Origin of the sequence: Mesorhizobium shangrilense (genome assembly GCF_028826155.1) — a bacterium.
Lineage (GTDB): Bacteria > Pseudomonadota > Alphaproteobacteria > Rhizobiales > Rhizobiaceae > Arvimicrobium > Arvimicrobium flavum.
Window position 1 is genome coordinate 164,606 of sequence record NZ_JAQGPN010000002.1, and the last position, 55,978, is coordinate 220,583.

Genomic DNA, 55,978 nt, shown 5'->3' on the forward strand with positions numbered 1-55,978 from the left:
AGGTAGTCCGCTGCCCGGATGTGATGGGCTGTCATGGGAGCGAGATCCGCGTTTGCTAGGACCTACAGACTCTGCCTCGCGCCCATGGCAGTTCGACGGTCTACCAAATCCCTTAGGGCACCGACGGCCATCGTTTCGATTGCACGACACGGTCCGTGTGAGGCTGGCGATTCACGATTGTCACGCCAGCTCGATCGCATACCCGTTGCACCCGTCAGTGTGTATTCGTCGCTGGCCCCAAGTGAGGCCTGAAAAAGCTGCAGCGGGGGTGACCTTGGACGTGATCAGCATTCTGCCTAACGAACGCCCCGCCTGAGCTGCCGTTTCTGGCGCCTCGACCACCATGACGGGACTCGATCGAATATAGGGATTGCTTGCCGCGGCGATGGCTGTGGGTTGACCGTCCGGCACGTCAAGACTTTGCGCACCTCATGTTGCGCATAGGCGCACACCGGAAAACCGCGAACCATAGACGACCATGCAGGCAGTCACTCGGCCCCTAATCGCGTCCCAGATCGCCGCGGCTCATGGAAGCACATTGTCCGTTTCCTCCAATATTGAGCGAACGATGTTTGAGTTCTCGACGGCGATCGGTAAGCGGCAAGCGGCAATCCATCAGGCCGCCGTCACCATAAATTGGCTGACGCATCGGCGCACAACCTTTATTGTGCAGTGCAGCAACGAAACTGCCGGAGCTACGTTCCTGCTTGCCCTCCAATTCCGGACGTCAGAACGAGGACGGTTCAATTGCGAAAAATCTCCGATACGATCGCGCGCCTTGCCGCGCTTCAGGCGACGTCTCGTCTAGGCTCTGCGCACACAACGAACGATGGACGCCTAGAACTCCTTTCCAACTTTGGCTCAAATCCCGGTAACCTCGGAGCGATGTACTATCTGCCTCCAGACCTGAATGAAGCGGCGCCGCTGGTCGTGGTCCTACATGGCTGCACGCAAACCGGAGCCGGCTACGACCATCATTCCGGCTGGTCGCAGTTGGCGGACGAAGCAGGTTTTGCACTGCTCTACCCGGAACAGCAGAGAGCGAATAACCCGAACCTCTGCTTCAACTGGTTTCAGCCCAAGGATGTCGACCGCGGTTCCGGCGAGGCTCTGTCGATCCGCCAGATGATCGAGACAATGGTCGTGGCGCACAAGCTCGACCGCAAGCGCATCTTCATCACCGGGCTCTCCGCTGGCGGGGCGATGGCAGCGGCGATGTTGGCGGTCTATCCGGAAGTGTTTGCGGCCGGCGCGATAATCGCAGGGCTACCTTATGGCTGCGCAGCCACGGTCCCTGAAGCGTTCGACCGCATGCGCGGCCACGGCGTCCCGTCCGAGCGAACACTACAGCAGCTTCTACGGAGTGCAACTAATCATCCCGGCCCTTGGCCGCGCATTTCGATATGGCATGGTTCTTCTGACCAGACGGTCGCTTCCGCCAACGCGAAGGCCATCGCGTCCCAGTGGCTGTGCGTGCACGGGCTAGCAAGCACTCCAGAGTATTCGGGTACCCAGAGCAAACTGAACAGGCAAGTATGGTGCGACCCAAGCGGCGATGCGCTGATCGAGATCAACCTCATCTCCGCCATGGGCCACGGCACGCCGCTTGGCAGTGACGGCCTCGGGACGTCGGGACCCTTCATGCTGGACGTCGGCGTTTCTTCGACCCGAGAGATCGCGCGATCCTGGAATATAGTTGGTCAGCAAGGATCGCGTTCTGGGGGGTCGACAACCGACGAGCGCATCGATCTGCAGACGCCCGTCATCGCACAGGCAGACCGCGAGGAGCCGTGGCCTAAACCAGGCATGCAGTTCGATCAACCGACAAAGGGTGTGCACGAGTCTACAAAGAAGCTTATTGAAGACGCGCTCCGGACCGCGGGGCTGATGCGCTAAATAGCCCTCACAGCGGTTCGCCCTCGGCTGAAGCGATCTCGGAAATAGCGGTGAAGGCCAGCCCGACGCGCAGTTGCCGTTTCGAATCGACGTGATCGCCCAGTGACGACCGGGGTAAAGGAGTGATGTTCCGAGGTAGGCAAAGGTATCTGCGCGTGCTCGCGTACGAATGAGGGGCAATCCGGTCATGAAAAAAGCGGGCTCTCGCCCGCTTCATCTTCGGTCCTGAGACCATTTCGCGCCGCCGGTACATTCATGGTCGGCGCGCGATCGATCAGGTCAAATACGATCACTCAATCCAAGAACCTCACGAACCATCTGTTCGGAGCCGCTGTGAAGAGCCATCGGTGCGTGTATCTCGCGCATCAATGTGTTCCCATCAAGGCCAACTCCGAGTAGTGTCTCAGTTTGAAATTCAGCGCCGATTGTCTGGATGGACCCAACCTGCAGGCGGGTCGGGTCGTATTCGCGGGGTCTTCTTCCGGGCGGCTAATCGCCCTTTCCCATCACGACCTGGGGAAGACAGCGTTCTCAAGATGGTCGCGCGTGAGAGCAATACGGCCGTCCGCGAACTTTTCTATGTTCGCCGAAAAGTTTCTCCCGGGAGGAGCCACCGTTACGAGGGACTTTCCCTTTAAGGTTTCGCAAAGAAAGCGATCCGTGGCTGCTTGATCTGAATCGGCTGTCAGCAAATATGCCCGGTCAAAAACGTCGTCTCCGGCGTCAGTGATCAACGAAAGACCAAGATTGAGATCAGACGCCTTCTCATTTGGCTGCTCCCAAACGTGACTGCAATGTCGACAATCTCGCTCCTCGTGGAGGTAATGCCCTAAGATACGGGTCAACACCGACATTTCGCAGCGCATTCATGAATTGATCATGGCGTCATCGCTTTTGCGAATACCCGGGCGGTGCTGTGATATTGAGGGAATAATAATTCCGCCGAGCCGCCAGAGGTTGCACCACTTTAAAAGAATGGCCCATTTAGGTCCGTTACAGCATGATAGAGACTAAACCCGTCGACATAGAGTGCGGACCGAACTGGCACATGCCCCCATTATGCGTGCAGCTATGCGCTCGGCTTATTCCACCGCTTCGCAGCGGCCTTCTTGGCGATCTCGGCGCCCCGTTCTGGTGTCATGTTCTCGGCGCGCTTCTTGCCGCCCTTCGCGCCAAATACCTTGGCGGCAGGGTCTTTGCCATCGTCGATGACGGTATCTTCTTCCTCACCGATGACAATGCGCATGACCTTCACGGGATTGCCGATCACGTCGGCGGGGCGCTTCTGGCCTTTAGGTCCGGTGAGCATTATCAGACCTCAACTGCTCAACGTTCTCGTTCAGCCGCCGCAATTCTCGGATAACCTCAGCGAGCAATTCGGAGATACCATCGAATGTACGGATACCAGCCGCCACGCCTTTGTCCGCAATGATAAATTTACGCGTGCTCGCGATCATTTCCTCTATGTCTTCGATATCAGCCATGCTTTGGCTCCATGCTTTCCGCTAAGCATATAGGAGGCGACGGCGGATTGCGACAGGCCCGTCAATGGGGCCAAAATTCAAGCTGAGACACTACTCGACTCCGAGAATTAACGATTGATCACAAGCCCCGCCTCGCGAGCAGCCGCGGCAAATGCCTTGCGCGCGTGCGACGCCGGCTTCTTGCCAGCCGTCACGTCAGCGCAAGATTGGAGAGCCGCGCGATGTTTGTCGCCGCGCTTGCCTGGCCATTCGCGAAGGAGAAATTCGCTGCAGGCATTGATGTCCGCGAGCTGAACCTTGGAACTGGGCTGACCACTCTCGACGATTATAGGATCTTCGAATTTAGGATTGTTCATCACTGTCATGAATCCAGCCTGTCGCCTGCCAGGAATAGTACGATCGCACCGGAAAGGCTGAACGATTCCGTTCGCTGTCCATCAGCGTCAGCGGGGTGTTGCGATGATAAACGAGGAAGACATGACGTCCTCCTTTCAATTGGGGCCAGGGGAGCTAGCCCTCGCCGGCAACGCCGGTGTCAGAATTGCCGATATGGGAGAGGTATACGCTTAGCTCCGCAATAGCAAATAGGCGGGCCGGAACCCCCATAGGCAACCGCGATCATTGCCCATCTGGGCCGGCTAATGACGGCAAACCGTTCCCCCGTGCCAAGAGCAGTCCGTCCGCTTCTGATGCGGTGGACGGCTCTCCTCCGCCGGTGATGTCAGGTTAACTTCATCGAGACGCCATTCGGTATGATATTTGGCTCAGACGGCCGCCCCGGCGACCGCCTTCCAGTGTGCGATCGCCCGGAGACCTTGCAGACGAAGGGCGCTGGCCGAGTGTTTGGAACGAGGCGGCACAAAGAGGTTTCGGACCGCCGAAAAGATGCTTGTGAAGCGCTGCAGCGCGCCTGGCGAGCGAAACCGTTGCATCATTCGCTCCCGTTTTCGCAAAGGCAAATGGGAGTTTTCGACGCGATTGTTCAGCCCCTTGTGCGATTGATGCTCGCGACCGTGGGCATGACCTGACGCCGGGCTGCGGCGTAGGAACGGAGCTTGTCGGTGACGATACGTTTCGGCCCGCACCCCTGCTTCCTCAACAGCCGGATCAGCAGGCGCCTGGCAGCTTTGGTATCGCGGCGCGCCTGGACGATCTCGTCGAGCACGTAGCCATCCTGGTCGACGGCGCGCCACTGCCAATGCTTCTTGCCGCCGATCGTCACGACCACTTCGTCCAAGTGCCAGATGTCGATTGGACTTGGTTGCTTCCGCCGCAAGCGGCCAGCATAGTCTGGGCCGAACTTCTTCGCCCAACAGCGGATCGTCTCATAGGTAACGACGATGCCGCGTTCCAGCAGCATCTCTTCAACCAGACGCAGGCTCAGCGGGAACCGAAAATACAGCCAGACCGCATGAGCGATCACAGCGGGCGGGAAACGATGGCGCTTGTAGCTGGTGGTAGACTGAATCATGTCCGCCGACCAGCTAACAACCTCAACTTCGGTTAACCTGACATCACCCCGGCGATGCTTGCGCGACAGCCAGATTCCGGCTTCCGCCATCCATTTGCGCAACGTCTCGCGCGACACAATCAGGCCGTGATCGAATGCCTTCAGAACGAATGGCCGCAATGGGCGCGCGGCAGGAACTGGCGCAGCGCGCACTCAGCCTGTCGCGACGTGCTCGACGGATGGTGCAGCGCGAAGGCGGCCCGGCGGAGCTTCGTCAGGGCGGCCGATCGCAGGGCTGTCGCTGGGCCGGCGCCGATCGAGCGCGCCGGCTTGGCACCGGCCGGCACAAGGCGAGACACGCTTGGCGGCTGTCGGCATTCAGTGAATTGCGATAATGCCGTCCACTGCCTTCCACACGGACGGCCGGATCAAGCGATGGTGGGCAACGCGCACCGAGTGCAGCGCGCCCTCCAGCGTTTCCTTCCAGTAGTCGAGGAAGCTGCGCAGTTCGGGAAAGTCGGGAGCCAGATCATACTCCTGCCAGACATAAAGCTGCAGCAGGCTGGGATGGTCGGGCATGCGGTAGTGAATCTCGGCAGTTGTCAGGCCGTACCCTTCCATCTGCATGCGGAACTCGCGGCCCACCACTGCAGCCATTCTCCGACCTGTCCTCGCTTCATGCATCCAAACGTTGCCGTTCGGGTCGGCGCTTGGCCTCGTTTCGGTCTTGAAACGTCGAACTTGGCGCGTCGAGCCGCCGCAGCGCTTCCATGATGGCGTCAAATGAGACCGGCTGCCGGGCGCCCGGCGGCTGGCGCAGAGCCGGGCATGGATTCCGCTGCGCAGACGTCGGAAGCCCACGATGAGAGGACCGCTCGCTTTTCGCCAACGTCCAGCGCATCGTCGTTGAGAACGTCGTCTGGATGGTTGTAGTGGCGCGCCGGCGACAGCAGCCGGTCGAGCGTGAGGTCATTGGCTTCAGGCGCCAGTGACGGGATGATCGTCGAAAAGTCGGTTCGGCCCATCGATATCCTCCTTTCCGGTTTGCCGTTCCAAAGCTCCGCTTCGATCTCGATTCGAGAAGCCGTGCATGGTGCCCGGCGCTTCTCCGATTTTGCTCGACGTCGTGACAATTTCAAGCCCCGCCGGACAGCCAGAACGGCAAATAGCTGCATGTTTTCATGATGCTAGCGCTCGATAAAGGCGAGTGCCAAAAAAATTCGCGGCGCCTCTTGAAATGCCAAAATCCGAAAACTAGCTCGAGATGCGCGCGTTGCCTGATGAAGGGTCGCCACGCCCCACACCGGCCCGATATTGCCGGTCCGGTGTGGAGGAACTTCAAAATCTGTTTGTCCTTGAAGGAGAACGAAAATGGCGTTCCGTCCATTGCACGACCGTATCCTGGTCCGCCGCATCGAAGCCGACGAGAAGACGGCTGGCGGCATCATCATCCCCGATACTGCGAAGGAAAAGCCACAGGAAGGCGAGGTCATCGCAGTCGGCCCCGGCGCTCGGGACGACAGCGGGAAGCTGGTCGAGCTCGACGTGAAGGTCGGCGATCGCATCCTATTCGGCAAATGGTCCGGCACCGAGATCAAGCTCGACGGCGAGGACCTGCTCATTATGAAGGAAAGCGACGTGATGGGCGTGATCGACCAGAGCGTCGCGTTCAAGAAGGCCGCGTGATCGGGTTCAGAAGAAGCAATCCAGTCAACGAAAGCTGCCTAAATTTGAAGGAGTGGTCCAATGGCTGCCAAGGAAGTCAAGTTCCATACCGAGGCCCGCGAAAAGATGCTGCGCGGCGTCGACATCCTCGCCAACGCCGTGAAGGTGACGCTCGGTCCGAAGGGACGCAACGTCGTCATCGACAAGTCGTTCGGCGCCCCACGCATCACAAAGGACGGTGTCACCGTCGCCAAGGAAATCGAGCTCGAAGACAAGTTCGAGAACATGGGCGCTCAGATGGTGCGCGAAGTCGCTTCGAAAACCAATGATCTTGCCGGCGACGGCACCACGACCGCGACAGTTCTCGCCCAGGCGATCGTGCGCGAGGGCGCCAAGGCTGTCGCCTCGGGCATGAACCCAATGGACCTGAAGCGCGGCATCGACAAGGCGGTGGATGCCGTCGTTGCAGAACTTAAGGCCAACGCCCGCAAGGTGACGCAGAACAACGAGATCGCCCAAGTCGGCACCATCTCGGCCAATGGTGACGCCGAGATCGGCCGGTTCCTTGCCGAGGCAATGCAGAAGGTCGGCAACGAGGGCGTGATCACGGTCGAGGAAGCCAAGACCGCCGACACCGAACTTGAAGTGGTCGAAGGCATGCAGTTCGACCGCGGTTATCTCTCGCCGTACTTCATCACCAACCAGGACAAGATGCGGGTTGAACTCGACGAGCCCTATGTTCTGATCCACGAGAAGAAGCTCGGCAATCTGCAGGCAATGCTGCCGGTACTCGAAGCAGTGGTGCAGTCGTCCAAGCCGCTGCTCATCATAGCAGAGGACGTCGAGGGCGAGGCGCTCGCCACGCTGGTTGTCAACAAACTGCGCGGCGGGTTGAAGGTCGCAGCGGTGAAGGCGCCGGGCTTCGGCGACCGTCGCAAGGCGATGCTGGAAGACATCGCCATCCTCACCGGCGGCACCGCCATCTCGGAAGACCTCGGCATCAAGCTGGAGAACGTCACGCTCCAGATGCTCGGCCGCGCCAAGAAGGTCGTCATCGAGAAAGAAAACACCACCATTGTGGACGGTGCCGGCTCGAAGGCCGAGATCGAGGGCCGTGTGAAGCAGATCAAAGCGCAGATCGAGGAAACCACTTCCGACTATGACCGCGAGAAGCTGCAGGAGCGGTTGGCCAAGCTCGCCGGCGGTGTCGCGGTAATCCGCGTCGGCGGCTCGACCGAGGTTGAGGTGAAGGAGCGCAAGGACCGGGTCGACGATGCGCTGCATGCAACGCGCGCAGCCGTTGAGGAAGGCATCTTGCCGGGTGGGGGCGTGGCGCTGCTGCGCGCTGCGAAAGCACTGGACAACGTGCAGGTCGACAACCCCGACCAGAGGACCGGCATCGAGATTGTGCGGCGGGCCATCGAGACGCCGGCTCGCCAGATCGCCGAGAATGCCGGCGCGGAAGGTTCTATCATCGTCGGTAAGCTGCGCGAGAAAACCACTTTCGCCTGGGGCTGGAACGCCCAGACCAACGAGTTCGGCGACCTTTATAACCAAGGTGTCATCGACCCGGCCAAGGTCGTCCGCACCGCGCTGCAGGACGCCGCCTCCGTCGCGGGACTGCTCGTCACCACCGAGGCGATGGTAGCCGAGAAGCCGAAGAAGGAAGCCGCCCCAGCCATGCCCGCCGGCGCCGGCATGGACTTCTGAGGAAAAATAAGGTGTTCCGCGTCCCGTGGCGGGGCGCGGGCGCTTCATCAAGACAAGCGAGGTTTGAATGAACATGATATCTGGCATCGGGTCGGTAACGTCTCCGACGCGCCCGCCGAGCGATTTTCTGGCCCATGAAACCGAGTGCCGCGTCGCCTTGAGACCCGCAATCGAGGGTCTGCTCGACATGGCCGTGTCCGCCGGCTGGAACCGGCGGACCGCGGCATCCACGCTCATGTTCCTCGCCGCGCAGCATGTGTCCGCAGCGAGGTCCGAAACCGAGACGTAGACGCAGCTGCCCTCCGGCCCAGGAGAGAATGAACGGAGCCCGAGGCAGCCGACCCAATGGCGGCCTTCGGTCAATAGACGAGACGCAATTTCGGCGTTTGACGATGATCGCGTGTTTTGCAAGGCGGAAGACCACATTTTCGCAACCGAGGTCGCCGCTCGCGTTGCTCACAACTGCCGGCGGGCGCACGCCCGCGCCTGAACGGCCCGATTAATGCCACCGCGACAGACATGGAGACAATCATGCTCGCTCCACGGCCTCTCTCACTCCCGGCTCTGCGTGAGGCGCAACGGTGGACAGCTCCCTCATGTCGATCGATCGCCGTGAGATACTCTGGGGTCCGGCTGCTACTATAGCACCGCCCGTTACAAACGGATCACACCACGGAGCACGTTCGAAGCATAACGTAGTCGCGTCCCATGAATTGGTTTTCGAAGCGCTGGTCGCGCACCTCAATGCGCTTGAGCCATTTCGCATTCGCGATTCCATACCAGCCCGGCGCTATCAGCCGGAGCGGGAAGCCATTGTCGGGCGGCAGGGGAGTTCCGTTCATCTCGTAGCAAATGATGTTCTTCGGATCCATAGCTTCGGTGAGCGACATGCTGCGCGCGAAATTCTGCTTGAACTTGACGTCGTCGACAGACCCGATCCGGCATTATTTGATGATACTCGACTCTCTCATCCATTAAGGCGACCTCGCCAAGAACGGCGGCACGTAATCCATGAGACACCAGGCGGTCACGACACTGGAGAACATGAAGGCCGAGAAGTAGCGCCACGACAACATGCGCCAGCAGAGCCGCATCGGATGGCTCACCGCGGGCCTGATTATCCTGACGATCGTACAGGCTGGTATTGCGGTTTGGGGCGAACTAAGCCCGGACCCGGTCGCCATTCAGACGGTTCGCCAAACGACGATTGACACCCTCTATCTTCCGGCAGCAGCCGAACAAGCGGCAGGGTTTCGGCGGAAAGGATGCTGGGCGGCGACAAGGGGGTCGGAAGCGGGATGGCAGCTATCCCAAGGCCGTACCCGGAAGCAGATGGTCCGCAGACGTGAAGAGTTTCGGGCGCCGGCAGGCGTACGAAAGTCCCCGAGGAAGGAACCCGCGGGCCACAGGCGACGGCTATGGGGATTTTGATCCGCGGCTGATGTCGGCGATGGCTGGAGCGTCGCCCGGAGGCATCGGGTTGGATGCGGACGGACCGCTTCGCCTTTCAGCCCCGCGGCATTGTCGGCTCGTCGCGCGGCCGGATGCGCCCCTTGTGGCGTCGGCGATCATCGCGAGCGCGTGTGGATCCGTTGCCGGAGACTGGGCGCCTGCGGCTTGAGGCTGGGGTATGCCATGCCGGGTCATGGCCAGTTCTCCCGACTCGTTGCATGTGCATCTGGCGGCCCTCGCGGCTGTCGCCACCGTTCGAATACCTCGATGATGATCATGCGTCCGCCGCAGCAGGGGCACGGCGGGCGAAAGGCGTCCGGTTGGTCTGGGGGATCGTCATGGGGCGGTGCGGTGACGTTCAACAGTTCGCGCGCCATCGCAATGCTGGCCTTGCGGGCGGAGCCGGCGAGCAGGCCGTAGTGGCGGATGCGGTGGAAGCCGGGCGGCAGGACATGGAGCAGGAAGCGGCGGATGAACTCGTCGGGGCCAAGCCTCATGACCTGCTGGCGATCGGCGCCGTCGCGACGGTAGTCCTTGTAGCGGAAGGTGACGCCGCTCGCGTCGAAGGCGATCAGACGGCTGTTCGAGATCGCGACCCGGTGCGTATAGCGCGACAGGTAGGCGAGCACCGCCGCCGGGCCGGCGAACGGCGCCTTGGCATAGACGACCCAGCGCTTTGTCCGGACGGGAGCAAGATGGCGCAGGAAAGCCTGCCGCTCGGCGAGGTGCGCCATGGTCCCGAAGAAGCCGAGCCGGCCGGCGTCGTGCAGTGCGACCAGCCGGGTGAGGAAGAACCGTCGGAACAGCTTGCCGAGCACGCGTACCGGAAGAAGGAAGGCCGGACGCGACGAGACCCAGCGCTTTCCGTCCGGCGCGATGCCGCCGCCCGGCACGATCATGTGCACGTGCGGATGGTGCGTCATCGCCGATCCCCATGTGTGGAGCACGGCGGTGATGCCGATGCGCGCGCCGAGATGCTGCGGATCGGCGGCGATGGTCAGCACCGTCTCCGATGCCGCCTTGAACAGCAGGTCGTAGACGAGCGCCTTGTTCTGGAACGCGACGTCGGCGACCTCGGCGGGCAGCGTGAACACGACGTGGAAGTAGCCGACCGGCAAGAGGTCGGCCTTGCGTTCGGCAAGCCATGTCCGCGCCGCCGCGCCCTGGCACTTTGGGCAGTGCCGGTTGCGGCAGGAGTTGTAGGCGACCCGCCATTGGCCGCAGTCCTCGCAGGCCTCGACGTGACCGCCGAGCGCCGCGGTGCGGCAATGCTCGATCGCCGACATGACCTTGAGCTGGGCGAGGCTCAGATGGCCGGCATGGGCGGCCCTATAGGCGGGGCAGGCAGCACGGAAGATGTCGGCGACCTCGATCGAGGCGCGCACGCTCAGCCGTCGGGTGAGATCTCTTCCGGCTTGAACAGGCCGAGCTTGTCGAGCGGGCTCGTGACCGTGCGCACCGTGCGGGTTGCAACCTTGGTGTAGAAGGCGGTGCTGTTCAGCTTGGCGTGCCCGAGCAGGACCTGGATGATCCGGATGTCGGTGCCGTCCTCCAGCAGGTGGGTGGCGAAGCTGTGCCGCAGCGTGTGCGGCCCGATCCGCTTGGTAATGTCGGCGGCCTGCGCCGCCTCGACGACGATACGATAGAGCTGCCGCGTGCTGATCGGCTTCATCGCATGCTGCCCCGGGAACAGCCAGCCGTCGCGATGCATCACGCCCTGCTGCCGACCGACCTTCCACCACTCACGCAGGAGAGCGAGCAGATCCGCGGAGAGCATGGCGTTGCGATAGCGCCCGCCCTTGCCGCGCTCGACACGCAACAGCATGCGCTCGCTGTCGACGTCGGCGACCTTCAGGGTCGAAACCTCGGCGACGCGCAAGCCCGCGCCATAGGCGACCGAGAGCGCGGCCTGGTGCTTGAGGCAGGTGGTGGCGTTGAGCAGCCGGGCGACCTCGTCGCGGCTGAGCACCACGGGCAGCTTGCGCGGGTGCGCCAGACGAACGAGCCTGCGCGCCAGATCGGGACGATCGAGCGTGTGGGTGAAGAAGAAGCGCAACGCCGACACGATCCCGTTCATCGTCGGCACGGGAACGCCGTCCTCTTGCTGCTCGATCTGGAACCGGCGCAGGTCGTCGGTGGTCGCTGTGTCTGGTGAACGCCCAAGGAATGTCGCCAGGCGTCCGATGTCGCGGAGATAGTTGCGCTGCGTCTCCCCTGAGAAACGCCGCATGTTCATGTCGTCCATCAGCCGCTGACGAAGTGGGCTGATCGGCACTTCGAGAACTGAATGAGGCATGGTCAGGCTCCTTGTTGAAGAAGTCCTTCATGCTCTGCCCACGCCGGGCGACGCTCAACGCAAGCGCGACGCCCGGCCCTGATCTCTACCTCAACCCGCAGGCGCCCTCCCGCGCAGCGGGTTCGTTCGTCGGCCCCTGTGCGGCGATGCTGGCGATCCCTTTTCACACCAGACTAGCCGTGCCTCCAGCAACGATGACCGTGACCATCGTCACGAACAGAAACACTGAAAATGGTGGCACCGCTGGGTCGATGGTGCCTACAGCCAAGCGGGCTACGAGGGCGACGGCGCACATGGCCGTGAACGCAGACGCCTTGCGAAGCCGACGGGTGAAGGGGCGGCCGCTTAGGATTGCGGTAGAGTGGTCATGAGGTAGCTCTACCGAAGCAGGCCCTCGAGATCGAAGTCCTCCCAACCTTTGAGCCGCGTTGAGATCGAGTCTCTGGTCTCTGCGCCGGATGCTGCTGTCTGCGTGGGTTTTCCGGCCCGGGTCCGCGCCGCCTTCCCTGCAGCACGGCGGCGGCTCTCGGCCGCGGCGACGGCATCCTGTTCCTGCCAAGCCGAAACAAGGTCCTGATCGAGCACGTCTTCGATGTGGCGTGGGTCGAAGACGTGAAACGTGATCTTGCGTGCCCGTCCGCGCAGCTTCACCGTCCGGGTTCCCGCGCTCTGCAGGCGGCCGTCCTTCAGCCATCGGTGACGTTCGGTCGAGGTGATTGCCAATATGTCCTCTACCTCCCGGGGAATGACCGGCAGGTCTTCGATGCCCGTGAGCGTATTCTCTACGATCTCAATTACGTCGCGAAAGTCATGGTCGTCATCCTCCGGCCCGCGCAGGACGAGCAGCCCAGCCTCGATATCAAGGCGCTTCCGGGTTGCCAGAGACAGTCGGGATCGCACCTCAAGAAGGATTCCCCTTGCGCGCACGCCGGATCCCAAGGTCGCCGCGGAAGGCAGGTTCCACTGGGCGATCAGCTTGTCTTTCTTTTGTCGTGGATCCATACCCCTCAGATAGGAAGTGCTCACTCTCCGGTCGAGGTGAATTGCGGTTTTCCGCGCGAACAATACTAGGTTCAACTGCCTGTTGCCGTCGCCTGCAGTCTGCCGGCCTGCGGGCGAGTTGAGCCAGGATGATGCTCCCCGTCGACCCTCAGCGTAGCCACGTCATAATTCTTGAAGGGGGTCGTTTTACTTTCTAAGTGGTCGGACGAATGACCTCGCGACTTGGGGGGAGGCAAATGCGCCTGCACTTGATAATGAAAAGCGCATTCGCGTTTGTCTTATGCGCCGTGCTCTTCGTCGTCGTGCTGAACCTCGTCCCCGAGCGTCGGGACGTTCGACAACCGATTCCTTTTGAATTCGCGGTTTCCGATCCGCAATTCCTGCGGACGATGAGCGGCATTTTTGAAGATGGTGTCACGTCGGGACACCAGATCGATACGCTCATCAATGGGGACGAAATTTTTCCCGCCATGCTCGGGGCTATCAAGGGCGCCGAAGACACCGTGAACTTCCTGACCTACATCTATTGGTCGGGCGAGGTTGCGGAGCAGTTCGCCAGCGCATTGGCGCGGAAGGCGACCGAAGGCGTGGCGGTCCGCGTCCTGCTCGACTGGGCTGGCTCCATTCCATTTGACCAACGGTTGATCGACAAGATGGAAGCCGCAGGGGTGAAGGTCCATCGCTTTCGACCTCTCAAATGGTATTCCATCGACAGGGTGAACAACCGTACCCACCGCAAGCTCCTGATTGTCGACGGGGTCTTGGGCTTCACTGGCGGAGTGGGGGTAGGCGACGAGTGGAAAGGAGATGCGCGGAACCCGGACGAGTGGCGGGACAACCATTACCGTGTCCAAGGACCCGTAGTTTCGAAGATGCAGGCGGCTTTCGCGGAAAACTGGCTGGAAGCGACAAATGAAGTGCTGAAGGGAGACCGCTTCTATCCCAAACAACGGGCAGCAGGCGCGCTGCTCGCGCAGCATGTCACGTCTTCACCAGCTGGAGGGTCCCAATCAATGCACCAAGCGATGCTGATGGCACTGGCCGCAGCCGAGCGCCACATCCGCATCGGAATGGGGTATTTTGCGCCGGACGAGGTGATGATCGCCCAGCTGCTTGATGCAAGACGGCGTGGTGTGGAAATTGACGTTCTGATCCCCGGCGAGGAGATTGATGTACCGATCGTCCGGCGAGCCTCGCGCCACCAGTGGGGCCGGTTGTTGGAGGCAGGGATCAGGATCCATGAGTATCTGCCAACCAATTATCACACGAAGGTGGTGATAGTTGACCAGCAATGGACAACCATTGGCTCTGCCAATTTCGACGAAAGATCGTTTCGCCTCAACGACGAAGCAAACATGAATGTCTTCGATCAAGGGTTTGCTCAGCGCCACATTGAGGACTTCAGTCGCGACCTTTCCCAGTCTCGTCAGGTCACGCTGCAAGCCTGGCAAAACCGGCCCCTGCTGGACAAGATTCGCGATTGGGGAGCGAACCTGCTGCGAACGCAAATTTGATGGTGGAACCAGCCTCGACGACGGCCTCCGTTTGGCTTAGCCGATAGTAGGCGGCTGGTAAGCCGCTCCCACTTTTGTTCGCCAGCCGCCGGCGGCCGTCGCCCTGTCGGCCAGCCGGGCGGCCATGCTGACACGTTCCACGTCGGCCTGATGCCGCGCTTCTGCGGAAGCCGGATGCATCCGCAACGCGGCCGCGATCTCAGGTCTGGCCCCCTCCAGCGGCGCTCACCCGGTCCTCGGCAGCGCTTTGTCCCTGGCCCGCAGCAACGCCATGAGGACGGGCCCGATGGAAAACTGCCCTGCCCTCGCCTTCTCGGTCAGGCTGCGCAGATAGCCGCCGGCGCTGGAGATGGCGTCGGCCCGCTGCAGGATGGCGGCGACGACGATGGCGGCGTCGGCCGGCCCCATGACCTCGCAGGCCTGGCGCCACGCATCAGGGCTGATCCCGAGCGCGGCGCGGGCAAGATCCGCGGTTGCCACCAGGCCCGCCCAGTCCGAAATGCCGTTTCGGGCGTAGTCGACGATGTCCGGGCAGGCGCGCAGCACAAGGCTTAGCGGGTAGGCTGACGTTTGGCGGTCCTGCGGCTGTTGCGGCAAGCGCTCCGCCTGTTCGGTTGGCGGCGTGGCTGCTCCCTGCTCCTTTTCGGAGCGAGGTTCAGATTCAAGGTAAAGGTTTGGGTTTGAATTCTGTTTGTGGCGCTCAGTCTGAGACTCATTGGCGCTCGTATTCTGGGATTTAACGTGTCTTTCCAGGATGTTGCGGATTTCATCGGCGAGCTGCGCAAAGGCCTCCGCGAGCGGCTCGAGCTGGGCCGCCGTGGCCGTCCGCGGAATCCGGACAGCGAGGATGCGGTAGCGCTCGCGATAGGCTTGCCAGTCGCCGCGCATGCCTTCGTCCTGGCCGAGCTCGATCATCTTGCAGATGTCGCGGCGGCAGATGGTGAGGCGTTCGCGCAGCAGATGGAGCGTCCGGCGCTCGGCCCGCACCGCGTCGGCCAGCCGCTCGAACTCGGCCGCTCGGGCGACGAGCGGGGTCAGGTCGAAGCCGAACGCCTGCTCGATCGCACCGCCCTGCCCCTTGCGGGCGAAGCGCTTGCCGTTCGGACTGTCGCGCCGCACGATCAGGCCGCACTCGACGAGCACGGCGAGATGGCGTCTGAGGGTCGCCGGGGCCATGCCGTGGGCGCGCAGCGACAGCTGGGCGTTGGACGGGAACACCAGGGCCCCCTCCCCCGAGAGTTCGGTGTCGGGATGGAAGGAGATCAGCGCCGACAGCACCGCCAGCGCGCGTTCGGTGGCGCCGAGCATGCTCCTGGCCTCGCAGACGGCGCGAAACACGCGCCATTTGTCGACCACGGCGTCTGGCGGACAGGTTCTTGCGGTGCGCTGGCCGTTCACGGCGGCAAGCGACAGCGGCCTCGGCCCGAAGGGCGAAGCTGGGGTATGCGTTTGCATGGTCTTTCACCTTGTCTAAGGCAAAAGAAACCTGCCCGTCAAAACGACGTCCAACTGCTTGACAGTGATTCGTGGAAATGCGATTCTCGGGCTGCTAGACACTACGAGAGAGGCTTCCACGACGCAGTCGTTTGGGGGCCTTTTTCTTTTGCGGTTTTAGTCTCCTGTTTCACCTGATTTTGACCGCTTGAACGCACCGTAGAGGTCGTCCAGTTGGCCCGTGATGAACGCTGCAAATTCGAAACCCAAATCGCCTTTGACGGTGATGGCCGCCTTCCTGGCTGTTCCTTGAAGCAAAACGCTAGCTGACTTATCAGCTGGAACCCAGACTTTCGGATCAGGCTTGGCAACGCCTTTTCGAGCTGGTTTCCCCTTTGTGTTCAGGCCGGCAAGAAGCCGCTCGAAACGCTCGCTGCTTGCCAAGCCATCGAAATCTGGCCGGGCAATGATGGTATCGACCTTTTGAGCGTTTGACGGCTTGGCCACCAGCAGGGAAAGCTCGACCCAGCGCTCGCGACCGACGGAGGGCGCAGCACCGATCCGTTGGATCAATGCGGACGGGATCCTGGTGACGACCGAGACCATTTTGGAGACGGCGGCTTCATTCGCAGCCAGCGCGGAGCAGATCACATCGCGTCCGTATTCGAGCTCTTCGAGACGCTTGGCAAAAACAGCCCGCTCGACAAATGTGAGGTTCGCGCGCGCCGAATTTTCCTGCCCCTGAGCTATGACATGGGCCCTGTCGTCGAGGCTCTTAACGACGGCCCTCACCTTTCGGCCGAGTTCCTTTGCAACACGAACCCGTCGATGACCGAAAACGACCATGTAGCGACCGTCGATACCCGGGTGCGGGCGCACTAGCACCGGCGTGTCTTGTCCCCTTTCCCTGATCGCTTCCCGAAGCTCTTGGTATTGCTCCTGATCGTCGCCCATCCGATCTGCAATGAACGAAATATCGATGGAACTCGGGTCGATCTCTATGACCTGCTCGCCTTCCAGATATTTGTCAGCCTGCTTAGCCAGCTCGTCGATCGAGCGGATCATGGATTTGGACGCGCCACGGACGGGATAGGGCATCGCAGGCGCTGCCGACTGCTCCGCTGCGGGGTCTAACAAACCCTCCAGCAAATTTTTACGGGCCATTCCCCACTCCTCGTAGGTCTAATAGCTTGAATGCGTTCATGAAAATCGCGATTTTGTCAGCCGACAACATTCAGCGTCCCCACGCATCATGAATGAGGTCTGCTATCTCGCCATTCACCGCCTCCAATGACTCCATCGCGCGCTCATACGTTGAGCGCGTCATGGTGTTCTTTTCGACCTCATAAAGGGTTTGCTTCGTTATGCCCGCATCCGAAACCGCGGTCGATTTCAGCATGTGGTTCTTCAAAATGAAATCCCCGAACAGGGTCTGCAGGAAAGACGTCATCTGATGCTGGGGGCCATCTGTGGGTTCATAGCGGGTAACCAGATAGCGGTACCACTCGAGATTGACCTCAGCCCCTGCGCTGCGGATGGGCTCAAGGATATTGCCCAGCATCAATAGGAACTGTCCCATCGACATCACATCGAGCATCTGCGGATGGATTGTGATCAAGACAGACGTCGCCGCGGTCAGCGCCGTGATGGTGAGATAGCCGAGCTGGGGAGGACAGTCGATGACGACGACATCGTAACGATCATCGACCTCGGCGAGCGCTCCAGATATCCGCGTGAAGAACGCGCGTCCCGCATTGGAGCTTTTATCCGTCATCGCCACGGGCGTGTCGTATTCGAATTCTTGCAATTCTAGGCTGGCAGGAACAATATCCAGTCCGGGGAAATTGGTCGGCTGGATGATTTCTGAAAGAGGCCTCCTCTCGTCGTCGTAGCGGATCGCATCATAGAGCGATTTGGTCTGATCGAGCTCCGGCTGGAAACCGTGCAGCGACGAAAGCGACGCCTGGGGATCGAGATCGACGGCCAGCACGCGGTGGCCAGTGAGCGCGAGGTATTGAGCTAGATGCGCAGCTGTCGTCGTCTTCCCGCTCCCCCCTTTGAAGTTCACGACGGCAAGGATCTGAAGCTTCTCGCCCGCCCGTCGATGAGGGACGTACATGCGTGCATCAGAACGGCCATACTCATCGAGATACTGGCGAAGCTCGACCATTTGCTCCGCCGTGTAGGAGCGCCTTCCCGACGATGACGTTTCGGGAACCGGACCTTTGCCTTCCAGATGCAGCTTCTTGAGGTGGCTCTGGGACACCCCGAGATAGGTCGCCACTTCCGCAAGTGAGAATGATCTCAGTCCTTTCTTCGCATGCGGCGGGAATCGCTGCACACTCAGCAGATGCAACTTTTTCGAGATCTGATCGCCTTGCTCGAGAATGCTTTTCTCAAAGAGCAACGGCGATTTAGTCCGAGGAGGAGGCGAACTCACGTTCATTCGGCCGGGACTTCCTAAAAACGATTTTTGGCGCAAACGGGCCAATCAACCGTCATTATGTCTGATTCGTCGTCCCCGACAAGAATTTTAATATTAACAGAAGGTTAACGGCCGCGAGGCGAGATATTCAGTAGTCTTTCGTGGCCGATCGAACGACTTTCACGGAAACCTATGCCCAATAGAGCCTAACTGACTGTAATCATTTCACAACCTTGGACTTTTGTCAGCTGACAAGATCAGGGTTCGCGTGAACCAGGTGGCTGGAGCCTGATTGGTGACCCGATTGACTCCCGCCCAGGGGGAGGGCGCGCCGCCAACCCGCGTTGGGTGACACCGTGGGTCAGCCCCTGCCCTCGCCGAGCTCGCGCCGGAGCGCCGCCAGGGCGCGTTGAAGGGTTTCGCCTGCGACCCATCTGTTGTCTTGGGTGAGGCGGTTGAAGGCGGCGACGGTCTCGCCGGTGGCCTTGATGTTGAGCTGGACGTTGCGGCCGGTCCGGTGCCGGCGCTGTTGCGGTCGCGGCGCGGCCGCTGCGTCGGTCCTGGTGCTTGCTTCACGGCTGCGGAAGTTGGCGCGTTCGGCGACGGCGCGAACCTCCTGCGATGATGGCGCAGTGGGATCCGGCGCGGGCTTGGGCTTGAAGTCCGAGAGGTCGAGTTTGCCGTCGTCCTCGAAGATGCTGGAGCGTGTCGGGGAGGTCATGCGACTTCCAGGGTTCCGGTGGCTGCGACCGCCCTCTTCAGGACGGCAACGAGTTCGGCGGCATAGGCGCGGGCGTTGACGATCGCGGCCTTGATGTTGCTGACCTGCTTGGGGTCGAGCGACAACAGGGTTCCGCCGAAGCTGAAGATGGCGCGGAACGCGGCGCGCTCGACGATCGGGATTTCGAAGACCGGAATGCCGGCCTGGGCGAGCTGGATGCGGATGTCGCGCAGGTCACGGGTGATGACGGCGGCGTTGACGCGCGTCAGCAGCACGGCGAACGGAATGGTCTTGCCGAAGGCGCGTTCTTGCGTGCGGACCAGCCTCACCGCCTTCACCGCTTCGACGGCGTCGAGCTCGCTGCCCTGCGTCGGGATGACGACGAGATCCGCGCGGCTCATGGCGTAGCCGACCATCATCGAGGCCGTGCCTTCCAGATCGACGATGACGAAGCTGGTTTTTGTGGCCGCCTCCTCGATGGCGTCGATGACGCTGTCTTCGCTGACGTCGCTGACGACCGTCAGGTTGTCGGGCTTGCCCGGCCGGCGCGCCCATCGCGACACCGGCTTGTTGGGATCCGCGTCGATCATGGTGACGTTGGCGCCTTGGGCGGCGAGTTCGCAGGCGAGCAGCACGGCGGAGGTGGACTTTCCAGCCCCACCCTTGGGGCTGGCGAAAACGATGGTTGGCATGAGCTCCTTCTGGGGGCAGACGGTGGGCCAATTGTTAGCAGAATGCTAACAGATAGCTCACCGGCTTCAAAGAGGTTTCGCGTAGATAGCCGGTAGCTACTTGGTATCCGCGCGCGAGCTGGAGGGCATCAGCCCTGGTATTGGAACACGTCGTGCCGACGATGTTTTCCAGAAGTCCTGCCAGGAGCCGGCCGTTTAGTGGAATGTCTTGCGGAGGGCAGCGGTCAGCTGCGCGATGACCGACGTCTTGCAGCACAGGTGACGCGCGCGGCCCACAGCAGGGCGGCTTCGCGCGCCTGCTCGCGTGTCTGTAGAGCGTGGATGAAGTCGTCGGGCGGTGCGAGCCGGGACACGGCGCGCCTCCTACAGGCCAGCGGCCTTGGTGAGGTTGATGCGGAAACGGTCGCGGTTGCGCTGATAGCGGCGCGTCATCTCGGCGGAGGCGTGGCCGAGCTGCTTCTGAACGTGACGCTCCTCGACGTCGGCCGAGGTGGCGAGGCCGGCGCGCAGCGAGTGGCCGGCAAACAGAATGGCGCGCTGGCCCTCGGCGAGATCTGCGCGGACGCCGGCGTCCAGCGCCGTGCGCTTGACCAGGCGCGCCACCTCCTGGTCGTTGAGGCGGTTGGCGCCGACCTTCTTGCCGTTGCCGGTGACCCGACGAAACAGCGGGCCATGAGCGATGCGCGCGAGCGCGAGCCAGGTCTCGAGCGCGACGACCGGACAGGTCAGATCGGACGAGCCGCGGCCGATCTCGACTTCGCGCCAGCCGGTCTTGCCTTTAGGGGTCAGCAGGGCGCCCTTGTCGAGGATCTCGATCCAGCCGCCGCTATCTTCGGTCTGGTCGGGGCCGCAGTCGAGCGCGACGATTTCGGAACGGCGCAGGCCGCCGGTGAAGCCGATGAGCAGGATGGCGCGATCGCGCAGACCGCGCAGTGTGGCGCGATCCAGCGTCTCGAGCATGGCGAGGAGGTTGTCGGGCGTTACCGCTTCCTTCTGCGCTGACGGCCGGGCATGGGTGTTGCGGATGCCGGCCATCACGGTGGCGATGTAGCGGTCCTTGCGGTCGAGCGGGCGCCGCGTTGCGCGTAATTCCAGGCCAGCGCCGACGGACGGCGCTCGATGGTCGCCTCCGCTGCGCCCCTTGCCGGCCGTGCCGGAGGCGAGGGCGGTGATGTAGAGCCCGACGCTTTGCGGATCGGGTGTCAGCAGGTCGATGCCATGCCGGTGGCACCAGGCTGAGAAATATCGCCAGTCGGCGGCGTAGGCGCGGCGGGTGTTGGCCGCGCTGGCCGCATCGACGTAATCGCGGGCGCGATCAGCGAGCCGCGCCAGATGCGGGGAGAGGGGAGGGGAGGCGGGCGCCTCGATGGATGCGCCCATGCCATCACGCAGTCGATGACGTCGGGCAGGTCCGTCGCGTCGGGCGCGAGAGGGGTCGCAGTGGGGGCAGGGGCGGCCTTGAGGCGGTCGGCGTTCATGTTGGACTCTTAGCCCGATTTGGGTGGCGAAGGCGAGAGAAAGGGGGCGGCGGGCGGCCGGAGCATGGCAGCAAGCGCCCCAATGGATAGCTGATAGCTACCAGCTAACAGTCGCATAGCAGAGAAACTGGCCGCTAGCGACAAGCTATCTGGTAGCTACCAGATAGCCGTTCTGCTGGCCGTTGAGACACGTGGTTTGGACGGCCAAGCGCGTTTCACGCTATGCTGAAAGGAGAGGGAATGACGGAGGTGGCCATGCCCGGGAGAGCGGTCGCAGCGAACGGCTGAACCTGCTGCGCGGCAAAAGGCAAGGCTGGTGCGTGCGGCCGCGCTGGTGCATGCGCATCTGACCGCGTTTGTCATCTGCGCGGCTCTGCGCGAGGCCGAAGCGGTGATTCAGGAAGCCGAGACGATCGAGGTCTAGGAGCGCTATTTTGTGCGGATTATGGAGCTGATGGACAATCCACCGCCGCCCGATGACAAGATGCGTGCCGCCATTGGCAGCCCGCCGGATGATGTATGAGCGTTCCGGTAGGGCGTACTGTGGATGGCCGCTAGCTGATGGCCGCCGGATAGCCGTTGGCTACCAGATAGCTTGTCGGCACAGAATTTGCCTATTTTCTCCAATATCGCTATTATATAGATTATCGGCTTAGTAAGGAGCAAGGCGATGGTGACGATCACGGCCGTTGAGCTGCAGAACCATTTCGGTCGCTACCGCGATCTGGCGCAGAGGGAGCCCGTCTCGGTGACGCATCACGGGCGCGAAAGCATCGTGGTGCTGGCGGCGGACGAATACAAGCGGCTCAAGGCCCTCGATACGCGGCAGGCATTTTATGCCCACGAGTTGCCGGACGAGCTCGTGGCGGCATTGGACAAGGGATACGCGGGCGCGGCAACACCAGACCTCGACCATCTGCTGAAGAAATAGACCGTGGAGTTCGAACCGAAGCCGGGTCTGGTGGTGCGCTACGATTTCCTTTGGAAAGCGGAGAGCGCGAAGGGCCTGGACAGCGGCAAGGATCGGCCGTGCGCGATCGTCCTGACGATGGCCGAAAAGCCGGATGGGTCAAAGGACGTGCTGTTGTGCGCTATCACGCATTCGCCACCGGGCAAAGATGAGACGGCAATTGCTGTGCCGCCGGCGGTGGCCCGGCATCTCGGTCTTGACGATCAGCCGTCGTGGATCAAGACCGATCAGGTGAACGTGCTGCGGTGGGAGCGGGGCCGCATTCCCTATGGCATCAGTCAGGCCCGCAAGGGCGCGTGGGCCTACGGGATGCTGCCGCAGGCGCTAGGCCGGCAGGCGTTTGAGCAGGTGCGGGCGAAGGCGCGCGGGCGCCAGCTGCAGACGGTGAAGCGGGATTAGCGGCGATGAGGATCGGTCTGCGCGGGGCCTCTCAGCGCGCGAACCGAGAGCTTTTCGGCCGGGATTTTGCGCCGTTCGGCCCGTCTCTGCGAAACGACCGATAAGCCAAGATTATCGCTCGTTTTTATCCACCGACACCCCCGGCGCTTTGAGCGCTTTTTGTTGACCTTAACCGCCGCGCTTGGCTACGCTCGGATATGGATTCGCAACCTTCCGAGACCGCCACAGGCGTCCCCGTTCCGCTTCAGTATCCGATCGCCGCCTGGCTGCGGCCGGGGCGGATCGGTCTGGCGGAACCGCCGTTTGCCGCGGGCATCGCCCTGAAATCGCTTGACGATCTTGTCCGCTCCACGCCCGCCTGGGCCGGCTGCTGGCGCGCGCGTCAGGCCCTCAAATGTGCCGCTGTCGCGGTCCGGCTGATGGGGCGGAACGAGGACGCGGCCGCGTTGCGTGATGCCGTTCTGCTGACGGCCGCCGGTGACGATCCGGGTCCAGCCGGCAGGATGTTTTTCGCTTATAAGAAACTCGCCACGCGGGAACCCGCCTTTTCCTCGAAAGCGGTGGCTGAGCTTGCCGATCTGTTGGGGCTCGCCTGGGACGATCGGCTGACCGCGGCCGTCGACTATGCCGACAACGCGCTGCAATCGGGCCGCCCGGCGCCGTTTGCTGCGGCGGACCTGGTCACGGCCATCCATGCCGTGCGGCCGGATGCCGAACCGCTCGCCTGGATGCTCGCCGATCTGCTGATCGCCGCGCTGCTGAAATGGGATCTTGCCGTGCCGCTGCTGATGGCCGAGCGCTATGGGCCGGCCTTCAAGACGCTTGGGGGCAGGGGCCGTGTGCGCCCGGGGGAACCGGCCTTCGCCCGCGCCGTCTGCCTTGCCCTCACCGAGGCGACAGGCGCGGCCTTACGCACCGCCGGCGAGATTGCGCGGCGCGCCGAGACGCTGCGTGCCGCCGCACCAAAGGTTCGCACGAAACGCGCCGGCGCCGTCATCCAGGTCCTGCTTAATGAGGACGCGGTGGCCGCCTCGGCGCCCGGCAGCAATCTCTCGCGCTGGGCGGCGACCCGGCTGTTCGACAGGCTGGAAGGCTTTGGCGCCGTGCGCGAACTGTCCGGCCGCAGTTCGTTTAGGATCTATGGATTATGAAGATGAGCGAACCGGAGACGGCCGGCACGCGACGAGGCCGCAGATCCACATCGGAGGACAAAGTCCTCCTGGATCGGGAACTGTCCGACCTGCCGCCGGACTTGCGCTGGCGCGAAAAGATGCTGCGGGTCGAAGCCGTGATCTTTGCTTTGGCCGAGCCGGTCAGACGCGAGACGCTGGCGCGCGTCGTTGGCAAAGAGTGCAGCATCGACCTGCTGATCGACGACCTGCAGGAAGAACTCCGTGACCGGCCCTATGAGATCGTCTTTGTCGCCGGCGGCTGGCAGCACCGAACGCGTTCGCGTTTCGCCGTTCCGATTAGGGCGTCGCAGGCGTCGACGCGGAGTGCGGCGCCAGCGCTGCCCGACTTCGAGGCCATGGTGTTGATGGCGATCGCCTATTTCCAGCCGCTCACCCGCGGTGACCTGTCGAAAATCTTCGGCAAGGAGGTCAGCCGCGACACGATCGCCAGCCTGCGCAATGCCAATTTCCTCGCCTCTGGCCCGCGCAGCCCGACGCCCGGCGCGCCCTATACCTATGTCACGACAAAGCATTTCCTCTCCGCCTTCGGCATGCAGACGCTGCGCGACCCGCCCGACATCGAGGCGCTGGAGGATGCGGGGCTCCTCAGCCGAAAGGTTGAGCAGGGAGACGCGTTGTTGACCGGAGTGGAAAGTGACGAGACGTGAGACGACTTGATCTCGTCACGTCCGGAATCCGGGGGCCTGCCGCATTTCTAGTCGGCTTCTGCCTCAACTTTGAGTGACAGTTCAGGACTGGCGCCTAGCACCACCGCGTGAGTGCGGCAGGTCTGAATTGTAATGTGCGAAATGTCTCCGGGCGAGGGAAGCTCTTGAGGTATCTGTTTCCTGCGGTTCAGGCAGTTCCGGCTAACGTTCACCGGTAGTTACCAGTGTCTTTCCAGCGCAACCGATTATTCTTTCGCCAGGCAACTGGCATGTCTTGACCGTGATCCGCGCCAAGGGCGGCGCGGCGTCCTTCAAGAGGAGTAATCGATGTTCGATCTGAAACAATTCGTGCCGGTTGCGATGGCCGTCGGCGTATTTCTTTCGGGAGCAGCCTATGCCGGCGCGGCGGAACAAGGCGAGCGTGTGGTAAGCCTTTCTTTCAGCGACGGGAGGCCGGACGCCGTCGGCCTTGCCGCGGTAAACGAGCACCTCGGCAAAGTCGGGGTGAGGATTTCCGAGGTGCCTGGCGCGAAGCAGGCCCTACCGATCCTCGAAGCGTCGAAGTCGCGCGCCCTGGATGAAGCCGAACAAAAGGAGCTGCTGTCGATATTCTCGTTGGACCGCGACGGTCTGCTCGACGAGATACGCAAAGCCGGAAGAAAGCCTGCGGTCGATGGAGGCGGAGCGCTGTCCATTTCGGAAAAGGACGTTCCGCCTTATCCGAAGATCTACGACATGAAAGCGCTGGACAGCGATACCGTCACCTTTCTGAAGAAGAAGTTCGGCCGCCTGCACGTCAACAGCGCCGACTCGGGGCACGGCATCGACGAGATCATGACCATCGTTTCCGGCGGACCCTACACCTGGTTCTTCGTCTTGCAGGACAATGCCGTCGCCAAGGTCAGATTCAGCGCGGTGGAGGCGGGTCAGCCTGCCTGGCGCATAAGCTATCCCGGGCTTGTTCCTCACGGAGGATATTTCGACGCGGAGCATGGGCTGGTCGTTGCCCATGCCCATGGTCCGGCAACCTTCGTCATGCGATATGAAGCGCTTGGCATTGCCGGGGCCGAAACCCTTGACGACAATCCCTGGATCGATTTCTCGGTCGATCCTCCGCCGCTCCTCGAAAAGGCGAAGAGCACGGGCAACTGACCCTTTCCGTCCTAACGCTTCAGCCGTCACCAAACCGGGTGTGCAGCCGAAGCATCAGGCTTCCGCACCAGTCTTGTCCTCCAGAAACTTCGCCAGGAAATCCAGAAAAACCCTGAGCTTGAGCGGGATGTGACGGCGCGAAGCATAGATGGCGTAGATGGATGCGGTCGGCGTTTTCCAGTCATCGAGAATCCGAACGATGCGTCCGTCGGCCAGCTCCTCCCGAATATAGGCATTCGGCAGCAGTCCCACGCCCAGTCCTTCCACGACCGCCTGCCGCACCGCAATGCTGGATGTGGCTGCAAAACGGCTATTGATCGGAATTCGCGCGGTATCGCCATCCTTGCTGAAAATCCATTCGCCGGATCGATCTGACAGCGAATAGCTGAGGCATCGATGGCGGACGATATCGGCCGGGATCAGGGGTGTGCCTCTCGAGGCGAGATAGGAGGGGGCAGCGCAGACCGTGTGCGGCAGGTCCGTCAGCTTCCTGGCTATAAGGCTTGAATCTTCGAGATGATTGCTCCCGCGGATGGCTAGATCATAGCTGCCATCGACGATGTCCACCTTCCGGTCGTCCATATCGAGCTGGAGATTGATGTCAGGATAGGCCGCCAGGAATCCCTGGACCATCTTGAGCAGGCATAGGAGAGAGAACGAATGTGGAGCCGCGACGCGCAACAGACCGACGGGGCCGTCGTTGAGCTGCTCGATCGCCCGGTCGGCGGTCTCGAGCTCATCAAGAATATGACCGATACGATCAAAATAGATCAGTCCGGCTTCCGTCAGACTGATCTGGCGGGTTGTGCGGTGAAACAGCCTCGTGTTGAGACCTGCTTCGAGTTCCGAGATGTTCTTGCTGACTGCCGCGCGCGACAGCCCCATCCGATCAGCGGCTCTTGCGAAGCTGTGGGCTTCCGCAACGGCTCGAAACACTTTGAGGGCGGTCAGTTTGTCCATGGGCTCACCGGATTTCCATGGCAACAGCCTATGCCCGGGCTGCCGGACAGGATCAATCCGCTCAGCGCCGGTGTTTCCTGCAAAACAGCTATAACCGGCTCGGACTATCCACCGGCGGCGAACAGCACATAGTCTTCGAAACAGAGCAAGGATCCGGCCAGGTCGAACGGCCTTGCCGCAGGAGGGATCACTTTCATGACGCAGGATACGATCGAGGACTTCGCGCGTCATGTGCGCGGCACACGTTTCGAGGATCTTCCCTCTCATACGGTGGATGCGGCGCGCCGTTTCATCCTCGATGCGATAGGCGTGGGGCTTTCAGGCAGCCGAGGGCAATTGGCGCAGGAGTTGCTGGGCTGCGCGCACGGCTGGGGCGGCGCCGGGCCCTGCCGTGTTCTTGCGCGGACGGATCGCTTCCCGGCTCCTGTCGCGGCCATGTTGAACGCCTGTCAGATACACAATTCCGAATTCGACAGCCTTCACGAAAAGGCAGTGGTCCACGCCATGACGGGAACGCTGCCGGCGGCGCTCGCCATCGCGGACGGTCGAAGCGGGATTACCGGAAGGCAGTTGATCGAAGCAGTGGTGGCTGGTGTCGATATCGCCTGCGCGGTCGGGCTGGCAGCCAGGTCGCCGATGAAGTTTTTCCGGCCGGGTGTGGCCAACGGGTTCGGCGCCACGGCGGCGGCCGGCAAGCTGCTGGGGCTCGATGAACAGCAGCTGGTGGCGGCATTCGGTGCCTGCGTCGCGCAATCCTGCGGGTCGATGCAGGCTCATGAGGAAGGCTCCATGCTCCTTTCGCTGCAGGTCGGCTTCAACACGCGCAATGCCTTGCAGGCCTGCGATCTCGCCGCAGCAGGTCTGAAGGCGACGCAAGACGTTCTCGACGGCCGTTTCGGCTATTTCCGCTTGTTCGAAGACGTGGCCGATCCGCGGCCGGTCGTCGCCGATTTCGGCCGGATCTGGCGTATGGATGAAATGTCGCAGAAGCCCTTCCCGAGCGGCCGGGCCACGCATGGAGCCATCGAAGCCCTGATGCGGATCCGGGGGCGTCGGGATTTCTCCGGTGCGGACGTGGAAGGTGTCGTCATCGATCTCACCCCTGTGGCCAAGGGCCTGGTCGGACGCCCGGTCAAAGCCGGCATGGAAGCGAACTATGCGCGTCTGAGCCTCCTGTACTGCGCCGCTCGGGTTCTGGGAACCGGCGGGCTCACCATGGCTGATTTCACGCCCGCTGCCCTCGCCGACGAGACGGCACACCGGCTTTCGGAACGCATTGCCATCGGAACGCTGGAGGGGACCGGAATAGACGCCTTTTCTCCGGTTGCCGTGCGTGTCAGCCTGAAGGACGGCTCGCTACTTGAAGAGACGGTGACGAACATTCTCGGCCATCCGCGCAATCCGCTTTCGGAGGCGGCGCATCTCGGCAAGTTCCGCGCCAATTGCCGAAGTGTCGAAGCATATCTCCGGCAAGGCGCCGCGGATGGTCTGATCGAGATGATCGCCAATCTCGAGGATGTCGCGAACGTTCGACAGATCATGGACCTGGTCGAATCGCCGTCTTGAACAGGCTCATCCTGCTGTCGTGAAAAGGCCGCCCGGATTTTCAAGGCCGGGCGGCCGCTTCCGGCCGGTTCAGGCAGAGGCGAGGTCCAGCAGGGCGGTACTGCTTTCAAGTCTTTCGACCTGCCAGACCAGATCCATGAGCTTGCGCGACGTTGCCGGCGAAAGGACACCCTGCGCGCAGTCGAGAAACTTCTCTTCAAGCTCGGCGTCGGACATGGGGTGCTCCGGGCCGCCGCGATAACGATTGTCGGACATGCGGGAGATCCGTCGTCCGTCGGTGGTCAGAACCTCGATCCGGGAAAGAATGCGATCCTGCCCCATCATCTCTATCTCGCGATCGAACTGCGTGCGGACGCGGCGCTGCATTGCCTGCACTTGCGGCGAGCGGACGAAAGCGTCCGTGAACTCTTCCTTTCCGGCCCGCCCGCGGAGGATCATTGAGGAGAGCAGGAAGGCCATGCAGAACTTGCCCTCCAGTTCGGTCGTGGCGATCCGGTAGCGGATGGGGTGAAGGATATTGTTGGCCGCAAGGAGCGTGACGCTTTCGATATCTTCAGGCGTCAATGCGTTTTCCTTCATCACCGCCTTCATGAGGTCCATGGAGGGATGAGTCAGCACGCCGCACGGATAAGGCTTGATACTGATCCCCGGCGAGACGAGCACGAAAGGCTGGCCGAAGCGCCCGAGCACGAGGTCGGGATCGCCGCCGCGCCCGGCCACCGAGAGATAGCCCCATTTGCCGTCGAGCGCTTCGTCATTGAAGGTGAAGCCTTCCTTGACGAGCAGGGCGGCGGTCACGCCGTTCTCCGCCGAGCGCCCGACATGCATCGGCTTGCCCATCGTGCCGAAATTGGCCCTTATCCCCGCCGCCATGGAGGCCGCGCCCCCGATCGCGGCGCGGATGCCCTGAACGTCGAGGCCGATAAGTTTCGCCGCGGCTACGGCAGCCCCGAAGGTCCCGATCGTGCCGCTGGTATGGAAACCCAGATTGTAGTGGTCCGGATTGATCGCCTCGGCAATCTTGCACTCGACCTCCACGCCGGCAACGAAGGCGGTCAGCAACGCTTCCCCGCTTACTCCGCCCAACATTTCGGAAATGGCCATCACGGCGGCGAGGGGCGGAATTGTCGGATGCGTCAGCAGGCCGTAAGGGCGGTTCGGGCCCTCGGCGAGCTGCGTGTCGTCCCAGTCCATGGCATGGCCGGAGAGCCCGTTCCAGAACGCCGCCTGTGGGGCCGTCACGTGCAGGTTCGGATGGCCCACCACGCGGGCCGCAGGACTGCCGCCGATCTTTTGCAGGTAGCACTCGGCCACCGCAAGGGCATCATGCCGGCTTCCCGCCAGCATGACACCCAGCCCATCCACCATGCACCGCCGCGCAATGCGAACGACATCGTCCGGAATGTCCTTGAAGGAAAGATCTGCGGCAAAGCGCGCGGCATCTTCGGTGAGGGAAGTGGTCATCTCGACATGTCCTTTTGAAAGAGAAGTGCTTGCGGATTTTGCTGCCAAGCCTTGCAGATGCTGTCGATGTCGCTGACCAGGCCGAAGCGGGCCTCGACATTCCGCAGGCTGGCTTCGTGCAGATTTCGATCCCACGAGGCGCAGCCGTCGCGCGGCACGCACACGTAATATCCAAGCTCGAACGCTTCCCGGAACGTGCTCTCCACGCAGACATTGGTGGAGACGCCTGTCGTCACCACGCTGCGGATGCCGTGGGCGCGCAACAGCATGTCCAGGTCGGTGCCCTTGAAGGCGCTGTACCGGTGTTTGCGGATCCGGAGTTCGCCGCCAACTGGGGCCAGAGCGTCGATAAAGGCGGCGCCTTCGGTCTCGGCGATCGCGATCCGGTCGGAGGCGTAGGTCGAACGTCGGCGCTGGGCGAGCCAGGGTCCCGAATCGCTGCCGTGTTCCGGCAGCGTCCAGAAGCCGACATGACATACGAGGACACCCGCCGCCCGGGCGGAGTTCAGCAGCCGGACGAGGGACGGAACGATGGCCTGCGCAGCGCCAAGCGGCCGGCCGGCGGCGCTGGCCGCATAACCTTCGACGCAGAAATCGTTCTGCATGTCGATGATGACGAGCGCGCTGTGCGCGGGCGCAAAGCGTTCGGCGAAGTCTTCAAGGATTTCAGGCTGCCTGCTCACGATCGTCCTCCCGCGCTGAACCAGTCCGCGATATCCGACCCGGACATGAAGCGGACATCCGGCCTCTGCGCCAGCAGATCGACCATCCGCTGGAGGAACGGAAAGCGGTGCGGCACGCCCATCAGATGCGGATGCAATCCAATCCCAAGAACACGCGGCCCCACTTCGGGCAGCTCGTTGCCGATGCAATCGAGGGTCAGCCTCAAACGCGAAAACAGCTCGTCGGAGCGATGCCTTTCGACGGCGTAGACCACGCTGTCGTTCAATTCGAGCGAATACGGCATCGCAATGATGGGGCTGGAATGCGTTGACAGCCAGTTCGGCAGATCATCCAGGCCCCAATCATAGACATAGTCGATCGCGTTATCGGCGAGAATATCGGGTGTGGAAAGGCTCTCCCGCAAACCGGGGCTCAGCCATCCGCGCACCTTCTGGCCGCTGACTTCCCTTAGCCGGCGCAGGGACTGGGCGACGATTTCCCCTTCGCTCTCCGCCGCCTGGATGGAAGCCTGATGCGCGCCATGCCCGATGAGTTCCCAGCCTGTTTCGAGAATCGCGTCCGCGCAGGCGGGATAGGCGTCTATGACGCTCGCGTTGAGGCTGACCGAAACCGGAACCTCGCGTTGGCGGAACAGCCTCAGCATGCGCGGCAGCCCCACACGCAGCCCGTATTCCGCCCATGAGAAATTGGGAACGTCCGGAACATGGTCCGCCCCGTGCGGTGCCGTCAGCAGCTTGCGCGGCATAGGTCGGTCGAAGGGCCAGTATTCAACGTTCAATACAAAGTGGACGATAATCGGCTTGCCGTCCGGCGCAGGCAGAACCGGCCTTTGCCTGTCAAGGGCGAATTCGATCCGCGGGTTGGCCGAAAATCCATTTTTCGCTAGCTGCATGGGGTGGGTTCCAGGCGCGATGTTGATCGGACGATGATTGCGCCGGCTCGCCGGGCGGGGCCGGCGGAAAATCCGAAGCAGGCCGGGCGGCCAGGCGTTCCGGGGCAGATCGGCGCCTGGATGTCGTACCGTGAAGGCGATCGGGCTTACCACCGCCCGTTCCCATCAATCAGCTATGCCGAAATGATCTGCCTATCCGATGTCGGCCCGGATATACCCGGATTACGGCTGTGCTCTCGACAGAAGCGATGGATGGCAGAAATATGCGTTCCATAAAGACAAGGCGGGAAGGGTATCTCGGATGGAACTGCGCCAGCTTCGCTATTTCGTGACACTGGCCGAGGTGGGAAGCGTTTCCCGCGCGGCCGTCATCCTGAATGTTGCCCAACCCGCCATAAGTCGTCAGATACGTCTGCTGGAGGAAGAGCTTGCCGTCTCGCTATTTTACAGGACGGGACGAGGGATGGAGCTTACCGAGGCGGGCCATCTGCTGATGGCGCATGCCCCGGACGTGCTGTTGGGCCTGAAGAAGATAGAGAAGGAAATCGGCGAGCTACGCGGCATTGCGGACGGGCAGGTCGTTCTGGGTATTCCCCCGACCGAGGGGCATTTCCTGGTCCCGCCTTTGGTGCGCCGCCTTCGCGCGCAGCATCCCGGCCTCGCATTGAAGGTGATCGAGGCCTTTAGCGGGCATGTCAACGAATGGCTGGTCGGCGGCAGGCTCGATGTCGCTGTTTTCTACAAGCTCGCCAATATGCAGCAACTGATCACGGACGAGTTGCTGACGGAAGGCCTCTACCTCATCGGAAAAGGCGGCCTGCCCACCGACGATACGCCCATTGGCCTCGACGAGATCCAGTCGATGGAACTGATCCTGCCCAGCCGATCCCATGGCTTGCGCCATCTTGTCGAGCATGCGGCGACGCAGCGCGATCTGCGGCTCAATGTTACTCTGGAGGCCGATGCCCTGCTGACGATCAAGGCGCTTGTCGAAGCCGGCGAAGGCAGGACGATCCTGCCTTATCCCTCCGTACATCGCGAGATGGAGGCAGGCCGCCTCACTGCCCGCCCGATCCGGCGCGAGGACCTGTCGCGGACATTGCTGCTGGTGACCACGCGGCACCATCCGCTATCGCTGGCATCTCGCGTGGTCGTGCGCGAAATGCGGCTGCTGGTGCGGGATCTGGTTCGCAGCGGAGGCTGGCCCGGTGCGGTAATCTGAGCCTCCGCCGATTCCGGCCAGGGGCATAACGAACCGGCATAGCTGCTAGCGCAGGCGTTCCGCTTGCGCGAAGTTCGTCCTCTCCCCCACTGTGATACCGGGACCGGCCAAGGGGAACGTGCCGCGTCATTTATCGGGCAATCAACCATTTCAGGAGCGATCCCTCGATAGAGATTTCGCTCCCGATGCCAGTCAGGCGGAGGAAACAGCAATGACCGAAACAAATTTGAGCGGCAGCATCGCCGATGGGGCGCAGCCGCATGCCCAGAAAGCGGCCTCGCCGGGACGGCTGGCAGCCGCCAGCATGGTCGGCACGGCTCTGGAGTGGTTCGAGTTCACGCTCTACAATGCGATGGCCGCTCTGGTGTTCAATCAACTTTTCTTCCCGCAGTTCGACCCGGTCGCCGGCACCATCCTGGCATTTTCGACCTATGCGGTCGGCTACCTCTCTCGCCCGTTCGGCGGCTTCATCTTCGGACGCCTTGGCGATCGGCTCGGGCGCCGCGAAGTGTTGATGTGGACTTTGATCCTGATGGGAGGGTGTACCTTCGCCATCGGTCTGCTGCCCACCTATGAGACGATCGGCATCTGGGGCGCGCTCCTGCTGGTCATTCTGCGCTTCATCCAGGGCGTGGCGCTCGGGGGGGAGTGGGCCGGCGCCGTGTTGCTGACGGCGGAACAGGCATCCGACCGACATCGCGGCTTCCAGGCATCCTGGGCGCAGGTCGGAGCCATGGTCGGCATCTTCACCGGCATGGCAGCGCTGACCTTCTTCACCGCCTTCGTATCCGATGCCGCCTTCATCGAGTGGGGTTGGCGCGTACCGTTCCTCGCGAGCATTCTCATGGTCGTCTTCGGTATCTGGATCCGCAATGGCGTTCCCGAATCCGAGGAGTTCGAGAAGCTCGAAAAGGCGGGCGGGAAAGCCGAAGCTCCGATCACCGAAGTCCTGACCCGCAACCTGCGCGACCTGCTGGTCGCATCCGGCTCCCGCATCGGATCCGATGTCGTGTTCGGCTTCATGGTGGTCTTCTCGCTCGCTTACCTGACGCAGACTCTGGGCGTGGAGCGCCCGATAGCGCTCGGCGGCGTGATGCTCGGCGTGCTGGCCAACGGTCTGGGCTGCCTGGCATTTTCGGCCTTGTCCGATCGCCTCGGCCGACGTCCCGTCTATATTGGCGGAGCCCTTTTGTCGGCTGCCTGGGTCAGCATCGTCTTCATGCTGTTCGATACCCGCGACCCGGTTCTCATCACGCTTGCTCTCGTGGTCGCGCTCGTCCTTCACTCGGCCATGTACGGGCCGCAGGCCTCCTTTGTGGCCGAGCAGTTCAAGACGCGGGTTCGTTATAGCGGAAGCTCGCTGGCCTACACGCTCGCCGGCGCCGTCGGTGGCGGTGTGGCGCCCCTGATCTTCGCCACGCTGCAACGCCAGTATGGCGGCACGCTTCCCCTGAAAATCTATGTCTGGGCAACTCTCACCGTGACGATCGTGTCGGTGCTGGCCGCCAGGGAAACCGCCGATCGTCCCATGAAATCCTGATCAGGCAAGGTCGAAGCCGGCGCCGGCAGCGGCAAGGCAAGCTGCCGGCGCTCTTTCAAGTCTAAGGAGAAGAGGAGCAATCGATGCCTGTATTCAGAAAGATCAGGGCCGGTGGACATGAAGAGGTCATGGATGCGCCTATCGAGCGCCTCGTCCTGGGCGGGCTGACCGGATCGCCGGAATCGGTCAGGAAGCATCTTGCCGAACTGGAGGAAATCGGGGTGCGCGCGCCGAAGACCGCACCGGTGTTTTTCCGCCTGTCGGCCAATCTGGTGACGGACGCGTCGTCGATCCAGGTGCTGGGTTCGAAGACCTCGGGCGAGGTCGAGCCGCTGCTGCTTTTCCTGCCGGACGGGGTCTGGATCGGCGTCGGTTCGGACCATACCGATCGCGAGGCGGAGAAGATCGATATCAACCTGTCCAAGCAACTCTGCCCGAAGCCGGTCGGAACGGATATCTGGCCGCTCAGCGAGGTGTCCGACCACTGGAGCAGCCTGATCATCAGGAGCCATATCGTCGAGGAAGGCAGGCACGTCCTCTATCAGGAGGACAGCTTGGCGGAAATCCTGCATCCCGATATCCTGTTCGGCAAACTGCCCGAAGATTTCCGCTCCTTGCCTTCGGGCACGGCCTTCATGTGCGGAACACCGCCCGCGCGGGGCGGCATCAGGCCTGCTCAATGCTTCGAGATGGAACTCGAGGACCCGGTTCTGAAACGATGCATCCGGCATGCCTACGACATCGTGCCGCTGATCCACGAACGGTTCTGACCGGGCGGATCCGAAATCCGCCGCAAGCCCATTCCTGTCTCCATATCCGGACTTTCACTCACGATAGCTGAGGACGATTTCGCATGGCTACGACTCACAGATTTCCGGAACTCCGAGAGGCCATCAGAGCATTGTGCGCGGAGTTTCCGCCCGAGTATCATCGCCGGATCGATGACGCGCGCGGCTATCCGGAAGAATTCGTGGACGCGTTGACGAAGGCCGGGTGGATGGCGGCACTCATCCCTGAAGAATACGGCGGTTCCGGCCTGGGCCTGACAGAAGCTTCGGTGATCATGGAGGAAATCAACCGCTCCGGCGGCAATTCCGGCGCCTGCCACGGCCAGATGTACAATATGAACATGCTGGTCCGGCATGGTTCCGAGGAGCAGCGCCGGAAATACCTGCCGAAGATCGCGTCGGGAGAACTTCGCTTGCAGTCCATGGGCGTGACCGAACCCACGACGGGCACGGACACGACCAGGATCAAGACCACTGCCGTGAAGAAGGGGGACCGCTACGTCATCAATGGCCAGAAGGTTTGGATCTCCCGTGTCCAGCATTCGGACCTGATGATCCTGCTGGCCCGCACCACGCCGATCGATCAGGTAAGCAGGAAATCCGAAGGCATGTCGATCTTCATCGTCGACCTGAGGGAGGCCGCCGGAAAGGGCATGACCGTCCAGCCGATCCCCAACATGGTCAACCACGAAACCAATGAATTGTTCTTCGACAATCTGGAAATTCCGGAGGAAAACCTGATCGGCGAGGAGGGGCAGGGCTTCAGGTACATCCTGACCGGCCTCAATGCCGAGCGCACGCTGATTGCCGCAGAATGCATCGGCGACGGCTACTGGTTCATCGAGAAGGTGTCCGACTACGTCAGGGAGCGCACCGTCTTCGGCCGGCCCATCGGCCAGAACCAGGGCGTGCAGTTCCCGATCGCGGAGAGCCATATCGAGATCGAGGCGGCCAATCTGATGCGCTACGAGGCCTGCCGTCTCTACGATGCGCAGGAGCCATGCGGAGCACAGGCGAACATGGCGAAATACCTTGCCGCCAAGGCGTCGTGGGAAGCGGCCAATGCCTGCCTTCAGTTCCATGGCGGCTTCGGTTTCGCCTGCGAATACGACGTGGAGCGTAAGTTTCGCGAAACCCGGCTTTATCAGGTCGCGCCGATTTCGACCAATCTGATCCTGTCCTATGTCGCCGAACATGTCCTCGGCCTTCCGAGGTCCTTCTGATGGCGGGCAAAGCAGCTCTGCCGCTCGACGGCATTCGCGTCGTCGCCATCGAACAGGCGGTGGCGGCTCCGTTCTGCTCCTCGCGGCTTGCCGATGCGGGCGCCGACGTGATCAAGATCGAAAGGCCCGAAGGCGATTTCGCGCGCGGTTATGATGATGCGGCCCTTGGCGGCCAGAGCAGCTACTTCGTCTGGCTGAACCGCGGCAAGCAGTCGCTTGCGATCGATCTTGCGGCTGAGGAGGGCAAGCGCCGCCTTGCCGGCCTTCTGGCGGATGCCGACGTGCTGGTTCAAAATCTCAAGCCGGGCGCGCTTGGCCGCCTCGGCTTCGGTCCGGAAAAGCTGCGCCAGACCCATCCGCGGCTGATCGTCTGCTCGATCAGCGGCTACGGGGAGGCCGGACCGCTCGCCAGCCGCAAGGCCTACGACCTTCTGATCCAGGCCGAATCCGGCTTGTCGTCTGTCACCGGCGGACCGGAAGCGCCGGCGCGCGTCGGCATTTCCGTGGTCGATATCGCAACGGGGGCGACGGCTTATTCGGCCGTCCTCGAAGCGCTCCTGTCGCGAGCCGCGACGGGCGAGGGAGCCGATATCCGCATTTCGATGTTCGACGTCATGGCAGACTGGCTCACTGTTCCGCTTCTGCATCAGGAAGCCGGCAGGCCGCCGAAGCGCATCGGCATGGCGCATCCCTCGATCGCGCCTTACGGCGTCTTCAGGACGCGGGACGACAGGGATGTCCTCATCTCGATCCAGAACGATCGCGAATGGGCTAAATTCTGCACGGAATTTCTCCGGCAGCCGGAGGTGATACAGGATTCCAGATTCGCAAGGAACGTCGCCCGTGTCAGGAACCGCGCTGCTGCTGACGGGCTTGTGGCGGCGGCTTTTGCTGCACTTGACGAGGCTGAAGCGCACGGCCTCCTTGCAAAGGCCGACGTCGCCTTCGCCTCGGTCAACGACATGGCGGGCCTGGCGGATCATCCGCACCTGAGACGGATCACGGTCGAGACGGAAGCCGGTCCCGTTTCCTATCCCGCCCCTGCGCCGGTTTTTGTCGGCAAGCCGCGGTCCTATCGATCCGTGCCGGCGCTCGGCGAGAATACGCTTGCACCCCTCCTGCAAGCCGGCCGGAGGGCGAGATGATGACGCACAATGCGCAACTGGATGTGGAGCATCTCAGAGCCTGGATCGGGCGGGAAGAGAGTGCATCTGGCGTCATCTCCGCAGACCTGGTCCAGAAGTTCAATGCAACGCTGGACCTGCCGGGAGGAGTGCCCGTCCGGGGTGAGCCTGCGGCGTTGCTGATCCATTACTGCCTTGCGCAGCCTGCCGCGCCAACCGGCCTTCTTGGAGAAGACGGCCATCCGCAAAAAGGCGGCTTTCTGCCTCCCGTATCCCTGCCGCGCCGCATGTGGGCAGGCAGCAGCCTCGCATTCCATGGCGACCTGCATGTCGGCGATCTCGTTCGGCGGGTCTCGCGTATCGACGATATCGCCGTAAAGGAAGGCCGCTCCGGCACGCTTTGCTTCGTAACGGTCGAGCATAGGGTCGAGGTGTCCGGATCGCTCAGGATCGAGGAAACACAGAGCATCGTGTATCGCGGCGTGGCTCCGCCTCCGGATGCCTCGAAGCCGGCCGTTGCGGAACCGGCGCCGCGCGGAACCCACGTCCGGTCCGTCGCTGTTTCCCCGCCGCTGCTGTTCCGCTATTCGGCGCTCACCTTCAACGGCCATCGCATTCACTACGACCGGCCCTATGCTACCGAGGTGGAGCACTATCCGGGCCTGGTCCTTCATGGCCCGCTCCAAGCCACGCTGCTCCTGAAACATGCGACCGACCTCAAAGGTGAGCGCCCTTCGAGGTTCACCTTCCGGGGGCTGTCCCCGCTGTTCGCTCATGACAAGGTCAGTCTGCACGCGTCCGGCGAAGAGGGGCGGATGAAACTTTGGAGCATGCGGGAAAACGGCCCGCTGGCAATGAGCGCGGAGGCTGTCTGGTGACGGATTCGACGAATTTTTCCATACCGCTCTTCGTACCTGCGAACCGGCCAGAGCGGTTCGGGAAGGCGGCCGCATCCGGCGCCGATGCGATTGTCATCGACCTTGAGGACGCCGTCCCGGCCGATAGGAAAGATGCGGCGCGATCCGCACTGACGACTGATTTCACGGCCCTTCCGGTGCTCGTGCGGGTCAACGGCGAGGGAACGCCCTGGCATGCCGAGGACATGCGGGCCGTCGCACGGCTGCCTGCGCTCGCAGGCGTGATCGTCCCGAAGGCGGAAGCGGGCGGCGGGCTTGCGGATATCGCCCGGTCGAGCCACGTTCCGGTTATCCCGTTGATCGAGACGGCGAAAGGCTTGTCACATGCCCGGCAAATCGCCGCATTGCCCGGAATCGTCAGGCTGATTTTCGGTTCGGTTGATTACTGCGCTGATCTCGGATGCGCCCACACGCGCGAGGCCCTTCTTTCTGCGCGGTCCGAGCTTGTGCTTGCCTCCCGGCTGGCGGGGCTTCAGAGCCCGATCGATGGGGTGACGACTGCCATCGATGACGAGGGACTTGTCCAGTCCGATGCCTGCCATGCCCAGCAACTCGGATTCGGCGGCAAGCTCGCCATTCATCCCCGTCAAATCGGAGCGATCCGGGCCGGCTTCAAACCAGAGCGGTCGGCGATCGAATGGGCGAAAAGGGTTCTGGCAGGCGGTGGCGGTGCAATCGCCGTCGATGGCGCGATGGTCGATGAGCCTGTCCGCATAAGGGCGCGCGCTGTTTTGTCCAGGGCAGCGGCGGAATAAGCCGTCCCTCGTCTTTTTTCAACATAGGTCAAATCCCATGAAAATCTTGGTCCCAGTCAAGCATGTCGTTGACTACAACGTAAAGATTCGTGTGAAGTCCGACGGCTCGGGTGTCCCTTGGCACTTAAATGGGTTCTTCCTCACTTTGTGTGACTCAGCGGCAACATTCTGGCTTTCATGAGTTCTGGCCCGGCTCTGCCATACATGGCGCGCTTCAGGGTCTTGAGGCGATTGATCTGCCCTTCGGCTTGACCATTGCCCCAAGGCAGCTCGATTGCATTTTTCACTGCATGGATATCTCGCCCCAGAACGCTGGCGAACCGCATGATTGCCGTGAGCCCGGTGTCGATGGCATCGTCGATCCATTCATCCAGCGCCTCCGGATTTCGGCTGCGCAGAATTCCTCTGAAGCGCATGGCCAAGGCACGCATGGTGCGGAATGCTTCTGAACCCTGTTAAGGCATCGACCTTTCTTGCTTGGCGGGTCGTCAGCAGGCTGCGCGGCTTGATGCATAATGCAGCGACGGTATCGGCAGAAATGACATGGCCAGTCTCTGGATCACGGACAGGATCTGGGACCTCCACCTCAGGCGGAGGCACTTCTGGTCGGACGTTTTCGGCTTGGCGCCACACCTGCAAAAGACGCTCCAGATTGGAACGGCTTCCAGTGTAGCCCCGATTCTTGAGGTCGTGAAATAAGTGGCGTCCAAGGCGGTTTCCATTCTTCCAGCAATCAGCAAGGAATGCCTCGAAATACAAAGGCGATGTCGGATTCAATGCGGGCCGGTTTCTGTCCCTAGCCGCGCTTGATGTCAGCCAATTGGTGACGCTCCTGCGCTCATATCCAGTACGTCGTGCAATCTCACTGTAGGTGAGACCCTGCTGGCGTAGAGCCTGCAGCATCTCGAATGTTTCCTGGCGTGACTGTCTATGCGCCATGCGCGCACGGCGGTGTTTAGCAGTTGTGCTGGCAATAGCGTCTTCAGACAATATCGGTCTGACGTTGGCATGACCGTGGAGGTTCATCTGCTTCTTGATCGCGGCTCTGAGATTCTGAACCAGATGAAAGCGATCCGCCACCTGGCGGGCCTGAGGGGCTCCTTCTCTCGCTGCCTGAGCATAGAGTGTTGATTTCCGCCGAGAACTGACCCGGGATTGAGGGATTTTTCCATCGAGAAGTGACCCATGTTTGAACCCACCCCTGCTTGATGATTGCAGGGGACATTGGAGTGATAGACATGGCGTTACTGAGCGTTATCCGGCGCTGGCATTTGCGGGATGGACTTTCGATCCGGGAGATTGCGCGGCGCACGGGACTGTCGCGGAACACGATCCGCAAATACCTGCGATCCGACGAGGTCGAGCCCCGCTTTCGAGTGCCGGAGCGGCCGAGCAAGCTCGATGCCTATGCCGAGCGGCTGTCGGCCTGGCTGAGGACGGAAGCGAACAGGCCGCGCAAGCAGAAGCGCACGATCAAGCAGTTGCACGCCGACCTGATGAGCCTCGGCTATGAGGGCTCTTACGGCCGTGTCGCCGCGCGTGACTGTGTCAATCGGGGCGCGCAAAGTTGACCCCGGATTGGAGTGCGCCCCTTGAAGGCGACAGGATCAGGCGGCGGTTTTGACAGGGTGCCGGGCGTGTTGATCCTCGAACTGCTGCGGGCTCAGATATCCGAGCGCCGAGTGTAGCCGGCGCTCATTGTAGACTTGGTCGATGAAGCGCGGAAGGTCGGCGGCGACGTCCGCGAAGCTCTCGTAGGCCATCGGGTAAACCGCCTCGACCTTCAGCGTCTTCATGAAGCTCTCGGCCTTGGCGTTATCGTAGGGATTGCCCCGGCGCCCCGTCGAGCCGACGAAGCCGTGCTGCGCGAGCACCTGGCGATATCGCCCCGCTGCGTATTGCGAACCCCTGTCGGTGTGATGGATACAGCCTGGAGGCGGTCTCCGCTTCTCGATGGCCGATTGCAGCGCCGCCAGCGTCAGCCGCACGTCGATCGACCGAGCGATCGCATAGCCCACTACCTTGCGCGACCAGGCGTCGAGGATGACGGCGACATAGGCGAAGCCGGCCGGGATCGCGACATAGGTGATGTCCGCGACCCAGAGCTGATCTGGGCCGTCGGGCACGATCTCTTGCGCCAGGTTCGGGAAGATCGGCAGGTCGTGATCGCCATCGGTGGTGGCGACATAGCGCCGGCGCCGGCGAGGCTGAAGGTCATGCTCGCGCATCAGTCGTCGCAGTTTCTTGTGGTTGATGACCATGCCCTGCTGGCGTAGCGCGGCCTGCATGCGGCGATAGCCATAGGCCTCGAAGTCGTCGGAGATCGCCATCATTCGTTCGACGAGGGCTGTGTTGTCGAAGCTCACGGCCGGGCGGCCGTAGAAGGTCGAGCGTGCGATTCCCATCAGACGGCATCCTTCTGCGACGGAGATGCCCCGGGGCCGGTGATCACGGATGTAGTCGCGCTTCTCGGCCGCGGTCCGTGCTTCAGAGCCCCCTTTAGAAACTCGATCTCCAGAGCCTGCCTTCCGACGAGCCGTTCCAGCGCGGCGATCCTGGCCTCGTAGACCTCGATCGCGTCCGCTACAGCGGCGTCCTCGTCAAATACTCCGGCTTCGAATTTCTGGATCCAGATGCGGATTAGGTTCCGCGACAGATCATGCCGCCTGGCGAGGCAGTGGAGCGTCTCGCCGGCAAGATACTCCTGCACGATCTGACGCTTGAACTCGATGCTGTGGGTGCGATGTCGAACCATGGGCTTCCATCCTTCGAAAGCCCGGCCAACCGGTCAATGCCCTTCCATCAATCTGTCCGCCCGCAGGGGCGCACTCCAGATCGGCATGCAATTTTGACCCCGTCATAGTGCGCGCCGGTGAGCGCCCGACCGGGTGGAGCTGGTCGGGGTTGCGCAGCCCGGTCGGGCGCGTGGGTTAGGATCCCTGGCTTTAGCTTTGAGAGCGGTTCTTGAAGCGCCAGGATTCGTTACCGGTCTCGATGATCTCGCAGTGATGGGTTAGCCGGTCGAGCAGCGCCGTCGTCATCTTGGCGTCGCCGAAGACGGCCGGCCACTCGCCGAACGCGAGGTTGGTGGTGACGATGATCGAGGTCCGCTCGTAAAGTCGGCTGATCAGGTGGAAGAGGAGCTGGCCGCCGGCCTGGGCGAAGGGAAGATAGCCGAGTTCGTCGAGCACGACGAAGTCGAGCCGGGTGAGGTAGTCGGCGATGCGTCCCTGCTTTCCATTGCGGTGCTCGGTTTCGAGCCGGTTGACCAGATCGACGACGTTGAAGAAGCGGCCGCGGGCGCCACTGCGGATGAGTGCGCGGGCGATCGCGATGGCCAGATGCGACTTGCCGGTTCCGGTGCCGCCGATGAGGACGGCGTTGCGCTGATCGGCGACGAAGGCGCCGGTGGCGAGATCGCGGACCAGGGCCTCGTTGACCGGCGTGTCGGCGAAGTCGAAGTCATCGATGTCCTTGGCCAGCGGCAGCTTTGCGACGGTTAGCTGGTATTTGACCGAGCGGGCCTGCTTCTCGGCGATCTCGGCCGAGAGCAGGTCGCCGACGACCCTCGGCGGCTCGTGTTGGCGCTTGATGGCGGTGGCCATGATCTCGTCGTAGGCGCCGCGCATGCCGTAGAGCTTCAGCGTTCCCATCAGATCCAGAACTTCGGTTCGTTCCATCAGCTTGCCCTCCTGAGGCTGTCGTAGCGGGCGCAGTCGGCCTGCGGCTCGTGTCGCAGGCGAAGCGCATCCGGGGTAAGGATGGTCACGGCCGGCGCCGGATCGCGCCGGCGGGCCAGGATGTTGAGGATGACGGCGGAGGAGCAGACGTTCTCGGCGAGCGCCTGCTGGCAGGCGGTCTCGACGGCATCGATGCCGTCCGACAGCACGGCCGTCAGGATCAGCACCATCTGCCGGTCACCTTCGTCGGCAGCCTTCAGCCTGCGCCTGACCCGCTCCATTCCCGGCGGCAACTCCCAGCCCTGGAACGGCGCGCCGTTGCGCAGGGCTCCGGGCTTGCGCGCCAGCACCGGGACGTAGTGCCATGGATCGTAGACCGTATGGTTGCGGCCGAACGAGCGAGCATGCTCGGCCACGACGACGCCGTCCTGGCGGACGACGATGCGGTCGGCATAGGCTTGGATCTCGACTGGCCGACCGACCGCTGTCGACAGCACCGAGTATTTGTTGTTGTCGAAGCGCACGGTGCAGGTCTTCGTCACCGAGGCGGGAACCGTGTGGAATCCGTCGAAGCGGCCGCGATACTCGACCAGCTTGCCGCGTTCCTCCTCGAACACGTCCCAGATCGTGCGCTCCGGCTGATCGACATGGCGGTGCGCTTTGGCCCAGGCGACGCACTTGTCGAGCAGCCAGGCATTCAGTTCCTCGTAGCTCTTGAAGCGCAGCCGCGGTGTGAAGAACCGCTCGCGCACCAGTCCGACCTGGTTCTCGACTTGACCCTTCTCCCAGCCGGACGCCGGCGTGCAGGCTACAGGCTGGACCAGATAGTGGCTGCACATCTGCAGGAAGCGACGGTTGTATTGGCGGTCCTTTCCGACGAAGACCGTCTCCACCGCCGTCTTCATATTGTCGTAGATGCCACGCGTGCAGGCGCCACCGAAGAAGGCGAAGGCCCGGTCATGGGCGTCGAACACCATCTCCTGCGTCTCGCGCGGATAGGCTCTGACGAACATCATGCGGCTGTGGCAGAGCCGGACATGGGCGACCTTCACGGTCACCGTCACGCCGTTCAGGATGACGATCTCGTGGCTCCAGTCGAACTGGTAGGCGTCACCTGGGGGATAGAGCAGCGGCACGTAGGCCTCGGCCATCGCCACGCCACGCGCCTTGTCCCGGCTCTTGGCGTAGCGCCGGATCGCGTCGTAGCTGCCCTCGTAGCCAAGCGACCGAAGTTCTTCATAGAATGCGGATAAGCGTCAGGCGCTCGCGCTTCGCCTTCGCGTCGTTGCCGTCCAGCAGCGCATCAAGCTGCACCTGCCAAGGCCCGATCTTCGGCTGCGGCTGACGCTCACGTTCGTAGGAGAAGGAGGTCTCGCCGGACTGCAATATCCGGCGCACCGTGTTGCGCGACACATGCAACTCGCGGCTGATCCGCTTCAGCGACCAGCCCTGAACATAGAACGCACGCCGGACTCGGACGATCGTATCCACTGACTTCATCCCCTCTCCATCCGCTTGCCGAAACAAACGGATGGTCGCAGATCGACTGAATGAGGGGGGTCATTGGACGCCGATCCTCCCAGCTATGGAGTGCGCCCCTGCGGGCGGACAGATTGATGGAAGGGCATTGACCGGTTGGCCGGGCTTTCGAAGGATGGAAGCCCATGGTTCGACATCGCACCCACAGCATCGAGTTCAAGCGTCAGATCGTGCAGGAGTATCTTGCCGGCGAGACGCTCCACTGCCTCGCCAGGCGGCATGATCTGTCGCGGAACCTAATCCGCATCTGGATCCAGAAATTCGAAGCCGGAGTATTTGACGAGGACGCCGCTGTAGCGGACGCGATCGAGGTCTACGAGGCCAGGATCGCCGCGCTGGAACGGCTCGTCGGAAGGCAGGCTCTGGAGATCGAGTTTCTAAAGGGGGCTCTGAAGCACGGACCGCGGCCGAGAAGCGCGACTACATCCGTGATCACCGGCCCCGGGGCATCTCCGTCGCAGAAGGATGCCGTCTGATGGGAATCGCACGCTCGACCTTCTACGGCCGCCCGGCCGTGAGCTTCGACAACACAGCCCTCGTCGAACGAATGATGGCGATCTCCGACGACTTCGAGGCCTATGGCTATCGCCGCATGCAGGCCGCGCTACGCCAGCAGGGCATGGTCATCAACCACAAGAAACTGCGACGACTGATGCGCGAGCATGACCTTCAGCCTCGCCGGCGCCGGCGCTATGTCGCCACCACCGATGGCGATCACGACCTGCCGATCTTCCCGAACCTGGCGCAAGAGATCGTGCCCGACGGCCCAGATCAGCTCTGGGTCGCGGACATCACCTATGTCGCGATCCCGGCCGGCTTCGCCTATGTCGCCGTCATCCTCGACGCCTGGTCGCGCAAGGTAGTGGGCTATGCGATCGCTCGGTCGATCGACGTGCGGCTGACGCTGGCGGCGCTGCAATCGGCCATCGAGAAGCGGAGACCGCCTCCAGGCTGTATCCATCACACCGACAGGGGTTCGCAATACGCAGCGGGGCGATATCGCCAGGTGCTCGCGCAGCACGGCTTCGTCGGCTCGACGGGGCGCCGGGGCAATCCCTACGATAACGCCAAGGCCGAGAGCTTCATGAAGACGCTGAAGGTCGAGGCGGTTTACCCGATGGCCTACGAGAGCTTCGCGGACGTCGCCGCCGACCTTCCGCGCTTCATCGACCAAGTCTACAATGAGCGCCGGCTACACTCGGCGCTCGGATATCTGAGCCCGCAGCAGTTCGAGGATCAACACGCCCGGCACCCTGTCAAAACCGCCGCCTGATCCTGTCGCCTTCAAGGGGCGCACTCCACTACGGGGTCAAAATTGCACGCCGGTTCACAAACAGGGCTCAATCTCACAACTCCGTGGGACTTCTGACTTTTCTCACATGTGTTGATCAACTGAACGGAGCGGGCGCATTGCCCGCAATCGAGCTCCCGATTGGCGGAAGGCTGAACACTTTTAAGGCTCTCACGAGCTATGTGTCAGCGCTTCGAAACGTGCCTCAGAAGTCAGCGGCTCACGTCGTTGTACCCTGCAGAGCCGGTATGAGGATCGAGTTCCTGACTCGGGCGACAAGGGGACCAGCGGGTTCACTAAGCCTCTTGGCCAACTGCCACCGCGGATCCATGGCAAAGGCCTGCCATTTCGCCTCTCGGTCGGCGAGGCTTTCCCACGCCAGCATATAGTGCAGCGATTGGTCGTTCTCGCCGATCGCAGTAGTCCAAAAACCGAGCGGCCGGATTCCCAACTCGTTCCAGATTGGAAGCGCATGGTCCTCGAAACGCTTGAGGACCATAGGTAGCTTTCCCGGCACGCATTCATAGTAGCGCAATTCATAAATCATTGTGTGGCTCCTACCTTCCGGATGTCGGTCTATTGAACCGCACGTGTCGCCAGCCTGTCCAGGTTCATCGCGGCGACAATTGTCGGCAATCGTTCGGTGATGTGGTCAAGCAACGCCCGAACAGCCGGCAACACACCTTGCTTCGACGGCAGTAAGGCGCTGACCATGGTCGCACCCGCAGTCCAGCCGGGCAGTATGTGGATGAGTTTGCCTGTCCTGATGTCATCGCCGCAGACAGATGCTGGCAACGCGGCGATACCTGCACCGGCTCGGGCAGCTGCGGCGAGGGCAAAAATGTCATTGCTGGCCAGCCGTGGCGTAAGGCATAGACAGATCTGCCGCTTGGTCGAGGTTTCCGTAAATTCCCACCTGGTCTGAGTAGACGTCTCGGACGTCGCCAGCATTTGATGTGACATAAGCTCGTCGGGACCGGCCGGCGGTTTCGAATGTGCAAGATATTCACGGCTGGCAACCATATGTCGCGGCTCGATCAGCAGCCGACGCTGGATCATGGTCGAGTCATCGAGCGCGTCTTCATGGGACAGGATGAACAAGTCCGACATCCGGTTGATCATGTCCGCGGGCCGGTTCAGCACTTCCTGCTTGACGTGGGTGTTCGGATAATTGCGTAGGAACGCTGGCATGATCTCCGCAAAGCAAAGGCGCGATACTGTAGGAGAGCTCGAAAGCCTGATGGTGCCCGTCTGGTCGACCAGCCTACGCTTGACTGCGGTCTCAGCGGCGCGTGCTTCTAGCATCATTCTACGAGCATGTTCGTAGAATTCGCTGCCTAGTTCCGTAACGAGGAAGCTGCGCGGTGTCCTCTGGATCAGCCTTGCCCCCAACCGCGTCTCTAGCTCAGCTATCCGCCTGCTGAGCTTCGATTTCGGCAGGTTCAGCACTTTGCTGGCGGCAGTGATGCCGCTGTTTTCCACGACCTGCGCAAAGTAGTAGTAGTCATTGAAATTAATCAACGATTTCTCCCATTCCGGTTTATCCGCCTGGCCATTGGGGCCCGCCTCTAAGCCCTTGGCACGGTCTCGGTCACTGTGGTGTGGCTCTTTTTGGTATGCAAAAAATGGCACAAAATTTCGTAGCAAGCAATAATTGTTGCAAGACATTTAAATTTGCAAGATTGACGGCGTTGTGATCAATTTTGAAACATAGAGTTCTGGATTTGCAGACTGGTGGCCCCCGCTGGGCAGGTGCGAAGGTAGCGATGAGAGGCGCGGCCGAAGCAGCGAATGCGAGATAACCCCGCTGGCACAAGGTCGCTTCATCTAGGCAAACGCAATGAAGGAAGAAATGTCCAACCCTCATCCAGACCAGAACATAGACCACGTGCGCTTTTACCGGGCGCCGGACGACAACAGGACCGTCGCGATCTACATCGGGGGCCACTTCAGCGCGTTCGACCGGTTCCCGCCATTCATGGAAACCGCCGATGAAATCCGCCATGTCCAGGAAGCCTACAAGGTGGCGGATCCGACACTCGAACGCACAACCAAGGCCCACGTGACCGACAATGGCTGGCCTTTGCAGATCATCATGCTGGAGCGCCAGAAGGGAGCGATCACCCTTCCGCACTACCACGTGCCGAATGAGCCGCTTCCGCCGCTGCCCACCAGGCATCAGATTCTCGTATGTCAGAGCGGGCGTGCTCGCGTCGGCATCTTTACGCGGCAGGGCGTGTTCTTGGGCGACGTCTTTCTCGAGCCCAACGACCTTCTGTTGATGGCTGAAGGCCACGAGGTCGAGTTCCTCGAGCCAAAGACGCGTCTGATCGAGATCAAGCAGGGACCTTTCCCTGGCACCGACGCCGACGACAAGGTTGATATTTCACAGGTGACACAATGAAGATTGCAACATTTCGAATTGATGGCCCACTTGGTGCGATCGACAGGTTCGGCCTCGTGCGGTTTGATGCGGCCAACCGTGATCCGATTGCGGCCGCCAGGGACGGCAAGGGTTGGGTCGTCGATGTAAATGCCGCCTACGCTGCCTTCTCGACAGCAAGGGGCAAGCCCAGCCCGTCCTTGCGCGCCGATGCTTTCGCACCAGCGGATCTCAACGCTACAGCGCTTCTATATGGGCCATCCCTCGATCCGGTCCGTGAAATCGAGGACTGGCTTGCCGCCGAGTGGGATGGCATCGCCGCAGCCAAGCTGCGCGGACCGAAGGGCGAAGTGCTGGCGCGTCGGCTTACCGATGTGAAGCTCATGCCGCCCATCAAGGTGCCGGTGTTGCGTGACTTCGCCGCCTTCGAAGACCATCTCTTGTCGACCTTCGGCAAAATGGGTCTGAAGCTGCCGCCAGAATGGTACGAACGCCCCTTCGCCTTCAAGGCCAATCCGACCTCGATCATTGGCCACGATCACGACGTGCAGTGGCCCCAATATACTAAGAAGCTGGATTTCGAACTCGAGATCGCTGCTGTCGTCGGACTCTCGGCGCGTAACGTCGATGCGGCCGAGGCCGGCAAGCATATCCTTGGGTACACGCTGCTCAATGATTTCTCGGCCCGGGACACGCAGCGTGGCGAGATGGCCAACAATACCGGTCCGTTCAAGGGCAAGGACTTTGCCTGGGGGCTCGGGCCCTGGATCGTAACGCCTGATGAAATGCCGGACGTTCTCAACACGCCGATGCGCGTGCTGGTTAATGGCGAGGTCTGGGCTGAATCGACGCCTGGCCAAATGCAGTGGAGTTTCGAGGAGATGATCTCCTACACCTCGCAGGATGAGACGTTGAACGTAGGCGACGTACTCGGTTCGGGTACCGTCAATCATGGCTGCGGATTCGAACTCGAACGTTGGATTTCGACCGGCGATGTCGTCGAACTCGAAGCTGCTGGGCTGGGCGTTCTGCGCAACCGTATCACGCCGCCTCGCCCGCAGAAGGTCAACTGGCGCAACGTCCGCGCCGCAGCCTGACAACAAAACGGAGGGAGGCCATGATGTCGATAGAATCCGTGCATCCGCAGCCGGAAGAGGCCGCGAACATGCCTTACGCTCCTGCGGTGGAGGTGACCGGCTTCGGCGGCTTGCTGTTCATTGCCGGCGCCACGGCCTCCCCGCTATACCATCGGCATCCGCATGTCGCGGAGGAACATGTGCTGCCTCATGACATGCGCGAACAGACGCGACTGGCACTGGCCAACATCAAGCTGGTCCTGGATGCCAAGGGACTGACATGGCGCAATGTGGTGAAGCTGACGAAGTATGTCACCGATATGCGCGACATGGACGACATGTACGCCGTGCTCAACGAACATTTCGGAGACTGGCGCCCCGCTGGGACGCTGGTGGCAATCAACAATCTCAGTGCTCCTGGTGCGCGGGTCGAACTGGACATGATCGCAGCCGTGCCGGCAGCGTAGTTCTGCAATGCGTGGGCCTGGCGGCCGCATATTCACGCTGCATCGACAGGGTCTGGGAGGGCAAGTGATGGCGCAGTCTGATAACCTGGTAAGCGAAGTGCCGGTTCTGGCCGTCGACGCGGTTGGCAAGGACTATCCGGGCGTGCGTGCGTTGCACCAGGTCAGCCTCGACCTGCGCCGTGGCGAGGTCCATGCGCTGGTAGGCGAAAACGGCGCAGGCAAATCGACGCTGATCCGCATCCTCTCGGGCGACGCTCAGCCGAGTGAAGGCAGCGTGATGCTCGATGGACGGGCCGTCAGCTTCGCTTCGCCGGGAGAGGCACGGCGGGCTGGCGTCGTTACCATCTTTCAGGAACTGATGATCGTTCCAGGCATGACGGTGGCCGAGAATGTCGTGCTCGGCAACGAGCCGGGATCTGGTTTCGATCGCCAGCTCTTCAACCGTCGCGCCGCAGAAGACATCGCCCGCGAAATGTTCCGAGCGCTCGACTGCGAAGACGAGATCGACCCGCGTGCCCGGGCAGGCTCCCTGTCTACTGGTCAAAAACAGATTGTCGAAATTGCTCGGGCCCTGGCTCTCAAGGCCCCGGTCATTATCCTCGACGAGCCTACGGCTTCTCTTTCTGATAAGGAAGCGGACGCCTTGCTGAGGATATTGCGGCGGCTGAAAGCCGAAGGCACGACGATCCTTTATGTTTCCCATCGGCTGAACGAAGTACTCGGTCTTGCCGACCGCATCACCGTGTTGCGCGGCGGCCAGCACGTGAAAACGCTGCCAACGGCGTCTCTGAATGGCGCACACGACCTTATCGAGCTGATGGTCGGGCGTCCGCTGACGGAGCTGTTTCCCGAGCGCAACCGCCGTATAGGGGAGCCGGTGCTTTCTGTGCGGAATCTCGGCCGCGACGGCGTGTTCGACAACATCAGTTTTCACGTGAATGCCGGCGAAGTGATCGGCTTTGCCGGACTGGTGGGTGCCGGCCGCACCGAGATCATGCGTAGCATTTTCGGTGCCGATCCGCGCGACCGGGGGGAGATTGCGAAGCGCGGAGTGCCTATTGAGATTCGTACCCCGACGGATGCCATACGCCATGGCATCGCCTACATCCCGGAAGATCGCAAAGACCAGGGCCTCGTCACCAGCCTCTCCGGCGATGAAAACCTGCTGATGGCTTCATTGTCCGATCACTGTCGCGGGGGCTTCATTTCCTGGACCAGCGCCAGGACGGCCGCTCATGACACGGCCAGGATGCTGCAGTTTCGTGGCCAACTGGCCATGGCTGCGCGCACCAATTCAGGTGGCAATCAGCAGAAGCTGGTGATCGGCAAGTGGATGTTGTCGCGCCCAGAGATCTTCATTTTCGACGAGCCGACGCGGGGCATCGATGTTGGCGCGAAAGCCGAGATCTATCGACTGATACAGGATCTGGCCGGTCAAGGCGCTGCCATTGTCGTGGTCTCGTCCGAAATCTCCGAGCTCCTTCACCTGTGCCACAGAATTCTGGTGGTGTCAGCGGGTGAAGTTCAGGACGAGCTGCTCGAAGACGAGTTCGACGAGCGCCGCATTCTGGCGGGCGCCTTCAAGGGCCACGCCACATCCGCTTCGGCAGCGTAACGCCGCAAGAATGTAGGGGAATTTGCAACATGCAGGCTTACAGTGAAAAGACGCAATCGCTCCAGGGGCGAGACTGGCGAGAGACGCTGGCACGGATCGTTCGGGAGCGCGGTATGGAGATCGCATTGCCGGCTGCGACGATCGGCATGATCATTCTGTTTTCGACCTGCTCCGACGTCTTTCTCACGGCGCAAAACTTCAGGAATATCGGCGTTGCCGCAGCCGCGCTTGCCGCTGTGGCGTTCGGCCAGACATTCGTAATCCTGACGGCCGGCCTCGACCTTTCCGTCGGCTCCACCGTGGCGCTCGTCAGCGTCGTGTTGGCTTTCGTGATGCGCGAATATGGCGTAGCACCGGGGATCGTGGCTGCGCTGATCTGCGGTGCGAGCGTCGGTCTGGTGAACGGGCTCATCATCACGCGCCTGCGCGTGTCGCCGTTTATCGCAACGCTCGCCATGCTGTCCGTGACGGCAGGCTTGGCGCTCAACCTCGCCGGCGGTGTCCCCATTCCAGGACTGCCTTCCAGCTTCGGGCGGCTCGCCTACGGGTCGATATTGGGCATTCCGATGCCGGTTCTCATCGCGGCCGTGACGTTGGTGCTGGCCGAGCTCGCCCTTCGCTACACCCGCTTTGGACGCCATGTCTGCGCCGTCGGCGGCAACGAGGAGGCCGCCCGTCTGTCCGGCATCCGAGTCGAGCGTATCAGGATCGCGGCCTATGCATTCTGCGGGCTGACCGCAGCAGTTGGAGCGATCATTCTTACGGCGCGTGTTTCCTCCGGCCAGCCGACACTTGGCGCTACCTTGCCGCTTGAATCGATCGCTGCAGTCGTGCTCGGCGGTGTGTCGCTCGCTGGCGGTCGAGGATCGGCAATCAACGTGGCTTTTGGCGTTGCCTTCATCAGCATCCTTGCCAACGGGCTCAACCTGCTCAACGTCTCTTCCTACACACAAATGATGATCATCGGGATGTCGCTGATCGCAGCCGTGGCGCTGGACCAGGCGGGCATGCGCCGCAAATCGGGACACTGACCGGGCGGCACCGGGAGTGCCGCACCGCAACCAATAACAAGGGGAAGGAAAAATGAGCTACAGAAAGATCTTTGTTGGTTTGACCTGGGCAGCCGCACTGGGCGCGTTGCTCGCAGGCCCTGCCACCGCACAGGACGCGAAGCCGGTGATCGGCTTGTCGAAGCCCAACCTGAAGGGACCATACCCGACCGCCGAGCTGTACGGGATACTCGACGAGGCCAACAAGCTTGGCTTCGAGGTCGTGGTTCAGGATGCTGGCGGCTACGCCAATATCGACAAGCAACTCGATCAGGTTTCGAACCTCGTCATCAAGGGGGTCAAGGCGGTCTTGATCGATCCAGGCGATCCGGCAGCCCTGAACGGCGTTGCGATGCAGGCGCGCGAGGCAGGGATATTTCTTGTCGGCGCCGGCGTGAACGTGGTCGCTAGCGACGTCGAGCCTGACGCCGCCGTGTCGTCCAGCCATTGCAACATCGGGCGCGAACTGGCCGCTGGGGCCAAGAATCTGATGCCGTCAGGCGGTACGATCGGGCTGCTTGCCGGCCCTGCGGGATCGTTCTGGGCTATCGAGCGGCTCAGGTGCTTCAAGGAGGACATTTCCGGCACGAATATCAAGGTGGTGGCTGAGATGACCAGCGAACAGGATGCGGCGATATCGCTGACCCGCGCCAGCGAGATGCTTCAGCGCAATCCCGAACTTAACATGCTCTACGGTGCCGACGACGTCTATGGCGTTGGGGCGGCCCGCGCTGTGAAGGCCGCGGACCGTTGTGGCATGACCAAGGTGATCTTCTCGGTTCTCGGAGAGGAGGCGGAAGAAATGATGCGGGCCGGCTGCGCCGACTATGTCGTCGCCCAGCAGCCGGTGCTGATCGGTCGTACCGAGGTTCGCGTGGTCGCGGATCTGATGAAGGGCGTCAAGCTCGAGCCCAAGATCATCGACGTGCCGTTGATCGGCGTGACGATGGAAAACCTTGAAACGGTCGATCGGGCCAACATGCATCCTCCCAAGGGATGGCGTCCGTAGGAGGGCGCACGGATGACCCGGCGCTGCGAAATGCAATGGAGATCGCGGCGCCGGAGTCTCTCTTCACTCGAACGCTCGGGTATCTGACCATGATGACTTCTACGGCTGATCTGATAATCGGTTTGTCATGAACAACGGTACAAGTTCCAAGTTGAAGACTGCTGCCGACAGCATTGCCGACAAGGCTAAGCCCGAACCGAACAGGCGAGCCAACGACCTGAAGGGCGCTGGTGTCGAGACCACCGAACCAGTAGCTCTCGAGGCTGCTCGCATTGGTCGCCGGTTGCAGACAATGCGGCGAGCACAGGGTCTTACACTGGTCGATCTCGCCGCGAAGGCGAATTGTTCAGCGAGCTTAGTATCGCGCGTCGAAAACGGGCGGCTGCTGCCGTCGCTTTCGGTGCTCCATAAGTTGGTCGCCGGTCTCGGCACCAGCATGGCCTCCTTCCTCTCCGGCTCAGAGAACGAGAGCTGCATGCTGGTTCGCGCCAGTGAACGGAAAGATGTTGCTCTCGACTATCTTGGAGATCCGCATCAAGGGGTGAGGATCGAGCAGATCATCCCTCACTCGCCCGAACGCACCCTGCAGGGAAATTTGATCACCATTACGGCCGGCCATGGCTCGGCAGGTGACTATTCGCACGTGGGAGAGGAGGCTGGTTTTGTCATGGATGGCTTTATCGAGCTGACCATCGACAAGCAGACCCATGTTCTGGGCAAAGGCGACTCGTTCTGCTTCCGCTCGGAGGCGCCCCACTCGTTCTACAATCCTGGCCCGGGCGAGGCAGTGGTCCTCTGGATCAACACGCCGCCGACATTCTAACGACGGATCCGACAGAAGCTTTGTCCGCGACGCATTCGCGGGCGTAGCTCGTTCGTGCGAACACCGCGCCAGTTTTCCGGCTTGGCTATACGTCTCGCTATCCATCGAAACGGTCGGGCAAAATTGGAATTCTAAGTTCCAGAATTGATGCCTGTCGCTCACCAGTACGCGGTGCGACCTTCCCGGATGTCAGCCGAATTGGCGCTGCGCCCGTGTTTCCACTTTGCATCGATGGAGGAGAACCAAGTGAGCGAGATCACACGCAAGGAGTTTCTCAGATTGGGCGCAGCAGGCGCGGCGGCTATCGCCGTAGCCTCGACCAACCGCCCCGCGCCGGCTGTCGCGGCAGCGCGGGGCGCAGCGCGTGCAACACTGATCCGAGGCGCCGACGTCTTGACGATGGACCAGAAGCTGGGCGAGCTGCCGGGTGCGGATGTGCTGATCCGGGACGGAAAGATCGCCGAGATCGGAATTGGCATCAACGCCGGCGACGCCGAACTGATCGATGCAGCCGGCATGATCCTGATGCCGGGTATGAACGATGGTCACAGACATCTTTGGCTTGGCCTGCACGCTGGCAGGCTCGTCAAGACCGATCCGCAGAAATACTCCGGCTACCAAAGATGGAAAATGCGCACCATGGTGTGCATGACCCCGGAAGATTTCCATCTGGCCGGATATGTTGGCGGGCTCCAGGCGATCAACTCGGGCGTGACGAGCGTGCTGGACTACGCGCATGCCCATCACACCAAGGAAAAGGCGCTCGCTGGAGCACGCGGGTTTGTTGCATCTGGGGTCTCCGGAGTATTCTGCTACCAGGCGTCTCACAATCCGACTTATGGACCTGGAGATACCGTGCCGGAGGCCCAGGCAACGGCCGAGCGGAACGGAGCGCCACAAGAATCCAACTACGAGACGGCAGCACTGCTTCGCGACCTCTTCTCCGAGGAGGGCGATGGCCCGGTGAAATTTGGCATCGCAATCAGCGAGGGGTTGGGCCGACGCAGCATGACAGACATGAAGCGGGAATTTGAACGAGCTCGTTCGTTCAATCCGCATCTGATATGTTGCCATCTCCACAAACCGAATCCAATGCCCCCCTCGGGCGTCTATCGCGGCATTGCCGACCTTCATGCGGCAGGTCTGCTCGGCCCGGATTTTCAGGTTTCACACGGCGTGGAGATGTCGGACGACGAACTCGTCATGCTCCGCGATTCCGGTGGGATGATCTGCTCGTGTGCGATGGGGGAGTTTCCTTATCCGGCAGCTTCCATTCACGGCAAGGCACGGCAGATGGGAATCCCCGCGGGGCTCGGGCTCGACGTGAACATGGCGCTGACCGACGACTATTTCGAGCATGTCCGGGCGGGTTTCTGGAGTCTCTACAGGTCGGTGGAATACGCCGGCATTGCCCGGGCCTATCAATCTGCGGACGTGCTGGATTTCGCGACCCGATGGGGGGCCAAGGCGATGCGCCTAGGTGACGCGGGCTCGATTGCCGTCGGAAACCATGCCGACCTGGTACTTCTCAAGACATCGCGCATCGGCTTCGCCACCTGCGGCAGCCTGGCGGACCGCGTCGTGAATTTTGCTGGCCTTTCCGACATCGACAGCGTTTGGGTGCGCGGCGTCGCGCGTAAGCGACACGGCGAGATGATCGGCATCGATTGGGCAAGCCTTCGAGCACAAATGGTCGATGCTCAGCAGCGGATCGAGCGCGACGCAGCAACCGTAACTCTGACCTGATCATACAGCTGACATCGCGCCTAGAGGCTGATCGTCCTCCTCGCGAGCAAGGGGAAACTCAAGGAGTTGGAGCGCTATCATGCTCACTAAAAGGCCCTCGGCTCATATCGATGTTAACAACGCCGGACATGACGGGGACCCGAACGAGACGGCCGTGTTCCTGGTCCTGCTGCTGGTGGCGTTCCCGCAGCTGACCGCGACCTTCAGATGATGGCGATGCTCGACATAGACGCCGGCACGCACGCGCTATCGGCGCGGCTGCGGGCTGGCGAGGTCCTCGAGCGGCAGGGCGGTCTTGTACTTGACCTGCTTGAGGGCAAAGCTCGAGCGTATGTTGGCGACGCCGCGGGTCTTGGACAGGCGGTCGACGATGAAGTGCTGGAGCGCGACGGTGTCGCGCACCACCACGCGCAGCAGGTAGTCGGAATCGCCGGTCATCAGATAGCACTCCATGACCTCGGGAAGCCGCGCCATCGCCGCCTCGAAAACCTCGAGCAGCGTCTCGGTCTGCTTTTCCAGCGTCACCTGGATGAAGACGCTGACATTGGCGCCCAGCATCACCGGATCGAGCAGGGCAACGCGGCG

The 55,978-nt window shown here is 61.9% G+C and carries 53 protein-coding genes and 8 pseudogenes (1 of these 61 only partly in view); 33 read left to right on the forward strand and 28 right to left on the reverse strand.

Features of this window, described 5'->3' with window-relative positions; all coding sequences use genetic code 11:
* Positions 1-747: 747 nt before the first annotated feature.
* Positions 748-1,896, forward strand: coding sequence for an extracellular catalytic domain type 1 short-chain-length polyhydroxyalkanoate depolymerase (locus PD284_RS24260; protein ID WP_274630912.1), 1,149 nt, complete (start codon positions 748-750; stop codon positions 1,894-1,896).
* Between the two features lie 1,069 nt (positions 1,897-2,965).
* Here PD284_RS24260 and PD284_RS24265 read toward each other — a convergent pair.
* The 4 genes and pseudogenes from PD284_RS24265 to PD284_RS24280 form a co-directional block, all read right to left on the reverse strand.
* Positions 2,966-3,166, reverse strand: a complete 201-nt coding sequence (locus tag PD284_RS24265) for an RNA-binding protein (protein WP_274630913.1) — start codon at positions 3,164-3,166, stop codon at positions 2,966-2,968.
* A 22-nt stretch (positions 3,167-3,188) separates the two neighbouring features.
* Positions 3,189-3,380 (reverse strand): hypothetical protein, encoded by a 192-nt coding sequence (locus tag PD284_RS24270; protein WP_274630914.1) that lies wholly within the window; start codon positions 3,378-3,380, stop codon positions 3,189-3,191.
* A 107-nt stretch (positions 3,381-3,487) separates the two neighbouring features.
* Complete coding sequence (locus PD284_RS24275; protein ID WP_274630915.1) at positions 3,488-3,745, reverse strand: DUF982 domain-containing protein; 258 nt, start codon at positions 3,743-3,745, stop codon at positions 3,488-3,490.
* A 399-nt stretch (positions 3,746-4,144) separates the two neighbouring features.
* Positions 4,145-4,851: pseudogene (locus PD284_RS24280) on the reverse strand (IS6 family transposase).
* A gap of 54 nt (positions 4,852-4,905) precedes the next feature.
* On the opposite strand from PD284_RS24280, the pseudogene PD284_RS24285 reads away from it, so the two are divergent.
* Positions 4,906-5,067: pseudogene (locus tag PD284_RS24285) on the forward strand (hypothetical protein); the annotation flags it as partial.
* Between the two features lie 141 nt (positions 5,068-5,208).
* On the opposite strand, the gene PD284_RS24290 reads toward PD284_RS24285, so the two are convergent.
* Both PD284_RS24290 and PD284_RS24295 read right to left on the reverse strand, forming a co-directional pair.
* Positions 5,209-5,487 carry an usg protein gene (locus PD284_RS24290; protein ID WP_274630916.1) on the reverse strand — a complete coding sequence of 93 codons (279 nt, stop codon included), beginning with the start codon at positions 5,485-5,487 and terminating at the stop codon, positions 5,209-5,211.
* A 122-nt stretch (positions 5,488-5,609) separates the two neighbouring features.
* Complete coding sequence (locus PD284_RS24295) at positions 5,610-5,855, reverse strand: hypothetical protein (RefSeq protein WP_338036693.1); 246 nt, start codon at positions 5,853-5,855, stop codon at positions 5,610-5,612.
* 346 nt (positions 5,856-6,201) lie between these two features.
* Between PD284_RS24295 and groES the strand changes: the two genes are divergently transcribed.
* The 3 genes from groES to PD284_RS24310 all read left to right on the forward strand — a co-directional run bounded on the left by groES (position 6,202) and on the right by PD284_RS24310 (position 8,494).
* A complete protein-coding gene (gene groES / locus PD284_RS24300) occupies positions 6,202-6,516 on the forward strand; it encodes a co-chaperone GroES (protein ID WP_274630917.1) in 315 nt (104 codons plus the stop codon).
* Positions 6,517-6,576: 60 nt separating this feature from the next.
* Positions 6,577-8,205, forward strand: a complete 1,629-nt coding sequence (gene groL, locus PD284_RS24305) for a chaperonin GroEL (RefSeq protein WP_274630918.1) — start codon at positions 6,577-6,579, stop codon at positions 8,203-8,205.
* Positions 8,206-8,272: 67 nt separating this feature from the next.
* Complete coding sequence (locus PD284_RS24310; protein ID WP_274630919.1) at positions 8,273-8,494, forward strand: hypothetical protein; 222 nt, start codon at positions 8,273-8,275, stop codon at positions 8,492-8,494.
* 376 nt (positions 8,495-8,870) lie between these two features.
* On the opposite strand, the gene PD284_RS24315 is transcribed toward PD284_RS24310, so the two are convergent.
* From PD284_RS24315 to PD284_RS24330, 4 genes are all read right to left on the reverse strand, one after another.
* Positions 8,871-9,143: a molybdopterin-dependent oxidoreductase gene (locus PD284_RS24315; protein ID WP_274630972.1), complete on the reverse strand. Its 273-nt coding sequence runs from the start codon at positions 9,141-9,143 to the stop codon at positions 8,871-8,873.
* A 705-nt stretch (positions 9,144-9,848) separates the two neighbouring features.
* Positions 9,849-11,042 (reverse strand): IS91 family transposase, encoded by a 1,194-nt coding sequence (locus tag PD284_RS24320; protein ID WP_274630920.1) that lies wholly within the window; start codon positions 11,040-11,042, stop codon positions 9,849-9,851.
* Between the two features lie 2 nt (positions 11,043-11,044).
* Positions 11,045-11,953, reverse strand: coding sequence for a tyrosine-type recombinase/integrase (locus PD284_RS24325; protein WP_274630921.1), 909 nt, complete (start codon positions 11,951-11,953; stop codon positions 11,045-11,047).
* Between the two features lie 378 nt (positions 11,954-12,331).
* Positions 12,332-12,955, reverse strand: coding sequence for a hypothetical protein (locus PD284_RS24330; protein WP_274630973.1), 624 nt, complete (start codon positions 12,953-12,955; stop codon positions 12,332-12,334).
* 236 nt (positions 12,956-13,191) lie between these two features.
* Between PD284_RS24330 and PD284_RS24335 the strand changes: the two genes are divergently transcribed.
* The gene (locus PD284_RS24335) at positions 13,192-14,469 is read left to right on the forward strand and encodes a phospholipase D-like domain-containing protein (RefSeq protein ID WP_274630922.1); all 1,278 of its coding nucleotides are present in this window, start codon (positions 13,192-13,194) and stop codon (positions 14,467-14,469) included.
* Between the two features lie 225 nt (positions 14,470-14,694).
* Here the strand turns inward: PD284_RS24335 and repC are convergent, their stop codons facing one another.
* The 6 genes and pseudogenes from repC to PD284_RS24365 all read right to left on the reverse strand — a co-directional run bounded on the left by repC (position 14,695) and on the right by PD284_RS24365 (position 21,121).
* Positions 14,695-15,924, reverse strand: coding sequence for a plasmid replication protein RepC (gene repC / locus PD284_RS24340; RefSeq protein WP_274630923.1), 1,230 nt, complete (start codon positions 15,922-15,924; stop codon positions 14,695-14,697).
* A gap of 156 nt (positions 15,925-16,080) precedes the next feature.
* The gene (gene repB / locus PD284_RS24345; protein WP_274630924.1) at positions 16,081-17,067 is read right to left on the reverse strand and encodes a plasmid partitioning protein RepB; all 987 of its coding nucleotides are present in this window, start codon (positions 17,065-17,067) and stop codon (positions 16,081-16,083) included.
* A gap of 70 nt (positions 17,068-17,137) precedes the next feature.
* A complete protein-coding gene (gene repA / locus PD284_RS24350; protein WP_274630925.1) occupies positions 17,138-18,349 on the reverse strand; it encodes a plasmid partitioning protein RepA in 1,212 nt (403 codons plus the stop codon).
* 340 nt (positions 18,350-18,689) lie between these two features.
* On the reverse strand, positions 18,690-19,049 hold the full coding sequence (locus PD284_RS24355; protein WP_274630926.1) for a stability/partitioning determinant: 360 nt from the start codon (positions 19,047-19,049) through the stop codon (positions 18,690-18,692).
* Positions 19,046-19,741, reverse strand: a complete 696-nt coding sequence (locus PD284_RS24360) for a ParA family protein (RefSeq protein ID WP_274630927.1) — start codon at positions 19,739-19,741, stop codon at positions 19,046-19,048. Before PD284_RS24360 ends, PD284_RS24355 begins: the two co-directional genes overlap by 4 nt.
* A 363-nt stretch (positions 19,742-20,104) precedes the next feature.
* Positions 20,105-21,121 (reverse strand): annotated as a pseudogene (locus PD284_RS24365) (site-specific integrase).
* A gap of 408 nt (positions 21,122-21,529) precedes the next feature.
* Between PD284_RS24365 and PD284_RS26910 the strand changes: the two are divergent.
* From PD284_RS26910 to PD284_RS24395, 6 genes and pseudogenes are all read left to right on the forward strand, one after another.
* Positions 21,530-21,643: pseudogene (locus tag PD284_RS26910) on the forward strand (type II toxin -antitoxin system TacA 1-like antitoxin); the annotation flags it as partial.
* A 246-nt stretch (positions 21,644-21,889) separates the two neighbouring features.
* Positions 21,890-22,150: a type II toxin-antitoxin system Phd/YefM family antitoxin gene (locus tag PD284_RS24375; protein ID WP_274630928.1), complete on the forward strand. Its 261-nt coding sequence runs from the start codon at positions 21,890-21,892 to the stop codon at positions 22,148-22,150.
* A 3-nt stretch (positions 22,151-22,153) separates the two neighbouring features.
* Entirely contained in the window at positions 22,154-22,588 is a 435-nt protein-coding gene (locus PD284_RS24380; protein ID WP_274630929.1) for a type II toxin-antitoxin system PemK/MazF family toxin, read from the forward strand.
* 197 nt (positions 22,589-22,785) lie between these two features.
* Positions 22,786-23,739 carry a DUF1403 family protein gene (locus PD284_RS24385; protein WP_274630930.1) on the forward strand — a complete coding sequence of 318 codons (954 nt, stop codon included), beginning with the start codon at positions 22,786-22,788 and terminating at the stop codon, positions 23,737-23,739.
* A 2-nt stretch (positions 23,740-23,741) separates the two neighbouring features.
* Positions 23,742-24,428, forward strand: coding sequence for an SMC-Scp complex subunit ScpB (scpB, locus tag PD284_RS24390; RefSeq protein ID WP_274630931.1), 687 nt, complete (start codon positions 23,742-23,744; stop codon positions 24,426-24,428).
* Positions 24,429-24,755: 327 nt separating this feature from the next.
* Positions 24,756-25,580, forward strand: a complete 825-nt coding sequence (locus PD284_RS24395) for a hypothetical protein (RefSeq protein WP_274630932.1) — start codon at positions 24,756-24,758, stop codon at positions 25,578-25,580.
* Between the two features lie 54 nt (positions 25,581-25,634).
* Here PD284_RS24395 and PD284_RS24400 read toward each other — a convergent pair whose 3' ends face one another.
* The gene (locus PD284_RS24400) at positions 25,635-26,540 is read right to left on the reverse strand and encodes a LysR family transcriptional regulator (RefSeq protein WP_274630933.1); all 906 of its coding nucleotides are present in this window, start codon (positions 26,538-26,540) and stop codon (positions 25,635-25,637) included.
* A 195-nt stretch (positions 26,541-26,735) separates the two neighbouring features.
* On the opposite strand from PD284_RS24400, the gene PD284_RS24405 reads away from it, so the two are divergent.
* A complete protein-coding gene (locus tag PD284_RS24405; RefSeq protein ID WP_274630934.1) occupies positions 26,736-28,106 on the forward strand; it encodes an MmgE/PrpD family protein in 1,371 nt (456 codons plus the stop codon).
* A gap of 69 nt (positions 28,107-28,175) precedes the next feature.
* On the opposite strand, the gene PD284_RS24410 is transcribed toward PD284_RS24405, so the two are convergent.
* From PD284_RS24410 to PD284_RS24420, 3 genes are read right to left on the reverse strand one after another with little or no spacing between them, the layout of a single operon-like run.
* Positions 28,176-29,570, reverse strand: coding sequence for an MmgE/PrpD family protein (locus PD284_RS24410; protein WP_274630935.1), 1,395 nt, complete (start codon positions 29,568-29,570; stop codon positions 28,176-28,178).
* Positions 29,567-30,253: a cysteine hydrolase family protein gene (locus PD284_RS24415; RefSeq protein ID WP_274630936.1), complete on the reverse strand. Its 687-nt coding sequence runs from the start codon at positions 30,251-30,253 to the stop codon at positions 29,567-29,569. Before PD284_RS24415 ends, PD284_RS24410 begins: the two co-directional genes overlap by 4 nt.
* Positions 30,250-31,299 (reverse strand): polysaccharide deacetylase family protein, encoded by a 1,050-nt coding sequence (locus PD284_RS24420; RefSeq protein WP_274630937.1) that lies wholly within the window; start codon positions 31,297-31,299, stop codon positions 30,250-30,252. The genes PD284_RS24415 and PD284_RS24420 overlap by 4 nt, the downstream gene beginning before the upstream one ends.
* 148 nt (positions 31,300-31,447) lie before the next feature.
* Here PD284_RS24420 and PD284_RS24425 point away from each other — a divergent pair, with 148 nt between their 5' ends.
* The 8 genes and pseudogenes from PD284_RS24425 to PD284_RS24460 all read left to right on the forward strand — a co-directional run.
* Positions 31,448-32,368 (forward strand): LysR family transcriptional regulator, encoded by a 921-nt coding sequence (locus tag PD284_RS24425; protein ID WP_274630938.1) that lies wholly within the window; start codon positions 31,448-31,450, stop codon positions 32,366-32,368.
* A gap of 211 nt (positions 32,369-32,579) precedes the next feature.
* Positions 32,580-33,908 carry an MFS transporter gene (locus tag PD284_RS24430; RefSeq protein ID WP_274630939.1) on the forward strand — a complete coding sequence of 443 codons (1,329 nt, stop codon included), beginning with the start codon at positions 32,580-32,582 and terminating at the stop codon, positions 33,906-33,908.
* A gap of 83 nt (positions 33,909-33,991) precedes the next feature.
* Positions 33,992-34,678 carry a DUF2848 domain-containing protein gene (locus tag PD284_RS24435; RefSeq protein WP_274630940.1) on the forward strand — a complete coding sequence of 229 codons (687 nt, stop codon included), beginning with the start codon at positions 33,992-33,994 and terminating at the stop codon, positions 34,676-34,678.
* An 83-nt stretch (positions 34,679-34,761) separates the two neighbouring features.
* Positions 34,762-35,919, forward strand: a complete 1,158-nt coding sequence (locus PD284_RS24440) for an acyl-CoA dehydrogenase family protein (RefSeq protein ID WP_274630941.1) — start codon at positions 34,762-34,764, stop codon at positions 35,917-35,919.
* Positions 35,919-37,064, forward strand: a complete 1,146-nt coding sequence (locus PD284_RS24445) for a CaiB/BaiF CoA transferase family protein (protein WP_274630942.1) — start codon at positions 35,919-35,921, stop codon at positions 37,062-37,064. Before PD284_RS24440 ends, PD284_RS24445 begins: the two co-directional genes overlap by 1 nt.
* Positions 37,064-37,921: an HTD2 family dehydratase gene (locus PD284_RS24450; protein ID WP_274630943.1), complete on the forward strand. Its 858-nt coding sequence runs from the start codon at positions 37,064-37,066 to the stop codon at positions 37,919-37,921. The genes PD284_RS24445 and PD284_RS24450 overlap by 1 nt, the downstream gene beginning before the upstream one ends.
* A complete protein-coding gene (locus PD284_RS24455; RefSeq protein WP_274630944.1) occupies positions 37,918-38,715 on the forward strand; it encodes an HpcH/HpaI aldolase/citrate lyase family protein in 798 nt (265 codons plus the stop codon). The genes PD284_RS24450 and PD284_RS24455 overlap by 4 nt, the downstream gene beginning before the upstream one ends.
* Before the next feature lie 37 nt (positions 38,716-38,752).
* A pseudogene (locus PD284_RS24460) lies at positions 38,753-38,830 on the forward strand (electron transfer flavoprotein subunit beta/FixA family protein); the annotation flags it as partial.
* Positions 38,831-38,855: 25 nt separating this feature from the next.
* Here the strand turns inward: PD284_RS24460 and PD284_RS24465 are convergent.
* A pseudogene (locus PD284_RS24465) lies at positions 38,856-39,849 on the reverse strand (ISL3 family transposase); the annotation flags it as partial.
* 104 nt (positions 39,850-39,953) lie between these two features.
* On the opposite strand from PD284_RS24465, the pseudogene PD284_RS24470 reads away from it, so the two are divergent.
* Positions 39,954-40,253 (forward strand): annotated as a pseudogene (locus tag PD284_RS24470) (helix-turn-helix domain-containing protein); the annotation flags it as partial.
* A gap of 69 nt (positions 40,254-40,322) precedes the next feature.
* On the opposite strand, the gene PD284_RS24475 reads toward PD284_RS24470, so the two are convergent.
* The 4 genes and pseudogenes from PD284_RS24475 to istA all read right to left on the reverse strand — a co-directional run.
* Complete coding sequence (locus tag PD284_RS24475) at positions 40,323-41,171, reverse strand: IS3 family transposase (protein ID WP_338036695.1); 849 nt, start codon at positions 41,169-41,171, stop codon at positions 40,323-40,325.
* Complete coding sequence (locus PD284_RS24480; protein ID WP_274630945.1) at positions 41,120-41,470, reverse strand: transposase; 351 nt, start codon at positions 41,468-41,470, stop codon at positions 41,120-41,122. The genes PD284_RS24475 and PD284_RS24480 overlap by 52 nt, the downstream gene beginning before the upstream one ends.
* A 190-nt stretch (positions 41,471-41,660) precedes the next feature.
* Positions 41,661-42,395: an IS21-like element helper ATPase IstB gene (gene istB, locus PD284_RS24485; protein WP_274630946.1), complete on the reverse strand. Its 735-nt coding sequence runs from the start codon at positions 42,393-42,395 to the stop codon at positions 41,661-41,663.
* A gap of 5 nt (positions 42,396-42,400) precedes the next feature.
* Positions 42,401-43,895: pseudogene (gene istA / locus PD284_RS24490) on the reverse strand (IS21 family transposase); the annotation flags it as partial.
* Positions 43,896-44,059: 164 nt separating this feature from the next.
* On the opposite strand from istA, the gene PD284_RS24495 reads away from it, so the two are divergent.
* Both PD284_RS24495 and PD284_RS24500 read left to right on the forward strand, forming a co-directional pair.
* On the forward strand, positions 44,060-44,410 hold the full coding sequence (locus PD284_RS24495) for a transposase (RefSeq protein ID WP_274630945.1): 351 nt from the start codon (positions 44,060-44,062) through the stop codon (positions 44,408-44,410).
* The gene (locus PD284_RS24500; RefSeq protein WP_274630974.1) at positions 44,383-45,207 is read left to right on the forward strand and encodes an IS3 family transposase; all 825 of its coding nucleotides are present in this window, start codon (positions 44,383-44,385) and stop codon (positions 45,205-45,207) included. Before PD284_RS24495 ends, PD284_RS24500 begins: the two co-directional genes overlap by 28 nt.
* Positions 45,208-45,445: 238 nt before the next feature.
* Here PD284_RS24500 and PD284_RS24505 read toward each other — a convergent pair whose 3' ends face one another.
* Positions 45,446-45,772, reverse strand: a complete 327-nt coding sequence (locus tag PD284_RS24505; RefSeq protein ID WP_274630947.1) for an NIPSNAP family protein — start codon at positions 45,770-45,772, stop codon at positions 45,446-45,448.
* A gap of 29 nt (positions 45,773-45,801) precedes the next feature.
* Positions 45,802-46,746: a LysR substrate-binding domain-containing protein gene (locus tag PD284_RS24510; RefSeq protein WP_274630948.1), complete on the reverse strand. Its 945-nt coding sequence runs from the start codon at positions 46,744-46,746 to the stop codon at positions 45,802-45,804.
* 319 nt (positions 46,747-47,065) lie between these two features.
* Here PD284_RS24510 and PD284_RS24515 point away from each other — a divergent pair, with 319 nt between their 5' ends.
* The 9 genes from PD284_RS24515 to PD284_RS24555 all read left to right on the forward strand — a co-directional run bounded on the left by PD284_RS24515 (position 47,066) and on the right by PD284_RS24555 (position 55,604).
* On the forward strand, positions 47,066-47,629 hold the full coding sequence (locus tag PD284_RS24515; RefSeq protein WP_274630949.1) for a cupin domain-containing protein: 564 nt from the start codon (positions 47,066-47,068) through the stop codon (positions 47,627-47,629).
* Positions 47,626-48,705, forward strand: coding sequence for a fumarylacetoacetate hydrolase family protein (locus tag PD284_RS24520; protein ID WP_274630950.1), 1,080 nt, complete (start codon positions 47,626-47,628; stop codon positions 48,703-48,705). Before PD284_RS24515 ends, PD284_RS24520 begins: the two co-directional genes overlap by 4 nt.
* 23 nt (positions 48,706-48,728) lie before the next feature.
* Entirely contained in the window at positions 48,729-49,151 is a 423-nt protein-coding gene (locus PD284_RS24525) for a RidA family protein (RefSeq protein WP_274630951.1), read from the forward strand.
* Positions 49,152-49,218: 67 nt separating this feature from the next.
* On the forward strand, positions 49,219-50,766 hold the full coding sequence (locus PD284_RS24530; RefSeq protein WP_274630952.1) for a sugar ABC transporter ATP-binding protein: 1,548 nt from the start codon (positions 49,219-49,221) through the stop codon (positions 50,764-50,766).
* A gap of 29 nt (positions 50,767-50,795) precedes the next feature.
* Positions 50,796-51,797, forward strand: a complete 1,002-nt coding sequence (locus PD284_RS24535; RefSeq protein ID WP_274630953.1) for an ABC transporter permease — start codon at positions 50,796-50,798, stop codon at positions 51,795-51,797.
* A 52-nt stretch (positions 51,798-51,849) separates the two neighbouring features.
* On the forward strand, positions 51,850-52,824 hold the full coding sequence (locus tag PD284_RS24540) for a sugar ABC transporter substrate-binding protein (protein ID WP_274630954.1): 975 nt from the start codon (positions 51,850-51,852) through the stop codon (positions 52,822-52,824).
* 127 nt (positions 52,825-52,951) lie between these two features.
* Entirely contained in the window at positions 52,952-53,647 is a 696-nt protein-coding gene (locus PD284_RS24545; RefSeq protein ID WP_274630955.1) for a cupin domain-containing protein, read from the forward strand.
* A gap of 246 nt (positions 53,648-53,893) precedes the next feature.
* Positions 53,894-55,393 (forward strand): amidohydrolase family protein, encoded by a 1,500-nt coding sequence (locus PD284_RS24550; protein WP_274630956.1) that lies wholly within the window; start codon positions 53,894-53,896, stop codon positions 55,391-55,393.
* 79 nt (positions 55,394-55,472) lie between these two features.
* The gene (locus PD284_RS24555; protein WP_274630957.1) at positions 55,473-55,604 is read left to right on the forward strand and encodes a hypothetical protein; all 132 of its coding nucleotides are present in this window, start codon (positions 55,473-55,475) and stop codon (positions 55,602-55,604) included.
* 35 nt (positions 55,605-55,639) lie between these two features.
* Here the strand turns inward: PD284_RS24555 and PD284_RS24560 are convergent, their stop codons facing one another.
* On the reverse strand, positions 55,640-55,978 hold the 3' portion of the coding sequence (locus PD284_RS24560) for an Lrp/AsnC family transcriptional regulator (RefSeq protein WP_274630958.1). It continues 159 nt past the right edge of the window; only the last 339 of its 498 coding nucleotides appear in the window; its start codon lies off the right edge, out of view — the gene reads right to left on this strand; its stop codon occupies positions 55,640-55,642.

Excerpts from the sequence above, each read along its gene's own strand:
- groL (WP_274630918.1), top strand. The coding sequence starts at position 6,577 with ATGGCTGCCAAGGAAGTCAAGTTCCATACCGAGGCCCGCGAAAAGATG.
- repB (WP_274630924.1), bottom strand. The coding sequence starts at position 17,067 with ATGGCCCGTAAAAATTTGCTGGAGGGTTTGTTAGACCCCGCAGCGGAG.
- PD284_RS24445 (WP_274630942.1), top strand. The coding sequence starts at position 35,919 with ATGGCGGGCAAAGCAGCTCTGCCGCTCGACGGCATTCGCGTCGTCGCC.
- PD284_RS24310 (WP_274630919.1), top strand. The coding sequence starts at position 8,273 with ATGAACATGATATCTGGCATCGGGTCGGTAACGTCTCCGACGCGCCCG.
- repC (WP_274630923.1), bottom strand. The coding sequence starts at position 15,924 with ATGCAAACGCATACCCCAGCTTCGCCCTTCGGGCCGAGGCCGCTGTCG.
- istB (WP_274630946.1), bottom strand. The coding sequence starts at position 42,395 with ATGGAACGAACCGAAGTTCTGGATCTGATGGGAACGCTGAAGCTCTAC.
- PD284_RS24410 (WP_274630935.1), bottom strand. The coding sequence starts at position 29,570 with ATGACCACTTCCCTCACCGAAGATGCCGCGCGCTTTGCCGCAGATCTT.
- PD284_RS24375 (WP_274630928.1), top strand. The coding sequence starts at position 21,890 with ATGGTGACGATCACGGCCGTTGAGCTGCAGAACCATTTCGGTCGCTAC.
- PD284_RS24530 (WP_274630952.1), top strand. The coding sequence starts at position 49,219 with ATGGCGCAGTCTGATAACCTGGTAAGCGAAGTGCCGGTTCTGGCCGTC.
- PD284_RS24360 (WP_274630927.1), bottom strand. The coding sequence starts at position 19,741 with ATGCCAACCATCGTTTTCGCCAGCCCCAAGGGTGGGGCTGGAAAGTCC.
- PD284_RS24545 (WP_274630955.1), top strand. The coding sequence starts at position 52,952 with ATGAACAACGGTACAAGTTCCAAGTTGAAGACTGCTGCCGACAGCATT.
- PD284_RS24430 (WP_274630939.1), top strand. The coding sequence starts at position 32,580 with ATGACCGAAACAAATTTGAGCGGCAGCATCGCCGATGGGGCGCAGCCG.
- PD284_RS24325 (WP_274630921.1), bottom strand. The coding sequence starts at position 11,953 with ATGCCTCATTCAGTTCTCGAAGTGCCGATCAGCCCACTTCGTCAGCGG.
- PD284_RS24515 (WP_274630949.1), top strand. The coding sequence starts at position 47,066 with ATGAAGGAAGAAATGTCCAACCCTCATCCAGACCAGAACATAGACCAC.
- PD284_RS24520 (WP_274630950.1), top strand. The coding sequence starts at position 47,626 with ATGAAGATTGCAACATTTCGAATTGATGGCCCACTTGGTGCGATCGAC.
- PD284_RS24335 (WP_274630922.1), top strand. The coding sequence starts at position 13,192 with ATGCGCCTGCACTTGATAATGAAAAGCGCATTCGCGTTTGTCTTATGC.
- repA (WP_274630925.1), bottom strand. The coding sequence starts at position 18,349 with ATGAACGTGAGTTCGCCTCCTCCTCGGACTAAATCGCCGTTGCTCTTT.
- PD284_RS24400 (WP_274630933.1), bottom strand. The coding sequence starts at position 26,540 with ATGGACAAACTGACCGCCCTCAAAGTGTTTCGAGCCGTTGCGGAAGCC.
- groES (WP_274630917.1), top strand. The coding sequence starts at position 6,202 with ATGGCGTTCCGTCCATTGCACGACCGTATCCTGGTCCGCCGCATCGAA.
- PD284_RS24270 (WP_274630914.1), bottom strand. The coding sequence starts at position 3,380 with ATGGCTGATATCGAAGACATAGAGGAAATGATCGCGAGCACGCGTAAA.
- PD284_RS24495 (WP_274630945.1), top strand. The coding sequence starts at position 44,060 with ATGGTTCGACATCGCACCCACAGCATCGAGTTCAAGCGTCAGATCGTG.
- PD284_RS24435 (WP_274630940.1), top strand. The coding sequence starts at position 33,992 with ATGCCTGTATTCAGAAAGATCAGGGCCGGTGGACATGAAGAGGTCATG.
- PD284_RS24405 (WP_274630934.1), top strand. The coding sequence starts at position 26,736 with ATGACGCAGGATACGATCGAGGACTTCGCGCGTCATGTGCGCGGCACA.
- PD284_RS24275 (WP_274630915.1), bottom strand. The coding sequence starts at position 3,745 with ATGACAGTGATGAACAATCCTAAATTCGAAGATCCTATAATCGTCGAG.
- PD284_RS24540 (WP_274630954.1), top strand. The coding sequence starts at position 51,850 with ATGAGCTACAGAAAGATCTTTGTTGGTTTGACCTGGGCAGCCGCACTG.
- PD284_RS24555 (WP_274630957.1), top strand. The coding sequence starts at position 55,473 with ATGCTCACTAAAAGGCCCTCGGCTCATATCGATGTTAACAACGCCGGA.
- PD284_RS24505 (WP_274630947.1), bottom strand. The coding sequence starts at position 45,772 with ATGATTTATGAATTGCGCTACTATGAATGCGTGCCGGGAAAGCTACCT.
- PD284_RS24425 (WP_274630938.1), top strand. The coding sequence starts at position 31,448 with ATGGAACTGCGCCAGCTTCGCTATTTCGTGACACTGGCCGAGGTGGGA.
- PD284_RS24385 (WP_274630930.1), top strand. The coding sequence starts at position 22,786 with ATGGATTCGCAACCTTCCGAGACCGCCACAGGCGTCCCCGTTCCGCTT.
- PD284_RS24330 (WP_274630973.1), bottom strand. The coding sequence starts at position 12,955 with ATGGATCCACGACAAAAGAAAGACAAGCTGATCGCCCAGTGGAACCTG.
- PD284_RS24440 (WP_274630941.1), top strand. The coding sequence starts at position 34,762 with ATGGCTACGACTCACAGATTTCCGGAACTCCGAGAGGCCATCAGAGCA.
- PD284_RS24395 (WP_274630932.1), top strand. The coding sequence starts at position 24,756 with ATGTTCGATCTGAAACAATTCGTGCCGGTTGCGATGGCCGTCGGCGTA.
- scpB (WP_274630931.1), top strand. The coding sequence starts at position 23,742 with ATGAGCGAACCGGAGACGGCCGGCACGCGACGAGGCCGCAGATCCACA.
- PD284_RS24535 (WP_274630953.1), top strand. The coding sequence starts at position 50,796 with ATGCAGGCTTACAGTGAAAAGACGCAATCGCTCCAGGGGCGAGACTGG.
- PD284_RS24290 (WP_274630916.1), bottom strand. The coding sequence starts at position 5,487 with ATGGCTGCAGTGGTGGGCCGCGAGTTCCGCATGCAGATGGAAGGGTAC.
- PD284_RS24355 (WP_274630926.1), bottom strand. The coding sequence starts at position 19,049 with ATGACCTCCCCGACACGCTCCAGCATCTTCGAGGACGACGGCAAACTC.
- PD284_RS24480 (WP_274630945.1), bottom strand. The coding sequence starts at position 41,470 with ATGGTTCGACATCGCACCCACAGCATCGAGTTCAAGCGTCAGATCGTG.
- PD284_RS24450 (WP_274630943.1), top strand. The coding sequence starts at position 37,064 with ATGACGCACAATGCGCAACTGGATGTGGAGCATCTCAGAGCCTGGATC.
- PD284_RS24525 (WP_274630951.1), top strand. The coding sequence starts at position 48,729 with ATGTCGATAGAATCCGTGCATCCGCAGCCGGAAGAGGCCGCGAACATG.
- PD284_RS24295 (WP_338036693.1), bottom strand. The coding sequence starts at position 5,855 with ATGGGCCGAACCGACTTTTCGACGATCATCCCGTCACTGGCGCCTGAA.